The sequence below is a fragment of the Paenibacillus sp. J22P277 genome, from assembly GCF_059383675.1.
Genome location: NZ_JBXENS010000007.1, coordinates 173,015 through 230,685, shown reverse-complemented (window position 1 = coordinate 230,685; position 57,671 = coordinate 173,015). Strand labels below are relative to the sequence as shown.

The window sequence follows — 57,671 nt, the reverse complement described above, 5'->3', positions numbered from 1 at the left end:
CACGTACGAAACCGTTTGCACGAATCGTTTGAAGCGTCCGGCCGTCAGCTCGTTCAAGAGCAGCGCGAACAGAATCGGCGCCGGGAAACTAAGCAGGAGCGCAAGCAGGTTCATGGCGAGCGTATTGCGCAGCACGTTCTGAAAGTTGGGGTCGGTGACGAATTCCCGAAAGTAGGTCAATCCCGCCCACGGCGAATCCATGATGCCCAAGAACAAATCGTACTTCTTGAAGGCGATCAAAATCCCGTACATCGGAACATACGAAAATACGAGAAGAAACAGCAATCCGGGCCATACCATGCTTTGAAGCGCGAATTGGCTCTTCCATCTCGACCGGCGGCCGCTCGCCTTCATTTCCGAGGCGGAAGCCAGACGGCCCGCTTCCAAGGTTCTTTCCACTTTTCGTTCTCTCCCATCCTGTTATCCGCCCGGCCTACGATGCAGCCCGCGGGTCATTTCTCTTTCTCGGGCTCCTTCGTCCGCAAGCCGGAAGCATAATCTAACTATAGTTCGTGAAAGCGCTTATAAAAATAGCTCTATTTTTGATTTGATACCTTCATTTTGGTTCCGCGCCGCAGCGGGAAGGGTTGGCGGGAAAATTGTCGAATACGTGATTGTCGAATACGCGAAGGACGATGAATTCCCGCAGAGAGAAGGTTCGCCATTGATCCGCCGTCTGAACGCCATGAGCATCAAAAGCAAGGTCATGCTGGCTTTCGTGCTGTTGATCCTGCTTCCTTTCAGCGCGCTCGGGTTGTATACGTACGATCAATCCCAGCGCTTCATTCGGGCCCAGTTGATCGCAAGCGCTTCCACATCGCTCAAGCAGATGACGTTCACGATCGAGAACAAGATCGACTTGATCGAAAGCCTCAGCGATTCCATCACCTATAACTATCGCCTGCAGCAATTTCTGGGGAGCCCCTTCACGGGAGACGATAATTCGCTGGACACGTATTTCAGTTACGCGGCGCCGTTGATCAACTATGCCATGCTGTTCCAGAAGGTCAATACGGAGAAAATATCCGTGTTTATGGCCAACGACAGCATACCCGAAGGCTTCGGCGCTTTCTACCGCGCGTCGAGAGCCATGCAGGAGCCTTGGTACGCACCGTTCGCCAGATCCGGCTCGAAGTCGGCCTGGATCGTCCGCGACAACCCGGAGAGCGGCCGAACGTTCGGCTACGTGCAGAAGATGGTCTCCCTGGAAGGCGACGACATCGGATTCACGCTGGTCGAGGTGCGGCCGGACGATCTGCTCGCGACGACCGTACGGGACAAGGCGGAGACCGGGCAAGACGTCGTGATCGCGGACGCGCAGGGCCGCATTGTTTCCCCGTCGGGAAGCGCCGTCGACCTCCCCCTCCCGCTGCAACGGAAGTTGGCCGACGGCGGTCATGCCTTTCGCGGCGGACGTCTCTATATCGGCGAAAAGCTGGAACGCGTCGGCTTGTCCATGCTGATGAACGTCAAGCTCCCGCGCACGGCGAATTCCTGGCAGGTCGCGAGCAACCTGATCTTCATCGCCGCGACGGTCGCGCTGTTGTTCGCCTTCTATTCCGTGTTGAAGATGGCGCTTCGCACAATGCGGACGAGCATCCGGCAAATGGATCTGGCGATCGAATCCGGGTTCGAGCCGATTCCGATCCGGCGGCGGGACGAATTCGGCGTCATCGGCGAGCGGTTCAATCTGCTGCTGAGCAAGATCACGACGCTGATGAAGGACATGGTCCGCAAAGAAACGATGCAGAAGGATGCCCAGCTAGCTGCGCTTCAATCGCAGATCAACCCCCACTTCATCTATAATACGCTCGATATGTTCAGCGCCAGGATGGAGCTCGCCGGGCAATTCGAAGTGTCGGACGCGATGGCCGACTTCGGGAAAATGATGCGCTACAATATGGACGGCCGTTCGAAATTCGCGACGCTCGAATCCGAGATCCGTTACTTGGAGCAGTACATGAATTTGCAGAAAGTCAAATACGGCAACGACGTCGAACTGGCTCAACAGGTGCCGGGGGAGCTGCTTGCGCTGCGCATGATCCGCTTCATCCTGCAGCCGATCGTGGAGAACAGCATCAAGCACGGCTTTCCGGCGAATGGATCGCTTCGCATCATGCTTACGGCCAGCCTTCAATCCGACGGGACCGTCCTGATCGCGATCAAGGACAACGGTCCGGGCATCGATCCGGCGCGCCTCGCGTCCCTCAACCGACGGTTCAGGGATTCCGATTATGCGCCGCCTGACGATCAAACGAGGGAAAGCATCGGCCTTGGCAACATCAACGAAAGGTTGAAGCTGTTCTACGGCGAAGCCTATGCCATTCGGCTGAACAGCTTGGAAGGCGAATATGCGGAGACGATCGTGACGATTCCCTGTAGAACAGGAGAGGAAGACAACCATGTATGACGTGCTTATCATCGATGACGAGCGTCTGATCGCCGAAGGGGTCAAAGCCAAGCTCGAACGCGCGGGGCTGAACGAGTTATCCGCGATCCATGTCGCTTGCGGCGGAGAGGACGGGCTTCGGGCCGCCGCCGCGTGGAAGCCGCACATCGTCATTACGGACATGCGCATGCCCGACATCGACGGCGTGCAAGTCGTCCGCCGGCTCTCCTCCGAGCTGCCGCGGACCAAATTCATTCTCCTGAGCGGTTACGGCGATTATGCCTACGTTCGCGAAGCCTTCAAATACGGCGTGCTGGACTACGTGCTGAAGCCGGCGGGATCGGCCGAGCTCGCGGATCAGATCAGGACGGCGATCGCAGCCATCGAGGAGGATGCCAGGCAGGCCGCAATGGCGGAGCGAAGCCGTCAGGCGGAACATTTGGCGCTCGCCGCGCGGTTGAACGCGCTGCTGAACGACCCCGGATCTCATGGCGTTAACGCGGGCGAATCGACGGATCGTTCGATGACGGAAGCGTACTTGATCCATGCCCATGCGGTTGTCGCCTTGTTCCATGTAAGCGGCTCATCCTATAGTTCGGCGGATTTGGCGCTTGTCGAGTCCGTGCTGGATAGCAAGGCGAGGTCGAACGAATCGGCCGACCGTCTCAAGCTGGTCGTCTTCCACGATGGGGGAGGAACCGTCTGCGCGGTCATCAACTTCACGACGGCCGTTACGCCCGGCGCCATGGCATCGCTGCTTGAAGGTACCGTTGCGCAGCTTAAGCTGACCGGAGTGGAGCGGGCGGCCGTCTTCGTCAGCGAACCGGGCTCGCCTGCCGGCTTGCGAATGCTGTACGGGCAGGCCAAGCTCGCGATGTCTTACCGGATCTTGCGGGAACCCTGCGATGTGTTAAGGTGGCAGCCGGTCATGTCTGCCGGCGACCGCGACGAGGAACTATCGCCCGCCCGCAAGGATATCGAAGCGCTTCGCCTTGCCGTCGATACGCTTCAACTGGAACGGATCGCCCTCTGGATAGACCGTTGGCTGCCCGACAGCCTCATCGGAGCCGCGTCGCTCGAACAGATCGAAGCGGTCTATGCGCTTCTGCTGACCGAGGTTCGGCGGCGCTTCGACGGACGTCTTCCGTCCGAGCGGAGCGACCCCGTTCGCGCGCTTGCCTCCTTCCATACGCTAAGCGACCTTCGCCGGTATTTGAAAGCCTATGCCGGCACCGCCAAGCAATTCGCGGACGAGCATGCCGAACCGGAGGAGACCGTCGTCTCTTTCGTGCAAGCCTACGTCCGGGAGCATTTCCATCGCGACATACAGCTTGCCGAAATGGCGAACCGGGTATCCATGAACTACTCCTACTTCAGTACGCTTTTCAAAGAGCGGACCGGCTCGACCTTCACCGCCTATCTGATCCAGGTGCGCATGGAAGAGGCGCGCAAGCTGCTGCAAGATCCCACCTTGCGCATTAACGAGGTGTCGGACCGGGTCGGCTACGGCAATCTGTACCACTTTTCCCGCGCGTTCAAGAACTACTTCGGCATGTCCCCGAAGGAGTATAGGCGTTCCAGATAGAAAAAGCCCCGAACCGGCGCAGTCGTCCGGTTCGGGGCTTTTGGAGCGGTTTATTCGGCTTGCGGCGGATAACAGCGGATCTCGTAGACGGCGGCGGACGGGTCTCCGTTCGTTGCCTCGATCACGACCCGCAGCTTGGCGGTCGCGACGGGCTTCTCCAAGCGGTGGCGGCATTGCCGCTGATAATTGCCCCGAACGGCCGCGATCTCCGTCCACGCCTCGCCTTCCCAGGCTTCGATCCGGTAATCCTTCGGGCATTGCGGATCGCGATAGAACGGTGCGTAACCATGATATTCCCAGAGCAGATGGCCGGGGAACGTCAACTCCACGTGCCCGATCGTCCGCGGCTGCTCCCAGGCCAGCTCAAGCCATTGCGGCAGCGCGTTGGCCGGGTCCGAGCGCCATAAATTCGTATACCGGTAAGGACGCGCCACGCCGCTTACCGCTTGCCCGGGACCGAAGCTGCGCTGCGGCGGATCGATGCGGAAGCTCCGCGTCGGACCGTTCCAGTCCCGGCGCATTTTGCCTTGGCCCATCTCGTACGCGCAGGTATGCCCCGGCACGGCGCCAGCCGCGACATGCCATCGCAGGTTCGGATTCGCCAGCAGATCGAGACGGACGTACTTGCCCGGTTCGAGGCCCGAATCCTTCGTCAAGTTAACGTCCCACTCGACCCACTCGAAAGTCGCGCCGGGCTTGATCGTAAGCATCGCGGCAGCGAGCGGCTCAAGCTCCTCCGTACGGTAATCCCAGATGTGATCGACCGGCAGGATGCGCGCCTCCACGGTTTGAAGAACATCCGACAAGTTGGACACGCAGACCGCCACGCGATCCAGCGTCTCTTCCGCGATCGCGATCCATTGGCCTTTGCGCTCGCGCAAGATCTCGGTCTCCGGAAACCGCCGCTTGTCGTCCCTCTCCGGCCCCATTCCGGCGCAAGCCGCTTCGCTGCTGGCCGTAACCCGTGCCGTGCGCGCCAGATCGAGCTCGTCCTCGTTCGCCGAGTTCGGCAGGAAGCAGCCGTCGCGGAGCAGCGTTTGCTGCACTTCGCGAATCGCGACGTCCGGCACGTCCTTAAGCGCAATGCCGCGCTTAAGCGCAACGGCGGCCGCAGTGCCGACGGCTTGCCCGACGATCGCGGTGGTGCCCATCACCCGCACCGTGCCGAGCGCGGCGTGCGTGACGCTGACGTTGCGACCGGCCATCATCAGATTGTCGACGTCCCGGGCAATCGACGAACGGAGCGGAATGCCGTAGGGTCCGCAATAGCTCTTGACCATGTAAGGGCTCGTCTCGTCATAGCCCTCCGAGCTCGCGTGCTCGCTCGTCGGCGCCAGCAGGCCTCCCGGAGTATGCAAGTCGAGGAACCAGCCGCCGTAAGCGATCTCGTCATCGAATACGGTTCTGTTCATCGGATCATGCTCGGTCATCAGGTAGAGGCCTTGAATTCGCCGGCTCTCGCGCTTGCCCGGCACCTGCCCGATCCAGTCGATCGCGTGATTCGCGGCAAGCTCCTTCGTCTTGGGGTCCTTGTTCTTGATCCAATCCCAGACGCCGAGCACGTAGCGCGTCAATTGATGCCGAATGTCCTCGTTCTCGTGAATCGTATGCCAGGGCATCCCGATCTCGATCCACCAGTAGCCGCCGCGCATATCGTTCGGCCTCCGGCCTTCCTTGTAGAAAAAATCCGGGTTGTCCAGCTGCGCGGCCCATTCCGGCGCTTCGAACGGCGCGGGCGCGCCCGTATTCACCGTTTTGAACAGCAGCGACGATCCCATCACGTCGCCGCTAGCCTGAAGCGGCGCATGCGGCTCGTCGTACTCCTCGCGGCCTTCCGATCCCATATGCCATTCGCAGCCGGCCAGATCCGCCACGATCCCGTCGCCCGTGCAATCGATGAAGATGTCGCCGCTCAACTCCAGCGAAGTCTCCGCATTCGCCACGACACCGATGACGGCTTCGATGCGGCGCTCCGCGCTTTTGCGAACGTCGACGATCGACGTATTCAAGTGAAAGGTCAGATTCGGCGTACGCACCGCCAGATCGTACATCGCCATGTCCCATACGCTGTTCGTCCATCCGTTCTCGAAGATGACCTCGTGGTTGCGGGCGCGCTCCTCGATCAGCAGCTCCGAGATGATGCCCGTCTCTTTCGCATAGACGTGGAAGGCGGCCGCTCCGTGCGGCGTCACCCTGACCTCGGACGAGCTGTTGCCTCCGAAGACGGGGCGGTCTTGAACGAGACAGGTCCGCGCTCCATGCCTCGCCGCGGCCACCGCCGCGCAGAATCCGGCCAAGCCGCCGCCGCAGACGACGACATCGTAACTTTCCTGGCGAATATGGCGGGCAGTTACCCCCTCATGCGCTTTGCGTATTACACGTTCCGAATGCCTTGAATTTGCGATGTTCGTGTCCTCTGCCAATTCCTTTGCCTCCATCCGCCGTCGATCTGCACCTTCGGATTGACAGCGTTTTCTTTCATTGCCACCCCACTATACCATCGCGCTTCCGCCGACAAAATAGCGCTGTTTTTGATTTGATACCTTCATTTTGGTTGGTTAAAGGTTTCGGCATGCCTGCAGTCCGAGCGAATTCGGTAGACCTGCGTAAATGATAAAAAGCCAGTAAGCTCGACGATCTGAGCTTACTGGCCCGACAAACGCAATCTCAAACATATACGGGGCGATCGGCCGTTATCCGCAATTGCGCGATTTGCTCTTTTGCTGGCGCAGGCCCGCCGGTTGATGGGTTTCCCGTTTTGCAGAGCCACCCCGCTTCGATCTCGTACGTCCAGTCATCCCAGGACTCTCAAACCGGTTTGCGCGCGATGATCAGCGACCGTTCCGAATTCGTGCGAATGCCTCTCTCGGTTCCGTGCTCCGCCGCGAACCGCCGCAGAATCGCGAAATCCTCCTCTTGCTCGCCAAAACCGGGAATGATCGGCGCATGCTTCAGCAGAAAAATCAAATCCTGCGGAGTCGCGTAATATTCCGTCGCGTCGTACTGAAGGGACTGCAGCTCCGGGAAGCCCGCCGCGCGCAGCGCCGCCAGATTGCCGCGCAGCAAAGCGCCTGCGCCGACGCCGTCATGCTGCTCCCTGCCGAATGCCTGCGCGAGGTTCCGTTTGTCCCCCTCGCCGACCTGCTGCGTGATGAACGCGCCGCCCGGCTTCAGCACTCTCGCGATCTCGCTTGCCCGAAAAGGCGCATGGCGGCAGCATACGATATCGAAGCTCCCGTCCGGGAACCGCAGCCGATCCGAATCCATGCGCAGGAAGCGCACGTTGCCCGCTCCGGCCCGCTCCGCGTTGCGCTTCGCCGTCTCCACCATGCTTGCCGCGTGATCGATGCCGACGAGCACCCGCGCGGCACCCGCCAAACCGAGCAGCAGCTCGCCGCCGCCCGTGCCGATATCGAGCAGCGCGTCCGCAGCACCGCACCGGGACGCCACTTCCCGCGCATAATCCCAGGCTTCGCCCTCGGTCTCCACGCGCAATTTGCTGAAATCCCATCCGTTCCGCGCGCCGGCTTGCTCGTAAAAGGACTTGTCGTCCATGATTTCCATCGTTTCATTCCCCTTCGCATGAGGTAGGTTAGCCGATCGTCCTTCCGACTCGTTCCGCATTTCGCATCAACCAACAGGGCAGACTCTCCCCTTGGCGGCCGGCACGCGTTTTAAGCCCGGCCCGATTACGAGCTACTTCGAACGTTTCGGTACGACACCCGCTTCACCTCATCCCAAGGAATGCCTTTATTGTAAGCCGGTCCTACCCGTACGCTCAAGCGGAAATATAAAAGCACGGCCTCTGCGCCGCAACGGCTGCCGGTGCATTCGGACCGTCCTACGCCCGCCCCGAGCAGCGCGAAAAAAAGCACCGCATCTCATGCGGCGCCCTTCAACAAATTTGCCAGTTCCAGCTGCTTTTTCGTTCGAATCGCCTACTCGTCCTCGTCCGTCCCGTCCGCTTCGTACGTGCACAGGAACCGCTCCGTGCCGGGGTATTTCTCCCCCAGGCTTTCCACCGTGAAGCGGCTGCTGCGGTAGAAGTCGACGGCGTCCTCGTCCGTCTCCGCGACGAGCAAGGACGGATTTTCCAGCGTCAGCAGCTCCAGGATCAACCCTCTGCCGTAGCCTTTGTACCGCTCCTCGGGCGTGACCGCGATATGGTCGATCTCGATCTTTCCCTCGCCGGCCCAGTGGTAGCCGATCAAGCCGATGATGTCGCCTTCCGATTCGTAGCCGAGCAGCCGATGCGCCGTCTCGCCTTTGTATGAGTCGACCGCCCGCTGCAGCCGTTCCGGATCGGGAAACACCGACCAGCTCAGCAGCTCCTGAATTTCGTCCTCGTCCAGCCGGGATGCTATGTTCACTAACATGGAAAATGACCGCCTTTGCTTGGTTTCTCAGCGTCATTATATCATAAGCCGGACAAAGCCCGCTTTTGCCAAGCAAGCGGGCAACGTAAGAATAACAGCCCGGTAAGCGCCGGCGGTCCCGACAACTCGCGAAAGGATCACGGCAGTACCCTTCTCCGAAGGCTTCGCGCCTGGAGCGATCGCGGAACGGCAGCCCGGCGCTGAATGTCGGCCTTCCGCACGCTGAAACGGTTCTAGCCGTCTATTACGCCGACCGGGAATTCGATCCCGTGTCCGTTAGACGATCTCGCAATCCTACGGCTATCCGTCAAGACCCGCCATGCGCTCGGCCATCAGCCGCCCTGCTTCGCTCCAAGCCGCCAGCAGCGCGTCGTACCACGGCTGCTCGGCCGCCGCTTCGATGGCGCCGGTCCGGTCTAGCTCGGCGATCACGCCGCGTATGCCCTGCTCCCAAGTGATGGTATAGCAGAAATCCAAATCCCGCCGGGCCGCGGCATTGTCGAATAGATTGTTGTAGCGGAAATTTTCCGCGCACCATTCCGCCCGCTTCGGCAGCAACGCGCGCAGCAGATCCGTCGGCATATGTACCAGCCGCGGCTCCGGCGCACCCAAGGCGCGGGCGACCGTCTCCCAGTACTGGTCATAGCGCATCCACTCTTCGCCGGTAACGTTATACGCCTTGCCGTACGCCGCTTCGTTGCCGATGGCGCGGACGAACGCCCGCGCCACGTCGTCCCGGTGGCAGGCGCTCCAGATCGACGTCCCGTCGCCGTGAATGACGATGGGACGTCCTTCGCGCAGGCGCTTCATCTGGCTGACGCCGTCCCCGATGGAAGCGACCGCGGCGCCGCAGCCGCCGTACGTCTGAGCGGGACGGAAGATCGTAATCGGAAAGCGCTGCGGATCATGCGCCGCGAACAGGAGATTTTCGCTCGACGCTTTGTTGTACGCGTAGGGAAACGAAGGCAGCGCGCCTCGCTCGCCGTCTTCCGCAACCGGATAATGCCCGGCCCGTTTCGTGTATACGTCCACCGTGCTGCAATAGATATACTGCCCGGTTCTCCCCGCGAAAGCGCGCACCGCGCTCTCCGCCTCGTCCGGTCGAAAGCCGATCATCTCGATCACGCAGTCGAAATGCCCCGCGTCTGCCATTTGCAGCTCGAACCGCGCGAACTCCCGCCGGTCGCCGATCAGCGTGCGCACGCCGTCCGGCGCCTGCTGCCGGCCGCGGTTGTAATGCCACACGTCCATATCCCCGCGCGCCAGCAGCTGCTCCGTAATCGCCGTGCTGATCGTGCCGGTTCCTCCGATGATGAGCACTCTCATTCGTTCATCTCCTTCCGTTGGCTATAGACAGTCCAGCACGAGCACCCAGTCGTTGCCTCGCCCGGCCAGAGGCGGCAGGAAGCTCGCTTCGCCCTTGTTCGGAAAGCTGCCGAATGCGGTAAGCTCTCCCGTTCGCGGATTGAACCAGGAGGCGGCCACTTCGTCGCCGGCGATCCTGCCCATGGCGACCCGCAGCGCCAATCCGTTCGGCGAATAGATGAACGCATGACGTTCGCCTCGTGCGGCGACGGCGTAGTTGGCGCCCTCGTCGTTGGCGGCCAGCAGGTTCTGATCCGGCACCCGTTCCAGCATCGGACGGGATTCCGCGAGCGCGCGCACATGCCGCATCTGCGCCGCGCCGGGGCGCAGGATCGCGTTTTGCCAGGTCATGATGTACGTTTTCGTCGGCTCCTTCGTCAGCGACCAGACGCAGTGATGTCCGTACGTGATGCCGAAGCCGCCGGACAAGACGCCGTAATAGGCGGATTGGCGCACGTCCGCTTCGTCGAAATAGCCGTTGACGGGATTGAATCCCCGCGGATGATCCTCGTAGCACGGCTCGGCCTCGAGCGTCGGCTTGACCGGCGCGCGCGCGTAATCGGCGGCGACGAGCTTATGGTTGTCCCGTTCGCCGAGGGAGTGGCTCGACTGAATCATGTTGAAATCCAGCCAAGGCTCGTCATGCACGTGATGGGACGAAGAATGCCCGCCATGGGGGTGGAACGTGCGCAGATGCCGGCCGCCGTCACCCTGTGCCAGCCCTTCCGCCATCGCGTTCACGATCTCGAAGTGGCGAAGCCGGACAAGCGGCCTGTCGCCTCCGAGCACCCAGATGATATTGGAGCGGTCGGCGTAGCGCTCGCCAAGCCAGCGGCCGTAGCTTATGGCAGTATCCGCGGTGAACACATCCGGCCCCTCGCCCCATGCGATATGGTATTTATCGCCCCAGGTCGGCAGCAGCGCGATATACATGCCGAGCTCCGCCGCCTTGTCCACGATATAATCGACGTGGTCCCAGTACGTATAGTCGCCGGGACCGGCATCGACGTCCGGCGCCGCGGGATCATAGACGCCGTTCACGGCATGCAGCGGCAGCCTGCCGTACGCATTGGGCCTCGTCAAGCCCTCGAATTCGCCAAGGCCGACGGCCTGAATGACCGTATAACCCCGCTCCGCGCGGTTGGCCAGATAATGGTCCGCCTCTTCGCGCGTGGATCGATGAAACAACTCCCAAGCCGTATCGCCGAGCCAGAAGAACGGCGTATCGTCCTCCGCGACGAGATAGCGGCGGTTCTCGCTTACTTTCAGCCAAGGCAATGAAGACTTCGTCGACATCCTGTTCCCCCCGGAAAATCATGATGGTGCTTCACTCCGCAATATAACATGGCAAGAAAGCGCTGTCTATTACGGATATATAAAATGTATACATATTAAATACGATGTTAACGCACAAAAAAACTCCGCCGCTATAACGGTCGGAGCTTCGGTCCCTACTCTGAATACCGATGTAACATCTCGGATACCCGGTCCCGGTACGACGGGTCGAAATACGCCGTGAACGCGAGATTGATTTTGATGACTGGCGAAGCGCCGGCTCCGTCGCGCGGCTTGGCGATGTCCAAGGAATCGATCGTGATGAGCCGTTTCAGCTTTTGCTGAGCTGCGCTTCGCTCAGCGCGGCAAGCAGGACATAGATACGACAAATTCCCGCTAGTCTTAAAGCGCTAATAGATCTTCGCAAAAAAATAACCAGCCCGACACGACACGTGTTCGGACCGGTTATTTTCTCTTCGCGGCTTCGGGTTAAATCAGCTCCGATTTGCCGAGCAGCCGCTCGACCATCGAAGCTACTTCGGCACGCGTCACGAACTCCTTCGGCGCGAGCCTGCTGTCGCTGCGGCCTTGCACGAGCTCGGCGTTCAAGCTTGCCAGCACGCCTTCCCGCGCCCAACCCGCGATCCGATCCGCGTCGGCGTACGCGGACAACTGCGCGTCTTGCGAAGCATCGCCGTTATCCATCTGCAGGCCGGTAATCTCCATCGCACGCGCAAGCATGCTCATCGCTTGCTCTCTCGTGATCCGATCGTTCGGGCGGAACGTTCCGTCCGCGTACCCGCTGATCAGCTTATAGCGATACGCGGCGTTAACGGCATCGCAGTACCAATCGGCTTTCCCCACATCCGCGAATGCCGGCGACCCGCTCTCCGGCTTAAGGCCGAGGGCCCGAACCAACGTTGCCGCGAACTCCGCGCGCGTAATCGCTTGATTGGGGTTGAACAACCCGTTGCCGTCGCCCAAAACGATCATCCGCGAACCCATGTCGTTCACGGCATCTTTGGCCCAGTGGCCGGAGACGTCGGCGAATGCGATCGGATGCCAAACCACGGCATACGTGCTGTTGGTCAAGCTTTGGATGCTGGCGTAATAAACGCCGTCGATCAGCACGACCTTGGTCGGTACGTGGCGAACCGCTCCGTCCGGCTCGATGACGATGCCGGTCGTGATCTGCTTCAGATCAACGCCGGCCGGAAGCGGAAACAACCGCTCGACGTACGCGCTGAATGAGGAAACGTCGATTACCGTCTCTCCGCGGGTCACTTTGACCGTAAAATTCACCGGCGGCAGGACGAGCTTGAAATTGCCGCTCAGTGCGGCCTTCTTCACGATTTCCAAGGTTTCGGACGTCGGATCGGATATTTCGATCGTGATCGCGATGTCCTCCAGCGCGTCGGCGCCTCCCAATTTCGCCAGGATCGCTTCGATATCGATTTGATCCGCGGGGAGAATATAGCTTCCTTTGATCGTTTTGATCTCGAGGCTCGCTTGTTTCTGCGCCAGATACTGCAGCAGCCCTCCGCTCAGCTTGCCGATGACCGAATTGGACGTCGATTTGGTCACGAGCGTAATGATCGAACCCGGGCCTTTGAGATCCAAGATTTTCTTGATTCCGTTCTCGTCGACGGTAATCGTCGTGGTGGACTGATTGTTGACGGTCGTCGTCGTTTCGCTGCCCAACGATACGCTTATGCCGTCAATCAAGATCATGAGGCCCGTATCATGGTTGGCCGGCGGCGCGGGAACGTAGTTCCACACCGCGTACAGCGTCACGTTCGCCTTATCGATCGCGAATGCGTCTCCTGCTTTGTAGCTCGTTCCTTTTCCGTCCGCCGCCGTATTCCAACCGGCAAACGAGTAACCGGAGCGGTACAGCGAACCCGTGTTGCCGAGCACCGTCACGCTAGCCGCATCCTCGTAAAGCGCGTTGTCCGTCGGTGCGGTGCCGTCCGTGCCGCCATTGCCGTCGTAAGCGACCGTGAACACGGCCGTCCACTTCGCGTACAGCGTCGTGCCGTCCAGCGGCACCGTGCTCGTGCCGAAGTCCCACGCGGTCGTCAAGCCGGCTTCCTTGAACCAGCCATCAAACCGGTAACCGGTCTTTGTCGGCTCGGCCGGAGCCGTGATCGTCGTGCCGTAATCCCCCTCGATCCCCGCGACCGCGCTGCCGCCGTTGCTGTCGAAGTTGATCGTGTATTCGTTCACGTCGTACTTCGCCGTTACCGTCAGCGCGCCTGTTACGTTCGTGAACGCGGTGTCCCAGCCCGTGAACGTGTAGCCGGTCCGCGCCGGGTTCGCCGGAGCCGCCGCATCGCTGCCATGGTTTACCGTCTCCGTCTTCAGCTCGGTTCCGTTCCAATCCTTGAACGTCACCGCGTACGTCTTGATCGTCCACTGCGCGTATAGCGTCGTGCCATTCTCCGGCATCGTATCCGCCGCGAAGTTCCATGCCGTCGTTAGACCGGTTTCTGTATACCAGCCGCCGAAGTCGTAGCCCTCGCGCGTCGGCTCGGCCGGCTCCGCGATAAGCGTGCCGTAATTGCCGTTAATGGCGGTTACCGTACTGCCGCCGTTGCTGTTGAAGCTGATCGCGTACTCGTTTACGTCATACTTCGCCGTTACCGTCAACGCGCCGGTCACGTTCGTGAATGCTCTATCCCAGCCCGTGAACGTGTAGCCGGTCCGCGCCGGGTTCGCCGGAGCCGCCGCATCGCTGCCATGGTTTATCGTCTCCGTCTTCAGCTCGGTTCCGTTCCAATCCTTGAACGTCACCGCGTACGTCTTGATCGTCCACTTCGCGTACAGCGTCGTGCCGTTCTCCGGCATCGTGTCCGCGGCAAAGTTCCAGGCCGTAGTTAAGCTGGCTTCCTTGTACCACCCGCCGAAATCGTACCCTTCGCGCGTCGGTTCGCCCGGCTCCGCGATGAGCATGCCGTAATCGGCGTCGATCCCCGCGACCGCGCTGCCGCCGTTGCTGTCGAAGCTGATCGCGTATTGGTTCACGTCGTACTTCGCCGTTACCGTCAACGCGCCGGTCACGTTCGCGAACGCGGTGTCCCAGCCCATGAACGTGTAACCCGTTCGCGTCGGACTCGCCGGCGCCGTCGCATCGCTGCCGTGGTCTACCGTCTCCGTCTTCAGTTCGGTTCCGTTCCAGTCCTTGAACGTGATTGCGTATGTCTTGATCGTCCACTTCGCGTACAGCGTCGTGCCGTTCTCCGGCATCGTGTCTGCGGCGAAGTTCCATGCCGTCGTTAGACCGGTTTCTGTATACCAGCCGCCGAAGTCGTAGCCCTCGCGCGTCGGCTCGGCCGGCTCCGCGATGAGCGTGCCGTAATCGGCGTTGGTCGCCGCGACGGCACTGCCGCCATTGCTGTTGAAATTGATCGCGTATTGATTCACGTCGTACTTCGCCGTTACCGTCAACGCGCCGGTTACGTTCGTGAACGCCTTGTCCCAGCCCGTGAACGCGTAGCCCGTTCGCGTCGGACTCGCCGGCGCTGTCGCATTTCCGCCATGGTTTATCGTCTCCGTCTTCAGCTCGGTTCCGTTCCAATCCTTGAACGTCACCGCGTACGTCTTGATCGTCCACTTCGCGTACAGCGTCGTGCCGTTCTCCGGCATCGTGTCCGCCGCGAAGTTCCATGCCGTCGTTAGACCGGTTTCTGTATACCAGCCGCCGAAGTCGTAGCCCTCGCGCGTCGGCTCGGCCGGCTCCGCGATAAGCGTGCCGTAATTGCCGTTAATGGCGGTTACCGTACTGCCGCCGTTGCTGTCGAAGCTGATCGCGTACTCGTTTACGTCATACTTCGCCGTTACCGTCAACGCGCCGGTCACGTTCGTGAATGCTCTATCCCAGCCCGTGAACGTGTAGCCGGTCCGCGCCGGGTTCGCCGGAGCCGCCGCATCGCTGCCATGGTTTACCGTCTCCGTCTTCAGCTCGGTTCCGTTCCAATCCTTGAACGTCACCGCGTACGTCTTGATCGTCCACTTCGCGTACAGCGTCGTGCCGTTCTCCGGCATCGTGTCCGCGGCAAAGTTCCAGGCCGTAGTTAAGCTGGCTTCCTTGTACCACCCGCCGAAATCGTAGCCTGCCTTGGTCGGCTCGGCCGGAGCCGCGATGAGCGTACCGTAATTGCCGTTAATCGCCGCGACCGTGCTGCCGCCGTTGCTGTTAAAATTGATCGTGTATTCATTCACGTCGTACTTCGCCGTTACCGTCAATCCTCCGGTCACGTTCGTGAACGCCGTATCCCAGCCCGTGAACGCGTAGCCCGTTCGCGTCGGACTCGCCGGCGCTGTCGCATTTCCGCCGTGGTTTACCGTCTCCGTCTTCAGCGTCGCGCCGTTCCAATCCTTGAACGTCACCGGGTACGTCTTGATCGTCCACTGCGCGTAGACAGTTACGTTGCCGGTCACGGCGGTCGTCGCATCAAAGGCGGTTCCGCTGCCGTTCGCCGCCGTGTTCCAGCCTGCAAACGTGTAACCCGTCTTGGTCGGAGCAGTCGGCAGGATGCCGACGTTGCCGCCGTAGGTTGCCGTTTTGGCAGCCGGGCTCGCATCGACGTCGCCGCCGTTCTTTTCGAACGTCACCGTGTAGGGAATCGGCGTCCACTCCGCGTACAGCATCACGTCGCCGCTGCCCATGGCGAACGTGGCACCCGGCGCGTACGTCGTGCCGTTTCCGTTCGCTTGCGTATTCCAGCCCGCGAACGTATGACCCGTTTTGGCCAAGCCGCCCGTATTGCCCACTGCCGTTACCGTCGCGCCCGCCGTATATGAAGTGCCGTCGGTAGGCGCGGTTCCGGAGGTTTGTCCGTTGCCGCTGTAGGTTACCGTGTACGTCCGAGGCGCTTGATAAACTTGATGCAGATTGACCTTGCCGGTCAGAATGTTATAGGCGATGAAGCCTTGATCGTAGCCTTTCGCTAAATAAAATCCTTGCAAATAGGTAGTCGGGTTCGTGGCAAGATCGATTAACGCATCCGTGTCCGGCACCCGCCAATCCGTGACCATCGCGCCGGCGTTATTGAACTCTCTGATCTTCTGGTCGAACGAAGTAAAGTAGCCATCCACGTCGTACGTCGAGCTGGTGTCCATCGCGAGAAAACCGCCGTTGTTCAAGGACATGAACGATGGATAGTTGTCGCCGAAATTAAAGAGGGTCGTGTCGGTAATCGTCGCGACCGCGGTGCCGTCGGGCTGAATGATTTTCAACCGGTACCCGCTGCCGTAGGCGTATCCAACCAAAAAGTTCCCATTGGACAGCGCTTGGACTTGCGAGTACATATTGGCGGCCCCGCCGTTGTCCGACAGAATAAATTGATTGAACCCGTTGACGGTTTTCTGGGTGCCGTCGTTATTGTAGAGCACCGCGTAATAGTTGGAATTGTTGTAGAAATTGTAGACAACGAGGTAACCGCCGTTTCTGCCTCCTGCGAACCCGTGCGTATACGAGGAGTTTTGGCCCGGATTACCTTCTCTCGTTCCCGTCGTTTCAATCGGCGTCGGCGCCGTGAGCGGCGTTCCGTCCGCATTGAACACCCGTGTCAAAAACGTGCTTCCGTCGTTTTGCCAAATAAAGGCGACTTTCCCGTCGGATAGCTCGGCCATATTCGTGTAGCAATTATAATAGGAGGTTGACGTGCTGATATTCGTCGGGGATTTATAAACGCTTCCGTCCGAATTCAGAATGACGAATTGATACAAATTGTTGGTGTTATTGTCGCAGCCGTTCGTCGTCCCTTCCCATGTGATCAACGAGCGGCCGTTCGCCAACCCCAAGGCTTGAAAGGTGCTGACGTTCGAAGCGCGCGCGCCCATGATAGTCGACAGATTAACGTTAGCGAGAAGCGAACCGCCAGGAGAATAAATCCGGTACGAATATACGCCGCCCTCTTTATTGATCACGCCCGTATTGCCGTCGCCGAGACCGGCGACCGCGTTCGTGTAATTATTGATCGTGTCGGAGTTGACCGAGAATTTCGTCGCGCTGCCCGTATCGACAGCGGCGCCGAAGGCCGCGTTCGGCAGGGCGAACGCGATGCCTGCCATTACGACAAGCCACATCGTCAGCATCCAATGCTTTCGAAGCGTAGTCGAACGTTTTTTTAGCCGAGCTCTCATTATGAAGCCACCTTTGTTTGTTTATTTCATTTCCTTTTTGCTAAAATTCTACAGTTTTATGAATTTTCCTTTTAATTTCGACACTATTCTTTCAACAATTTACCGGGTTGCCGCGTTAAAATGCTGTTGTTCCATCCCGCGGCAGCGCAAAAAAGCCCCAGACGGGGCACGCTGCTTCCTTCCGGAAATCGCGCGCAACCGCTCTGGAGCTCGGAGCTCGATACGTTCTGCCTGGCTTGCCTACGAACAGCCGTCAGTTTATCGCTTTAACCGTCTTCGCCTGCGGCTTGACGAGCTCGCCGCCGCGATCGGCCGAAAGCTGCTCCGCTTCGATGATCGCCATCGTGCCGAGCGTCTCCACCGGCGGGCACGCCGATAGGGCATCGCCTGATGCCACCGCGTCCAGAAAATACCGGATCTCGCGGTAGTAGCCCGTATCGGGCGACAGCTCGGCAATGAAGCCCGGCTCGTTCGCCGGATGAACGGAGACCGCGTTATCCGCGAAGACGATGCTCGCGCCCTCCAGATTGACCCGATACGTCATGGCGAATTTGATGTCTCCCTGCAGCGTCCAGTCCGCCTGCGCGTTCAGCACCATGCCTTCCGGATAGAGGTAGTTCGTCGAGACCACGTCATAGCCGCCTAGAGGCGCGACGACCCGCGCGGAGGTGGATACGTTCGCAGGCATGCCGAACAGCCAATGGATGATATCCGTGTCGTGAACGTGCATGTCCAGCAGGCACCCTCCGCTATTTGCGCCATTTAGGTACCAAGGCAGCGGCGAGCCGGAGCCGCGGTAGAAATAGCCTGCTCTTACTTTGCCGTAGCGTCCGTCCTCGACGACCGCTTTCAAATATTCATAGGCCGGCCAAAACCGCAGGCACTGCCCGATCATCAGTTTCTTGCCCGCGGCGTTCGCAGACTCTACCATTCGCAGCGCCTGCTCGGACGTACGGGCCATCGGCTTCTCGCACAGGACGTGATGGCCCTTCGTCAGCAGGGCAGAGGCCAGTTCCGCATGGAAAGGCGTCGGCACCGTAATGTCGACGATATCCAGCTCTTCGCCGCGCAGCATGTCGTCAACCGCGTCGTACAGCCGGTAGGCGGACAGCCCGTCGTCCTTCAGCTCCGCCATCTTCAGGTCGCATACGGCCGCTAGCTCGACCGGGTAGCCCTCCGCCATCAGACGCTCGTAGCAGGCCAAATGCGTCCGACCCATCGCGCCGATGCCGATCAAGCCGACCTTCAACGTCCGGACCACATCCTTCATCCCGTTAATCCCGTGCTGCCCACTCTCGATCCCTTTCGTCACAAGTATCCTTATCCCCTCTCGGTTCAATGTCGAATCTTGCATCATTCCGTGATGATTATTTTCATTATATTCGCCAATCGCTATAATGAATTTAGACGATAGAGGGATTAGTTGGACGATACCGGTCTTTTTCTTCTATTCTTTCGCAGAAAGGGAGCGGCGGCCGCGATGATGCAGGACACGATCTATCCGTTACGACGAACGGCTCCTTTTCGCGAGTGGAGCCCCAGCATTCACTATGCAAAATACCAGGTGCTGGCACCGCATGTCCTGCAATGGCGGCGCTTGTACGATTTCGAGCTGCTGCTCGTCTTCGAGGGCGAGGCGGCGACGACGATGAACGGCCAGCGCCACGCGATTTCTGCCGGTCAGCTGCTTTTCCTGCCCGCGGGCGTCATGCACCGGAATGAAGTCGTGGCGCCGAACACCCGGTTTCTGGGCATTCACTTCGACTTCTTCAACGAGCTTGCCGTGTACGGCGAGGAGGATTTGGTCGTGAACGAGAACGCCGTGGAGCAGGAAAAGTTTTGCCGGGAAGCGCTGGCAGAGCCGTTCTCGCCCTTGTCGTCCTCCCCGGTCATGACCCCGCTGCCGTCCTGCGTGGCGCTGATGGAACAGCTCGTGCAGGAATTCGCGATCCGTCCGCTCGGGTACGAGCTCGCCTGCAAGGCGCTGATGCTGGCGGTGCTGTCGCAGCTGCTTCGCCTGCAATTCGCCAAGCCCGGACCCGGATCTACCGTTCACGGCGCCCGCATTCAGGCGCTCATGGCCGAGATCGAGCGCCGGCCGGCGGAGCGCTGGAGCAACCCGTTGCTCGCGAAGCGGCTCGCCATGAACGAGGACCATATGGCCAAGCTGTTCAAGGCCGTCGCCGGCCTGGCGCCGGGCGAGTTCGTCCGCGCGGTCCGCCACCGCGAGGCCCGCCGGCTGCTGCGCGAAACCGACCTGACGGCCGAGCAAATCGGCGAGATCGTCGGTTACCCGGACCTGCATTATTTCAGCCGGATCTTCCGCAGGCTCGAAGGCGTGTCGCCGCGGGCCTATCGGAAGCTGTCGAGGGTCTTGTAGACCCTTCATGAACATAGAAAAACCCGACCTTTTGCGAAGGTCGGGTTTTCAATATTGGAATATGAGGTTAATTAGAGCGTTATAGCTCGGAACCAAGCATCGCCCCGTAAGCCTCCGACGCGGGAGTCGTATCGGGCGTATTCTGTACGACCGCGAAAACGATCGCCCCGAGAACCAGCACCCATAACAGGACGAACAGCGTGATCTTCCACGCGCTTTTCGGCACGCGGCCCGTGACGCTGCCGGTCTCCCCGTTCACCATGTAACGGTAAGACTTTTCCTTGTACCGGTAATTCGCATTCCAGATCGGCAGCAGAATATGCTTGTAGGACCGGTCGTAGTAGCGTGTATCGATGGACAGGTTGCGAAGCTCGTCCCCGCCGATCTTGCGCCGGATCTCGCTGTTCAACGTATCGTCCACGCGGGAGCGCGCGGAGTCCCAGCCCTGCTTGAGCGGAACCGAATACCGTTCCGCGATAAAGCCGCTCAAATACTCGGGTTTGTACGCGGCCAGCTGCTCCAGCTTGAAATCGTTCATCTTCTGCAGCAGCGCGCTGTCGTATTGCCCGGAAGCCGGGATCAGGACGTCGTTGAAAAACCGCTCGTGGTGACCGTCGGTCCAATGCCACACCGTGTAGCGGACCCGCTCCGTATACGTCTCGGTCTTGCCGTTCACGGTGCGCGTGCGCGTCTCGTTCCGGTAATGGTACACGCCGACCTCCGCCCTGTACGCGGACGCCGTGTTCGTGTCGAACGTCCAGAACGGCACGTAGACGCCGTTCAGGTTGGAGTTGACGGACTGCGCCTTGAACGCGTTCGGTACGAACCACCGCTTCCGTCGCCAGGCGTTGAACGCCTGATTGGCCTGCTCTTTCGAGATCCGGAACGGAATGACGGACTCCGGCCGGATGCTGCCCGGATTGCCCTGCGGCAGCACCTTCGCCGATCCGCAAAATGCGCAGACGAGCGCGGTTTGGCCGACCGGCAGCAGCATCTCGCCGCCGCAGCTGCCGCATTTGACGACCTGCTGCTCCGTGCCCCAGTCCAGCAACGCGGCGTCGGTTTCGTCCGAGAAATCGAGCACGTATTCATGAACGGCTTCGCCTTGACCTGCCTCGATCGCCTGCTCGTTGCCGCAATAACGGCATTTCAGCGTCTGGCTGACCGTATCGAACTGCATCTGACCGCCGCAGCCCGCGCACGGGAAGGTCGCCGCCGATTGTTCTTGCCCCGTAAGGGGTTCATTGGCCGCCATCTGGATTCCCCTTTACAATTTAGTGCCGCAGCCGGTGCAGAATTTCACGCCCGAAGCCAGCTCTTTGCCGCATTCCGGGCAAAATTTGCGCTCCGGGCGGGCGGCCCCGCACTCGGGGCAAAACTTATCGTCCGCGCTCAGCGCATGATTGCAGCTCACGCACGCGGCATTGCCGCCGGGCGCCGCAGGCGGGTTCGACGGCGATGGAGAAGGCGCAGGTGCCGAGAAACCGCCGCCCATAGACGCCCCGGCCGGGTTCTGCTGGTTACCGTGGCCATCGAACGCGTTCATCGCCTGCTGGAACATTTGCCCCATGGCCATGCTGGCGCCCAGCTCCATGCCCAATCCGGACATGCCGCCGCCGTCCGGCTTGTTCGCCATCTCGCGCATCGACTCGGCGGCTTGAAACTTCGCGTACCGGTTAAGGTCGCCGGCAATATTCATCGACGATCTGCGGTCGATCATCGCCTCCACTTCATCCGGCAGCGAGATATTCTCGATGACCAGGCCCGTCAATTGAAGGCCGATCTCCGTGAATTTCGGCTTCAGCTTCTTCACGGCCTGCTCGCCCAGCTCGTCGTAGCTGCGCGCCAGATCGATGATCGGGACGGCCAGTTCGGCCACCAGGTCGGTCACGCCCGAGACGATCATCGTTTTGAAATACCCCGTTACCTGATCCGGCGTGAATTGCCCGTGACTGCCCAGAATGCCCATCATGAACGCGGCCGGGTCGACGATCCGGTAGGAATAGTTGCCGAACCCGCGCGCCCGCACGACGCCGAACTCTTTGTCACGCATGATGATCGGGTTCGTCGTGCCCCATTTCTGATCGGCGATCAAGGTCGTATTGACGAAGTACACGTCCGCCTTGAACGGCGAATTGAAAGCATGCTTCCACGCCATGAGCGCGGTCAGCACGGGCATGTTCTGCGTCGACAGCTCGTACCGCCCCGCGAAGAACACGTCGGCGATCTTGCCCTCGTTCAGAAATATCGCCGCCTGGCCTTCGCGGACCGTCAATTGCGCGCCCATCTTAATCGCGTTGTCGTAAGCCGGAAAACGGTAAACGAGCGATTCCGTATCCTCGATCCATTCGATAACCTCGATAAATTGACCTTTCAAAAATGAAAACAGCCCCATGTTTCTTCCTCCCGCCGCGCTTGTTTCGCGATTCTCCATTATTTCTCATTATACGACAAAATCAGAATGCCGGTACATGACTTCTTCCCGTCGAAATCGAGTCCGGACGGGAAGCTTCGTTGCATGGCTGCATAAAAAGCCTGACCGCCCATCGCGCAACGAACGCAAAGAAGCCGCACCCTGCTGCGCGCGAACGCTGCGTGCGGTGCGGCTCCGCCGAGGTCCCCGCGAATCCAATTTCGTTTATGGCCGGAACCTCCTATGCCTCAAGAAAACGCACCATCAGCTCTTCATGGGCGTACGTCCCCTCGTCCAGCTTCATCGCGTTCCGCTCCACGCCGTAGGAGACGAAGCCCAACGACAGATACAGCGATTTGGCGGAAAGGTTCGTATCGACCACGTACAAGCCGAGCTGCTCCAGCCCGGGCAACTCCCGCGCGCGCGCCATCAATTCCTCCATCAGCCTCCTGCCGATGCCTTGCCCTTGCGCTGCCGGGTCGACGTACATGCCCCAAACCATGCCTTTATGACGCATTTTGCGATGGGGTTCCCGGCGAAAACCGACCATGCCGACGAGAGCCCCGGAATCCGCGTACGCGCCCAATATAAAATTGCCGCCTTCGGCCGCGATGCGTCCCCGGACCTCCTCCATCGGGGTATCCTTCGCGTCCTCGTAGTCCGCGCCGAACGCCTGCGGGTACCGCCGCAGGGCATCCAGCCGCAGCCTCCAATAAGACGCGGCGTCTTCGACTTGCAGCTTCCGAATCCACATAAGCTTGCCTCCTTGCCGGGTCTTCGGATAAAGATGCTCGAGCTGCGATGCCGCCCGCTTTATCCAAGACTGATTATTTCGGCCGCCCGATGCCGCTTTCCTGTTCGATCCTGCAAAATCGGTCCCGGCGACTTCGTTGGTCAATTTCATCCGTGATGAATACCTTATTATGCAGGCTGCTTCCAAACTATCCGGTCCGGATCGCGCAACGATCCGGCTTTGAAAGGAACCGTTGACCGTGACGAATGAAATCGCCATGAATTCGATACCCGCGATCGAACCGCCTGATCAAAAGGAGCGCGCCCGGCATGCGCCGAAGGAGATCGTCGTCGCCGCGGTCGGCGATCTCTTGATGAAGCCGCTGCTCATCCGAACCGTGCGTACCTCGGCTTCCGCGAAAGGGGACGCCGCTTACGCGTTCGACCAGGTGTTCGAGCCGGTTGCCCGTTATCTGCGGGAAGCGGATCTGACGATCGGCAATCTCGAGACGACGTTCGCCGGCGGCACGGACGAGCGCAGCTACACCGCAACCATTCGCAATCCGAAGAATCGCAATCCGGTCTTCAATTGTCCGGATGCCTTCGCCCCCGCGCTGAAGTCGGCCGGCTTCGACGTGCTCGCGACCGCGAACAACCACTGCATGGATTATGGCGTTCGCGGGCTCAAACGGACGCTCGAGGTGCTCGACAAGCACGGGATTACCCATGTCGGCACCTACCGGGGGACCGAGGAAGCCCAGTCGCTCTGCATTCGAAACGTCGAGGGGATCCGCATAGGCATCCTATCGTATACGAGGGGAACCAACGGGGTGCCCGTCCCGAAAGGGCAGCCGGCCGGCGTCAAGAAAATCGTCCCTTCGAGCATCAAGAAGCAGATGAAACGGCTGCGGGCCAAAACGGATTTCATCATCGTTTGCATGCATTTCGGCTATGAATACCACGGAAATCCGAACGCCCACCAGAAGCAAATGGTCCGTTTCTTGTTCCGGCAGGGCGCCGACGCGATTCTCGGCTCGCATCCGCATGTGCTGCAGCCGGCGGTTTGCCGCACCGTAAAGGACGTCGACGGACGGACGAGGAAACGATTCGCGATCTACTCCCTGGGCAACTTTATCTCCACGCGCCTGCACGGCAAGGACGCTGCTTTGACCGGTCTCATCCTGCGCCTGACGATCCGCAGAACGGCAGGCGGCTCCGCCGAATTATCGAAGGTCGACTTTATCCCGACATGGGTCAGTCTCGCGAAGAACGGCAAACGCACGAAATGCCGGGTGCTGCCGCTTCATCGGGCGCTGCAAGAACCGAAGAGCTATACGTCCGACCAGGCGAACCGGATGCGCCGCGCCTATCGCGGCACGCTGCTCCTGTACAAGGGCGTCATAGCGCCGTATGGCGATTCGCCCGCAGGCTAAAGGGCGCCGCTCCTTCCGGTCCGCAACCGGCTATCCCTTGCGCAGAACCTGTCATCGCCCTCGCCGCGAGTGGATGCTCGCCAGCCGATCTTATGGTAAAATGGAATGAGTTTGTTTGGAGGCGGTCTCCGTACGGCAGGAAATTTTCCACAACTGTCGAATACTGTCGTGGTGCCCAATCGTTTCATAGGGAACGGAACCGGCGAGTTACCGCATAATGAACAAGAGTGCTAGACTATTTTTTACTTGAAAAAGGGAGCACGTAACATGATCGTACATTACACAAGAGATATCAACAGCGCCGCCGGCATTTTGAGTTCCAGGGAGTTCCCGCTTGCGCGGATCGGCTTGAACGAGCAAACCGACGCCTTGCGGTATTTGTCCGATTTCAACCGGCTGCATTACACGCAGGACTTGATCGCGACGTTCAAGCAAGCGCTGAATATCATGCGCCAGACGCCGAACCTCGATCAAAAGCAGTTTTTCACCCATACGTTCTTGGCCGCGGAATTGCGCAAGGTCGCCTACCAGAACGGCGTCTCGCTCGGCGGCTCGCTTGCCGCCCTGCTGAGCCAGCACAGCTTCATGACCAGCTTCAGCGACGAAGCAGCCAGCACGTTCGTCAATCCGGAGAACGGCGAGATCGCCTTCGAATTCGAGGAAAACCCGCTGGTTGCGCCGCGCGGCTTCCAACTGCTGTTCAATAAAGTGCACTACGCCGAAGCCGATAAAGTGAAGAAGCTGCAGGCCGACAACGGCGACGACATGACGCAGTTCATGGACAGCGTCGCGCAGGAATCCGATGCCACGTTCACGGATATCCTCTCCGCCTACATCGAGAAGCTGGAGAAGCAGCAGCTTGCTTATACCGGCATTATTCACGACCTGCTGGCCGCGCTGATGGAGGAGAACAAGAAAGGCGCGTACACGCCGCTCGACCTGTACACGCTGGACGAAACGGTCGCCGCGGTCAAGTTCATCCACGATTACACCGTCGAGGAGTTCACGACCAAATTCCGCACGGAAACCGGCCAGAAGCCGCCGACCAAGCTCGAAATCAAACAAATTCTAAAGCAAAACCCGGACATGATCCAGGCAACCTGGATCGATATCCGCAGCGCGCTCATCCGGGATATCGCGTTCCGGCAGGAAAACGAGATCCGCGCGATTCTGCTGCCGCAGAACAAGAAGCAGTTCAATCAGCAGAAGAAGCAGATTCCGCTCGCGTTCGACGCGGACAAGCTGCGCCGCATCGTGATTTCGCCCAACTGCGCCGACAAGGCGGAGTGGAAAGCGAAGCTCGAGGACGCGTTGTTCACGAACCGCTATGCGAATGTGGTCGTGGAATAGCAACGTGGAATAGAACCGAACCGGCACGGTTGCCCTGGAGGGCTTCGCGGCCCGTTAACAAGAAAGCGGCTTTCCCCCATTTGGGAGAAAGCCGCTTTCTTGCATAATATGGGCTTGCTTCGCTCATGCTACACGCATCGCGTTAATTCCGGGGACGGACGGCCGCTCCAAAAGCGGCGCATTGCGCGAACAGAGTATTCCAGAGCCGCGAAGCTTGGCCTTGGCGGTCGGATTTGAAGTTCACGCCGCCTACGGACGGTTGCGGTACGCGGTCGGCGACATGCCCTGCAGCCTTGCGAATGCCTTGCCGAAATACGCCGCGTCGCCGAAGCCGGCGCTGCTCGCGATGAGCTGCACCGGCAGGCTCGTTTGGCTGAGCAGCAGGCGCGCCTTCTCCATCCGGTACCGGAGCAGGAACTCGTACGGCGCAACGCCCGTCTGCGCATGGAACAGCTTGGTGAAGTACGCCCGGTCGAGGCCGACGTGCCGGGCGATGAGCGAGATCGTCAGCTTGCTCTGGTAATGCTCCTCCATGAACTTCACCGCCCGGGCGATATACGCTTCGCTGCCGTCCTTCCTGCGGGTCGGGGCTCGCGTCTCCCCGCTTCCGTTCAGGAAGGTCGCGAACAGCTGCAGCAGCAGACCTCCGCAATGCAGCTCGGACGCCATGTCGTCGACCGCGGAGCGGCGAAGCAGCTCGGCCAGCAGCGGCTCCGACTGCCGCGGCGCCGGCTGCACGCCTGTCGGCGACCGCAAGGTCAGCCCCGCCGAGTGCAGCAGGTCCGCGGCAAGCTTCCCTCCGATGCCGACCCAATAATACGTCCACGGGTCCTCGTCGCTCGCGCGGTAGGCGGAAGGCTGGTTCGGGAACATGCAGAAGCAGTCCCCCGCCTTCAGCTGATAGTCGCAGCCGCCCGTCGTGAACGTGCCGGAGCCCCCGACGATGAAATGGATCAAATAATGGTCGCGCATCGTCGGTCCGTACTGATGGCCCGGCTGGCAGCGCTCCCTGCCGCAGTAATACAGCCGCGGATCCAGCTCCGCGCGGCCGGTCATGAAATGCTCCGCGAACCGCTTCTCCGGCAGCGGTTCTTCGTCGTGGCTCATGGTCCGCGCTCCTTTCGTTTTTCCGCTGACAGGAAGGCAGCTCCCCGCGCGAACGCGCGTCTTCTTTCCCCGCAAAATAAAACGCTCAACAGCACCATACCATGCCGCCGATTCATCCGTCATCCTCAATCACACAAATAAACCGGATATTCGCTCCTTGATTCAGGCCTTCATCCCGAATAGAGACACAATTTCACCAGCTTCCAACACATTTTCCACCTGTATCCCCTGCCTCTTCCGGCGCTATAGTAGAAACAAATACAAGCAACATGAGGAGGATGCACGTCATGCAAACCTTGACGGCCGGTTACTACGACTATCGCTTGGAAGGCGGGGAATCTCCCTTTCGGGCGAGCTTGCGGATCGAACGCGAGTCCGAGGGCGTCGAGATCGTCCATATCCGCATCGAAGCCGACGCCCCCGCGGTTCCGCCGGCTTTCACGCTCTCCTGGAATCCGCCGATCATCGACGCGTCGGCCATGTGGCACCCCACGGCTAATTTCGCCAAAGGACTGCGGGCGGACTGGTCGCAGCCTTTCGATTCCAAGTCGACCCATTCGGCACCGGTCATCAGCCTCTTCGGCGGCTCCGGGAAGAACCGCCTGACGTTCGCGTTCTCCGACGTCTTGAACGTCATCCGGTTCAATGCCGGCGTCCACGAGGAAAGCGCCACCTTCAGCTGCCTCGTCTCCATGTTCGACACGCCGACCACGCCGCTTTCCCTCTACGAGGCCGAGCTGCGCATCGACGTCCGCGACATCCCGTACTACGATTGCCTGGCCGATGTCAGCCGCTGGTGGGCCCGCTATCCGTCCAACGCCCCGGCTCCCGTGCCGGCGGCGGCGCTCGAGCCGATGTATTCGACCTGGTACAGCTTCCACCAGCATCTGACGCCGGCGGACGTCGAGGAGCAGTGCCGGCTTGCCCGCGAGATCGGCTGCGACTCCGTCATCGTCGACGACGGCTGGCAAACCGCGGACAATGCCCGCGGCTACGCGTACTGCGGCGACTGGAACGTATGCGCGGACAAAATCCCCGACATGCGGGCGCACGTCGCTCGCGTCCACGCGCTCGGCATGAACTACCTGCTCTGGTATTCCGTGCCGTTCATCGGCATCCACAGCGAAGCATGGGGCCGCTTCGAGAACAAGATGCTCGAGCGCGTCGACCGGCTGAACACGGGCGTAGTCGATCCCCGCTATCCCGAGGTGCGCGAATACCTGATCGGCATCTACGAGAAAGCGCTGCTGGAGTGGGACCTGGACGGCTTCAAGCTCGACTTCGTCGATGCGTTCGAGCAGCCGGCCGCCGAGCGCGACGATGCCGACCCCGGACGCGACACGCCATCCGTCGCGCAGGCGGTCGACATGCTGCTGAGCGACGTCATCGCGCGGCTGCGCGCCGTCAAGCCGGACATCATGATCGAATTCCGCCAATCCTACATCAGCCCGCTCATGCGCAAGTACGGCAATCTGTTCCGCGCCGGTGACGTGCCGAACGACGCGCTGCAGAATCGGGTTCGCACGATCGACGTCCGGCTGCTGTGCGGCAATACGGCCGCGCATTCGGACATGATCATGTGGCACCCCGACGAGCCGGCGGATGCCGCGGCGCTGCAATTGATCAATATCCTGTTCGCCGTGCCGCAAATTTCGGTTCGTCTGGATACGCTTCCGCAGGATCATCAAGACATGATCGCATTCTGGCTGAAATTCTGGCGCGAGCACCGGGACACGCTCATGGGCGGCTATCTGGAGCCCCATCATCCCGAGTTGAACTACCCGCTCGTTACGGCACGCAGCGACCAAGCCTTCATCGCCGCCGTATATCACGATACCGTCGTCGCGCTGGACGGGGACTTGCCCGGGACGATCATCCTCGTCAACGGCACGCGCGGAAGCCGGCTGGTCGCGGAAGCGGCGGAGGATATCGGGCCGCGATCGGTACGCGTGCTCGATTGCCGCGGCCGCGAAACCGCCGCGTACGAGCTGGGCGGCTTGCAGGGCTTGAAGGCGTTCGACGTCCCGTCCTCGGGGCTTGTCATCCTGCAGACCCCGGAGTCGTAAAGCCTTACGCTTAGGACGGCGACGATGTCTTCCGAAACATGCGTACCGCATCGCACGCAACGAACCCCTCCGCGGATTGCCGGGAGGGGTTCGTTGCGTTGCGCGGAGGCGGACCGGCGAGGTTGGCTCCATACGCCGAGGATGGCCGACTTTCCGAGAGCGGTTTACCATAGGCGGAACCATGCCGTTAAAGCGTCAGTCCCTTAAAGTCAATGATAGTCCCGATACTCCTGGGGCGTACAGCCGACCAGCTTCTTGAACAGATAGGTAAAATAAGCGGAGGTTTGGATCCCGACGCGGTCCGCCACCTCGTAGATCTTGATGCCCGGATCCTTCAGCAGCTCGCGCGCCCGGTCGATGCGGGTCTCCTGGACGAATTCCGAGATCGTCTTGCCCATCTCCCGCTTGAACAGCACGCTGAGGTAGCTCGCGTTCAGGTTGAATTCCTCCGCCAGCTGCTTGACCGTCCAATTCTCCTGCAGTCGTTCCTCGATGGAGGCCGCGATCCGCTTGATGAGATTATGCTGCTGGTTCATGCTCTCTTTCTTCTCGATCGTCATGTAACGGTCCACGTAATCGACCAGCAGCACGATGATCTGTCCGGTGCTGCCGCAATCGAGCATCCGCCGCCACATCAGAATGTTCATTTCGCCGTTCGCGTCGTCCTTCCACTTGAGGTTGCGGATCAGCTCGCTCAGGAAGCTCATGCCGAACGCCTGCACGTACGAGAACGAAGCCGGCTCCTGGGCCAGCAGCACGTCGAGGATCCGGTTCATGTACGCGCCGACCTTCGCCGAGTCCCCCGATTCCATTAGCTTCACGATGGTCGGCATGAACTCCTCGCGCAGCCGGAAGTCCTGGAATTCGCCCCGGTCCATGTAATCGTGGCGGACGATCTGCCCGTCCGAGATCAGCCGCGCCTTGGCCATCATGAACTTGATCTCTTTATAGTGCAGCGGCACCTCTTCCCACCGGCTGCCCGAGCGGCCGCTGCCGACGGTTACCGTGGCGCCGTATTGCTCGCGCATCATGTTCTGGATGAAGGGCAGCCGCTTCTCGGCCTTGGCCCGCTCCTCCGGCGACTGCCCGAAATGCAGGGCGACGACCTCGTCCGGCGTGATCTGCGCCAGGAACAGCGGCTCCGCGCCGGACAAACCGACCTCGATCGTCTGCTTGAATCCGCTTCCAAGAAGGATTCTGTCTTTGGCCTCTTGGCGGGGCGACAGGAAATGATCCAGGCCGAAGACCAGAATCCGGAACCCGGCGGCGACGTCCGGCAGCGCCATGAGGCTGTTCCAGGAAGCGAGCATGTCGTCCGTCTGCGGAATTTCCGCGATCAGGTCGTTCACGAACCGTTCCTTCACGAGCTTCAGGCTCTCCGATACCTTCTTCTCCAGCTCGCTCGTCTGATCGACGATGCTGCGCATCTTTTCCAGCGTCTCCCGAAAGCCGGAGAGCCGGCTCGATACCTCTTCCATCTTGAGCGGTTTGAGCACGTAAGCCTGCGCGCCGACATGGATCGCGTCCTGCACGAACTCGAATTCATTGTAGCCGCTGATCATCAGCACCTGGATATGAGGGCGCTCCTTCTTCGCTTCCGCCACCAGCTCGATGCCGTTCATGCCCGGCATCGAGACGTCGGAGATGAGCACGTCGTAGGACGAGGCGCGCAGCTCCTCCAGCGCTTCCTCGCCGGATTCCATCGTCGCCGGCTTGTCGTACCCGAGTCCCTGCCAATCGATATAACGGACGAGGCCTTGAATATTGGAAGGCTCGTCGTCCACGATGAGTACCTTGAGCATTATGCTTCCCTCCTGATCGTCGGCTCCGCGATGCAAGCCGGGAACGCGATGGACACGCGCGTCCACGCGCCGGGCTCGCTCTCGATCGTCAGCGCCGCTTCGCTGCCGAAATACAGCGCAAGCCGTTCTTTGATGTTGGGCGTTCCGAAGCCGCTGCCTTTGCCGACATGCGCGCCCCGTTCGATATCGCGAAGCACGGCGGCCGGAATGCCCTGCCCGTTGTCATGGACGGACATGCGCATGACGCTCCCTTCGCGGCTAACCGCGATGCGGATCACGGCGCCGGGCTTGCGGGTAATCGCCCCGTGCAGATAGCAGTTCTCCACGATCGGCTGCAGCACGGTCTTGATCGTGTAGAAATCCAGCGCATCCTCGTCGATCTCCCACTCGACCCGCACGCGTCCCGGATAGCGGAACTGGCAGATGTCGAGGTAAGCCCGGACATGCTCGAGCTCGTCGCGGATGCGGATGACGCTGATTTGATTGTTCAGGGTAATCCGATAGAAGGTCGTCAGCGCGTCGATGATCCGGATCTGCTCCTGATCGTCCGCGTCCATCGCCCGCCAGCGCAGCAGCCCGAGGGAATTGTAGATAAAATGCGGATTGATCTGCGCCTGCAGCGCCTTGAACGCCTGCTCCTTCTCCGCCAGGCCGGACTTGGTGATGTCCTCGACCAGCTTCCCGAGCCGCTCCGACATGGAATTGAACCGGTTCTCCAGCTCGCCCAGCTCGTCGTTCTCGCTGTAGCGGACCGCCGCCTCGAATTCCCCGCGCGAGAGATCGGCCATGCGCGTGCCCAGCTTGCGGATCCGCCGGACGATATTGCGGACGATCGTCGTCATGAGCGACAGCGAGAGCAGGAGGAAGAACGTGATGACGCCGACGATCAGAATGAGCACGGTCCGGTTCTGGTTATCGAGATGCTTCGTGCGCATCAGCGCCACGAGCGTCCAGTGCGACGACAGGGGCTGGGTCATCAGCATGTCCTTCGTCCCGGTCAGATCCACCACGGGGCCGTCCCCCGGCGACGCGGCCGCAGGCGCGCTTCCGTCCGGCCAGGCTTTCAATTGCAAGCGCTTGCCGATATCCGCGCGGTCCGTCGCGGCGAGAATCCGCTTGGCATCGTCCAGGACGTACAGGCTGCCGTCGTTGAACGGATGATCCAGCAGCTCGCCGAACACGGCGTTGTAATTCAATAAAATGTAAACCATGCCGATCAGATTCCCGGTGTTGTCGATGATCTTGCGCGTGATGACGCTTTGGTTCGGATTGCCCGGGACGCTGCTCCAGAAGAGCGGGCTTTGCGATTGCTTCGCCTCGTCGTACCAGGCGCGCTCGTTCATGCCGGAGAGCATGCGGTCTTCTTCGGGACGCCAGAGCAGCTGCCCGTCCTGTACCAGCGTCTCGTTCGTATGGTAGATGCGGAAATCCGCGATCCCCGGCAAATATTTGCTCGTGATCAGGAAGGTCCTGTCCACGTAATTGACCGTATCCACGACCTCGGTCATGTCCGCGTATTCGCGCCCGAGCCGGGCGATCAGCTCGCCGTCGGTGGCCGTGCGGACCGCCAGCAGGTCGTAGCTCTTCTTGCTGAAATCGACGATCTGCGCCGTCTGCTGCACTGCTTCCTCCGCCGTGTTCACGTAGCTGCGGTGAAAGCTGCGGATGACCCCGTATACGGCGCCGCTGCTCAGCACGAGCGTCGGCAGCAGCAGGATCATCACGAACAGCACGACGATTTTGCCGCGCAGGCTCATTCTCCGGGTGAAGCCCAATATCCATTTGTCCAGTCGCAATCCCAGTCGCAAGGCTCCCTCCCCTTTCTCAACGGAGTATATCATACGCCCGGCAGGCGGTTAATAGGAAAGCGGTCCGAGCGGCAGGCGCCGTAAGGCGGTTAATAGGAAGGCCGTCCCCGCGGCGGGCGCCGTAATCGTGCCGAAAGGGAAGCCGTCATAGTGACGGCTCCCCTTGTTCAGGCAAGTCATGCGATTTCGGGCATTGATTCCTAGCCTCGCTCGATTCGTGCGCTTTGAACGCGGCTTCGAATCAAAGCCTTCCATCATGGATGGGCGCGCTGCGCCTGTCTTACGCTTTCGGAGCCGATTGCAAGCTGGCGTTCCACTCCTGCTTCAGCTCGCTCCAATGCGCGCGTTTCTCGAGCGCGGCTTGGAAATCATTCCATGCCGCTTCGAACGCTTTGTCGTCCTTCGCCATGAGCAGCTTCGCTTTGAATTCCTTGCGCACGTTCTCGAGCTCCGGCAAATATTTCTCCCAGAGGCCGCCCGGCTTCGCTTTCACCATGTCGTACGGCTGCGCGACGCGGACGCCGCCCATTTTGCCGATCGCTTCGGTGAAATCGATCGTCTTCTGCCGGCCCTTCGGATCGGTCACGGCGTAGTTCCACCACGGGTACCACTCGTTGCTGTAGGACGAGATGCCGTACAGTGCCGGGTTCGTGCTCGCGATTTTGGCCGCGTCGCCGGAATCGTGAAGCTGTTGGTAATTGGCGTCCGTGAATTTCCACAGGCCGAGCGGCTTATCCACCCAATCCCAGAACACGCCTGCCGGGCCTTCGTTCGCGACCTGCTGCTGCTCCGCCTTCGGCGTCAGCATGTAATCCACGAATTTGAGGATAGCGTCGAGGTTTTTCGTGTCCTTGCTGATGTACAGGTCGTTGCCCGGGTACGGGTTGACGATCTGGTTCGCGCCGATATGGTCGATGCCCGGTACCTGCGGATACGGAATCGTCTCGTAGAACCAAGCCGGCTCCGTCGGTCCGTCCAGGATTTCCCAGATATGCGCGTCCATGTTGAAGAATCCGCCGACATTCATCGCGATGCGACCGGATTTGGTCTTCTCCTTGTAGCGTTCCGCTTTGTCCGTGATCGCCTCGGCGTCGATGAGGCCTTCGCGGTACATTTGGTTCATCCACTGGTAGGCCGCTTTGTACTGCGGATTATCATAGATGAATTGATAGCTGCCGTCATCCTTCTTCTCCACGGGGATCACGCCGCCGGCCGTCGAGGTCGACACGCCGAACGTGCTCAGGATGATGTTCTCGTCGCTCGCGTCCGACAGGAAGCTGAGCGGAATGTAAGGCTTGCCGGACGGGTCCTTCTGCTGGGCCGCGGCCTTCAGGTAATTTTCCACGCCGGAGATCGTTTTCAGATCGTCCATCTTCATGCCGGTCTTATCGAGGATGTCCTTCCGCACGAACCAGCCACCCGACGCCCAGCCCGGCCACGGATCTTCGGGATGCTGGTCGAACCAGGTCGGGATCGACCAGATATGTCCGTCTTTGTCCTTCATCGCGTCCAGGTACAGCTTCGGAATGGAAGCGAGTCCCGGATATTGATCCGGCATGTCGAAGTACTTCTCGACCGGAAGGATGCTGCTCGAACGGATCATCGAGGAATTGACGATGTCGCTGCGGTTGAACAACGCTGCATCATCGAAACCGCCAGTGTTCAGCTTCAGGTTCAGCGCCGTCATGGCGTCGCCTTGCGTCGCTTCCAGCTGCACGTCGATGCCCGGCTCGTGTTCTCTCCAATACTTCTGCACCATGCTGTCGTTATTGATCGTCGCCGTCCAGCCGAGCCACAGCTTGAACGTCTTGGATCCGGCGGAATCTCCGGAACCTCCGGCGTTCGCCGGCGCGTTCGCGGTCTGGTTCGTTCCGTCGGCGGGCGTATTCGCTGCCGCGTTCCCTCCGTCGTTGCCGCTGGAGCAAGCCGTCAGTCCGAGCATCAAGGCCGCCAGACCGAGCGCCATGCCCTTTCTTGCCGTGAGCACATTCATGCGTTGCGTTCCCCTTTCTGTCTCTCCATTATATATGGTGTTTCCGTACACCCGCTGTAAATTGGACGGATTTACCAGGTTCCGCCTACCCTTTGACGGAACCGATGAGCACGCCTTTGACGAAGTAACGCTGCAAGAACGGATACACGCACAGGATCGGAATCGCGCTCACCATGACGGTCGCCATCTTGATCGACATCAGCGTGACGTTCGCCAGACTCGAGCCCCGGGCCAGCGCTTCCACGTTGTTGTTGGAGCCGAGCACCGCCGAGATGTCCTGCGCGGACAACAGCTGCTGCAGGAATGTCTGCACCGGAATCAGCTTCTGGTCCGACACGAAGAACGCGCCCGCGAACCAATCGTTCCAGTGCATGACGCCGGTGAACAATCCGAGCGCGGCCAGCATCGGCTTGGACAGCGGCAGGATGATGGACCAGAGAATCCGGAAGGGATGGGCGCCGTCCATCTCGGCCGATTCGATCAGCGCTTCGGGAATCCCCTGGATGAACTTCATCATGACGAACATGTTCCACGCCGAGAAGGCGCTCGGCACGATATAGACCCAGAACGAATTCAGCAAATGCAGGTCGTGCAGCTGGATATAGAACGGGATCAACCCGCCGCTGAACAGCATCGTGAGCAGCACGTAGCCGAGAATCGTTCCCCGCATCGGCATGGCCCGGTACGACAAGCCGAACGCGGCCAGCAGCGTAACGAGCAAGCCTGCTATGGTCCCGATGATCGTCCGGGCGATCGTGATCCAGTACGAATGCTGGATGATCTCGTTGCCGAGCACGATCCGGAAATTATAAAGCGTGAAGTGGCGCGGCCACAGGTACACGCCGCCTTTGGCCGCGTCGCGTCCTTCGTTCAGGGAGATGGCCAGCATGTACAAGAACGGATAGATGACCGTAAAGCATAACAGCAATAGAAGCACGATGATGACGATCTGACTCGCTTTGTCGCCTGCCGAACGTTTCATAGCCTACCAGAGCCCCTCCCCGTTGATTTTGCGCGCCGTCTGGTTCGTGATGAGCACGAGGATCAAGCTGATAACCGAGGACAACAGGCCGACGGCCGTCGCCATGCCGAAGTAGCCTTGCTGGAGCCCGCTTCGCAAAATATACGTATCGAGGACGTCCGCGACGGGCTGGTTGGCCGGATTCATGAGCGGGTAGATCTGATCCATCCCGACCGCGATCAGGCTCGGCATGCTCAGGATGAGCACGATGGAGATCGTCGGCATGATGCCGGGCAGCGTGATATGGCGGATCTGCGCCAGCCTGCCCGCGCCTTCGACCTTCGCCGCTTCGTAGAGCTGCGGGTCGATGGTCGTAATGGCCGCCAGGTAGAGGATCGTATTCCAGCCGACTTCCTTCCACAGGCCGCTCGCCACGATCATCGGGCGGAACCATTCCGTCGAGCCGAGGAAGAAGATCGGGTCGTGGCCCGTCTTGGTCACGATTTGATTGACCAGTCCCCCGTCGAGCGTCAGCAGCGATTGCAAAATGTACGCCACGACGATCCAGGAGAAGAAATGCGGCAGGTAGCTGACGGATTGCACGAAGCGCTTGAACCCGCTGTGCCTCACTTCGTTGATGAGCAAGGCCAGAATGATCGGGGCCGGGAAGCCGAACACGAATTTGAGAACCGCGATGATGATCGTATTCTTCACCACGATCCAGAATTGGTCGTCCTTCAGGAAAGCGAAATTTTCCACCCCGGTCCACGGGGCGTTCCAGATCGTGTAGCCGATGTGGAAGTTCTTGAACGCGACTTGAATGCCGGCCATCGGAATGTAGCTGAACAGCAGCAACAGGATCACGGCCGGTGCGATCATAATGTACTGGTGGCGGTATTTTGCCAGTCTCTCGAGCATGCGATCACCTCTGTACGCTAATTATACGGACAGGGAAATGGCGGCACTAGAACACAACGATTGGATTTCTATCGCAATGATTAGAGGATTGGGCGGGCGGAGGGTCGGGGTTATGAAAACGCTTTTCATGGACGGGGATGCGTGAAAAAAGAGGGGGTTGTTTCAAATGGCGTTGTCTCGGTGCGCCTTGGGACGGCTAGGCGGAGACAGGCTGCGCGATTGGCGGACGCAGGCTGCGCGACTCGGCGGAGGTGAGCTTCGCGACTTGGCGGAGACAGGCTGCGCGACTCGGCGGGGCAAGCTTCGCGACTGGCGGACGCAAGCTTTGCGACTCGGCGGAGACAGGCTGCGCGACTCGGCGGGGCAAGCTTCGCGACTGGCGGACGCAAGCTTTGCGACTCGGCGGAGACTAGGCTAAAAATGCTGCGAAAATGCATGAAATTCTCCGCTCGTCATCCCTTGAGCAAGAATTCATGCAATTCAGCAGCAATTTCAAGGCAATGGCTTCTATTGACGCGTAGAGGAAGGAAATTGCTGCAGATTTGCATCATATTCACTGCAACAGGATCATTGTACTGATTATTGATGCATATTCGCCGGAATTTTCTTAGACCCTAACAAAAAAGAAGCTATCCGCGCCGTCATTCAACATGACGTTCAGGACAGCTTCTTTCTCAACAGGCGATAGCCGAATAAATTCCGTCGGCGCACGACTTACTAATGGCGTTCCCGCTTGCCGCCGTTCAGCGTCGTTCAGGCAGCGCGCCGTTCTTCGACATCCGCTCCGCTTAGGGCCGATGCCTGCAAAAACCCGGCTCAATAGTCGAATCCGATATTAGCGGGAGCTGCCTGCCTCGTGCCGAAACTCCCCCGGCAGGGTCAACGAAACCGTCCCCGCCGCGCTGTCTATGTCCCCGCCGAAAGCGTGCCGATTGCCGGTCTCGACAACGCTGCCGTCTAATCCGATGATGCCGCTGCGATCGAAATTGCTGTCCCCGTGCATGCTGGAGTAACGGAATACGAACCGTTTGTTCAGCTTCGGCATGACGCCGGTTTGATCCTTCAGCTTATCGGTCGGCCATAGATCGACCGCGTCCCCGGAGCTTCCGGAGCCATAGTCGACATGGGCTTGCCACGTAGCGACGAGAAAATCGTCCTTGAATTCAAAAAAGAGAATAATTGAAAATAGAGCCCCGGTTACGCAGCAAACGTCCCAAGGCTCTTCTACTCATTCATCCGTGCGTATGATGATCGGCTCATCGATTTTCATCACGGTCGAGATCGAATAAAGAAGCATCGTCGCATGGAGAACGAACAACAGCTTAAATAGCAGCGGATGCTTCTTTCTGGCCCACCTGAGGAAGAAACAGATGCCAATGGCAGCCGCGGCCGCTATCCAAATCAAGGATTTGAAGTAAAGCGATGCTTTGTCGTCCGGCAGATGATAATGAAAGACGCGCGAGAGGCATTGCGAGACGCCGACGGTTAGCCATGTCGAACATTGCAACCAGTACACCATGAAGATAACGGCGTAAAATACGAGATTCATGACGAATGTGATAACTTTCATTGGCGGCACCATCCAGCAAGTAAGTATTTCGAACCTCGATCTTCTTCCTGCCATTAGTTATCGGCTCGCCACGGGCAAAAAGGAATACCGCCATGCTCATCCCAAAAAGGCGACCGCCCCTTCCGGAGCAGCCGCCTTCCTACTTAAGCGAATAGGCGTATTCGACTTATTTGCGGTAAAGCGGATAATCGACCTTGGCCGGCACTTCGATCACGGCCATTCGGAGCGCCTGTTCCGCTCCCGCGCGGAGCGTGAACCGTTTGCCGCCCGCAGGCGTCTCGATCACGCTGAAGTCCTTATGCCGGAATGCGACCGGTTCGCCGTCGCCGGCAGCCGGTTCCCAAGTACCGTCGCCTCTGATCGCGAGCGCCGCCCAGGAATAACCCGCGGCCAATTCATAGGCGTACGAATTGCCCGGTTCCACCGTAATGTCCCACATCTTCGCATCCGTCACGAGCTTGATCGGGGATTCCCCGCCGAGGATCGTCTTCACGCTTACGCCCGGCGCGGGCGACGACAACGGGAAGTCTTCGTGCCGATAGTCGGCGTAGGTCGGCGGACGCTTCAGCGATTCGCTCAAATGCGGCTCCAGCCAGATCTGGAAGGCCTCCCCGTCCGGACCGAAAAACTTCTCCTGATGGGAGACGCCGGAGCCGGTCTGCATGACCTGCGCGCCGCCTTGGCCCACGGCGCTCTCGGTTCCGAGCGTATCGCCGTGAACCAGCTTTCCGTTCAAGACGTACGACATGATCTCGAACCCTTCGTGCGGGTGAAGCCCGATTCCGCCCTCCTTCTCCGTGTGCGCCCAGGACCAATAAAACAGCGGACCGACGCGGCGCACGACGGAATCCTGATGCGGGAACCCGATCGGCTTCTGCACGCGGATGCTGCCTCCGGGGAATACCTCGCTCACCTGTTGGTCCGGCGAATAAATCTTAATCGTCATGATGAATCATTCCTTTCCTGCCATGGATTCGGCGTCCAAGCCGATCTTCTTCAACAACTCTGCCAGCACGCGTTTCTCCTCGTCCGTCGCGGCAGACAACAGGCGCGAGATGAGCGCCGCATGCTGCGGGAAAATATCGTTAAACAGCGTCTCGCCCGCCTCCGACAGCAGCACGGTCATGCCTCTGCGGTCCGTCTGGCTCGGCTGCCGGCGCACGAGCCCTTTCTCTTCCAGCTTATCGACGACGTACGTGATGCTTCCGCTCGGGATCGACAGCCGTTCGCTGATGCGCTGGACCGGCTGCGGCCCCGTGTTGTACAGCAGCTCGAGAATCATGAAATGCTCCGTGCGGATGCCGCGGCTTTCGATGTCCGTATTCGCTCTGCCGAACACCGAGCGGGACGCCTTCAACCAGATCCGGAACAACCGCAGGTCGATCTCGCTTGGGTCCTTGCCCTCCGTCATCGTCCGCTCCCTCCTTCATGCTTCGATCTATCGCGTTACGGCCGGCGGATGGCCGCACCAACTATGCTAAGTTTAGATGTCCTACATTTAGGATAAATTAATCCTAACACTAGGATATTTATTTGTCAAAGGTTTTGATGAAATCCTTTCCGCGCCTTCGCGCCGCGCCAGCACGTACTCCGAGCTACGAAAAAGCAGCCGACCCGGACGTTGCGTCCCGGTCGGCTGCTGCTCTATCGCTTGCTATTTCAACTATTCGATTCGTGTATTCGAATCCAGAATTATACGGCCTCGAGGCCGTCCAAAATCTCCTGCAGGCTCAGCTCCGCGCACGCCATCGACGTGTCCGCGGCGCCGTAGTACATCCGCACCCGGTCGCCGTCCACGAGCGCGCCGCACGAGAAGACGACGCCTCCGAAGAAGCCGTTCGCCTCATAATCGGCTTCCGGCTCCATGACCGGCTTCACCGAACGCGCGATGACCTTCGACGGGTCGTTCAGGTCGAGCAGCACCGCGCCCATGCAGTAGCGGTTGTCCTTGGTCGCGCCGTGGTACAATTCCAGCCAGCCGCGCTCCGTCCGGAACGGAACCGCGCCGCCGCCCAGGCGGCCGCTATCCCACATGCCGTCGCGCAGGCCGATCAGATGCTTGTGGTTGCCCCAGTAGAGCAAGTTGTCGGACTCGGCGATCCACATCTCCGGACGGCCGACGCTCTTGGTCGTCGGACGGTGAAGCGCGTAATATTTCCCGTTGATCCGTTCCGGGAAGATCAGCACGTCCTTGTTGTCCGGCCCGAAAATCATTCCGTGATGCGTCGTCGTCGCGAAATCCTTCGTCGAGACGAGCGATTCGCCGATGCCGACCGGCGACACCGCGGAGAAGTAAATGTAATACGTATCCCCGATCTGGGTGATGCGCGGATCCTCGATGCCGAACGTCTCGAGCGACTGGGACGGATACACGAACGGCTTCTCGTCGATCGTGAAGTTATGGCCGTCCTTGCTGCGCGCGATGCGCAGGTATGACAGCGACGTCAAGTATTGGAACGCCGGCGCATGCTCCTTCAGGATGATGACGCGCGGGTCCGACAGGTCGTAGCGATCGTCGTCCTTGCGAATCGGAATGAGATCGAGGCCGCCCGTCTCCACGTTGAATACCGGCGCCAGCACGATCTCGGGATCGGGGCTGATCGGACGCTCCGCGACGCGAAGCAGCATGATGACTTCGCCCTTATACTCCGCGATGCCGGCGTTGAACGCGCCGATGACTTCGAAATCGTCGCGGTGCGGCTTCACGTCCGCCGGGGTGACCAACGGGTTCTCTTCATAGCGGTAAATATTCATGGCGTTAACTCCTCTGTTTTGCTCTATTTATCTATTCAGTATGGTTTCGTGTAAACTGCCGCGTCTCAGGTGATGCGGCCCGTAAGGACTATAGCCCTCGAAATGGATCCTCGATGACGATCCGCTGCGCGTCCGCGTCGCTGATGCCCGCGTACAGTACGGCGCTGCCGTCCTCCTGGCGAACCAATCCGCCGCTGAAGACGACGTCCTGCAGATCGGGCCGCTTGGACGGGCCCGGCAGGAACCGGCTGCGCTCGGCGATCAGCTTCATCGGCGTGAACGATTCGTCCGACGGGTCGAACACGAACGCCATCGGATAGTAATGACGGTCGCCCGCCTCGTCGAAGCTCGCGACATGGCCAAGCACGCCGACGCGGCCGTCGACCAGCCGATGGGCTTCGTTGGCACCGCCCCATTCGCCTTCCGCGAACTGGCCTTGCAGCAGCGGAGCTTCGTTGATCGCGGCGAGAGTCAGATCGTCCAGCGATTTCACGCGGGTATAGCCGACCTTGCCGCGGCCGCCCTTCTCGCCTTGCGGCCGCGTGAACACCCCGATATCGCCGTCCGCGAGCTCGATCAAGCGAAGGTCTTTCATGCCGTCCGGCCCGCGGAAGAACGGCTTCAGGCTGCGAACGTCCTGCCCGCGATAGAAGACGGTGCGCCACATGAGCGCGTTCTCCTTCACGGGATGCGGATAGATCTCCACGCCGCCGACGATCAGCTCGCCGCCGATCCGCGTATGGAACGGATCCTGAAGCTCCAGCACCGGCGCGCCCTCGAGGGGCAGCCACGTTCCTTCGCGCTCGGCGAAGAAGACGACCTCGGCATGCTCGCTGTCCCGGGATTCCACGCGTCCCGCGATGACCGGCACGCCGCCGTCCGTGAACGGCGCCGCGATATTATAGACATCCTTGCTGCCGACGCCGGCGAATACGATCCGTTCCGCCCGTTCGGCGCGCGCGCCGGAAGCGCGGTAAGCCGCCAGCAGTTCCCCGCAAGCCTGCGGCTGCATGCTATTGCCCAATCCTGAAGCCATTCTGCTCTCTCCCCACTCGACTGCTTTTATTTCAACCTGACGGTTATTTCAAATTAAACTGCATGCCTTCCCTGAACTGCTTGCTGAAGAACACGAACATGATGATGATCGGCAGCGTCAGGATCGTCGAAGCGGCATACAGCGGTCCCGGAAAGGAGCCGTAAGGCCCGAACATCTGCGACAGCAGCACGTTCAGCGTAAGCATGGAATCGCTCTTGACGGCGATCATGTCCCACAGCAGCTCCGTCCAGCGTTCCATCAGCAGGAACAGGAAGATGACGGTCGTGATCGACTTCGACATCGGCAGCATGATGCGGTACATGATTTTCAGATCGGAAGCGCCGTCCAGCCTGGCCGCCTCGATGAACACCTGCGGCACCGCCTTGAAGAAATTCGTATACATGAAGATCGCCCACAGGCTGACGGCTTTAGGCAAGATCAAGCCCAAATACGTATCGTACAGCCCGACACGCTGGATGATCAGGAATGTCGGAATCAACAGGATGATCGCCGGAAAGAACATATGGAACAACACGAAGTTGTTGATCGCGTTGCGGCCGAAGAAGTTCAGCTTCGCAAGCGCGTAGGCGACCATGATGCCGAAGAGCATCATCAGCACCGTCGAGCAGATCGACACGATCACGCTGTTCATGAACGCATGCAGCCAAGGCCGCGTGATGCCGGTCTCCCCGCCGTTGAACAGCCAATCGTACGATCTTGTCGTGAACTTGGTCGGGAACAGCGTCTTGTCGATTTGCGCCCAATCCGCGAACGAACTGAGCACCATGTACAGATACGGATAGACCATGATGAGCAGAAGCACGATGGCAAGCGCGTAACGGACGGTCCGTCTTGCGCCGCTGTGCCGTTTAGACCCAACCATTGCGCTTCCCCCAAACTTCCAGTAATTTGCGGATGATGAAGATCGAGATGAACGTCGCGACCGATGCCAGCAGGGCCACCGCGGACGCGTATCCGCTTTGCAGGTTCGAGAACGCCTGCTTGAAAATCTCCATCTGCCACGTGTTCGTGGCGTTGCCCGGTCCGCCGCCGGTCAGCTGGTACACCTCGGTGAAGATCCCGAAGGTCACGCCGAACGCGAGGATCAGCGTCGTATAGAGCGACGGGTAGAGCAGCGGAAGCGTGATGCGCCAGAACCGCTGGCTGTCCTTGACCCCGTCGATGGCGGCCGCTTCGTACACTTCCTTGTCGATGCTCTCGAGGCCGGACGTGATGATGAGCGCGTAATAGCCCGTGAACTTCCACGCCAAGATGAGGCCGACGATCATGAGCGCCGTGAACGGCGTGCCGAGCCAGTCGATGTCGAGGCCGATGCTCCGCAGCGCGGTATTGACCGGGCTCGTGTACGACAGCAGGCCTTTGACGATCAGCGCCGAGACGACGCCGGAGCTCAGATACGGCAGGAAGAAGCCGATCAGGAACAAGCCCTTGAACCGCGACAAGCCGTGAACGAGCACGGCGACGCCGACGGCGAGCGCCGTCACGATCGGCACGAAGATGAGCATGAACCTGTACGTGTTCCAGAACGCCGCGTGAACGCTCGACGATTGCAGCGCGTCCGCGAAGTTGCTGATGCCTTTGAAATTGAACGTCGGCTTGATCATGTTCCAATCCGTCACGGACAAGAAGAGCGTCCAGAAGAGCGGAATGAAGAAGAACACGAGCGAGTAGATAAGATAAGGGCTGGTGAAGAGCCAGCCCAGTCTATTGTTTCGTTGGTCCATTTTTCGGATCCTCCCTTATTTCAGGGCTTTCTCCAATGCTGCCTTCATCGCTGCCCATCCTTCCGCAGGGGCGATCTCGCCTTTCACGACCTTGTTGAAGGCCTCGGTGCCGATAATCGTCTGCAGATCGTTGTACTTGGCGTTATCCATCGGAGGCACGGCATTCGGCACGTTCTCCGCGTAAGGCTTCAGCTGCGGGCTCGCGTCGAGAATCGGTTTAAACGCTTCGTTGGTCGACAAGTCGTCGCGCGCCGGCGGCAGGTTCGTGTCCTTGAACCATTTCACGTCGTTGGCGGCATCGCTGTACACCCATTTCATGAAGCCGACCGCGGCTTCTTGCTGCGCTTTCGTTGCGGACGCGTAGATGACGAGCCCTTTGGTGTCGGCGAACGTTTTGCTTTGCGCAGGATCGACGCCGTCCGGTACCGGCGGCATGCTCAGCGCGTAATTCTCGTTGTATTTGAGGTTCGGGTATTTCTGCGCCCACGTGGAGAACGTCCATGGACCCACGTCCGTGAAGATGCCGACGCCGTTCTCGAACGGATCCGTCGCTTGGCGGGCCAGGATGCCTTTTTCTTTGCGCAGGCTGTCGACGAACGTCAGCACGCTCTCGCCGGCTTTCTGGTCGCCCGTGAAGGAGCTGCCTTCAATGAACTTGTTGCCGGCGGAAGCCGCGTCATAGAGCATATAGAAGTCGAACCAGCGTTTCCACGCCGTCGGATCGGCAAGATCCGCTTTGGCCCAAAGGTATTTCTTGTCGCCGTACTTGGCTTTGAGCTTCTTGGTCACTTCCAGCACTTCGCTGTAGGTCTTCGGCGGTTCGTTGTAGCCGAGTTCCTTCAGCGTGTCGAGGCGCCAGCCGAACAGCATCGCGTTGGAGTAGATCGGCAGCACGTATTGATGGCCGTCCGCGAATTTCCAAGGCTCGATCGTCTTCGTCATGTCGCGCGCGGCGATCACGTCGGAAAATCCGGCGATCGTGTCGAGCGGGACAAGCGCTTGGCTGTCCGACAATTGCGCCGCGAAGCCGCGGTTGATGTTCTCGGAGATCGTCGGCGCGCTCTTCGCGGCGATCGCCGCTTGAATGCTCGCTTCCGAAGTCGGGGATTCTTTAATCGCGCTTACATTGATCTTGACTTTATCGTTGGTGGCTTCGTACGCCTTGGCCATTTCCGTCCAGTACGCCTGCTGCGTCGGGTTCGGCGCCGCCCAGAATTCGATCGTCGTCACGCCGCCGCCCGCATTGGAGCCTCCGGTGTTGGCGTTGTCGTTCGTTGCCGTCCCTTGGCCGGTCGAACAGGCGGAAAGCAGCACAGCTGAAAGCGCAACCACCGATAAAGCCGAATTTCTCTTTTTCATTTCACTTAACCCTCCATCGTGAGATTGTAATGAGGAAGCCATAAAAAAATCATCTGATTCCGACCTAACACGTAACGTGAGAACGGTTCTAATTATGCTCCGAGTAATTATTATAGTCAAGTGACAAATTTTAATGAAACCGTTTTAAAGTCTCTTAAGTAATGTCAATAATATAATATTGTAACGTTACAAAATAACGACACTCCTTCGATTTCCAACAGCCGAACCGAAGCGGCCCCCTTGACAACGCCTTATGAAATTGGGAACAATGATAGATGAACGGTGCAGCTCCGATCCTATCGGAAGCGGACCGGCAACGGAGGTTATTCGATTGAAAACGAAAGTGACGATGCAGGATGTGGCCGACAAGCTTAATCTGTCCAAAAACTCCGTTTCCCAAGCATTGACCGGAAAACCCGGCGTCAGCGAGGAAACGCGGCGCCTCGTCATGCAGACGGCGTCCGATATGGGGTACACCTACGCCAAACGGCAAGGCGACCAAGCCGAGAGCGCGGCATCCAAACGTACGATTGCCCTCATCGCCTCGGATTATGCTTTTTCCATGAAAAGCTTTTTCAGCGATATTTATTTGAGCATCGACAAAGAATTGAACCGCAACGGCTGCGGTCTCGTCATACAATCCATCAGCCCCGACCAGGCGGAGTCGCTGATCCTGCCCGCGTTCCTGCAGGACCGGTCCGTCGACGGCGTGCTGGTCTTGTCCCATATCACGACTCCTTACATCCAAGCAGTGCTCGACACCGGCATTCCCGCCGTTCTGATCGACCATCATCATCCGGCGCTCCAAGCCGATACGATTCTGACCAACAACCGGTTCAGCGCCTTCGAAGCCGTCCGGCATCTCGCCGAGCTCGGCCACCGCGACATCGGCTACATCGGCAACATCCGCTTGTCGCCGAGCTATTACGAACGGCTGGAGGGCGTGCGGCTTGCGGCGTTCGAGCTCGATCTGTCTTTGCAGGAGCAGTGGCTGATCACGGATGCCGTCGAAGACAGCGAATGCGTCCGTTCCCGGCTGAAAAGGCTGCCTTCGCTGCCGACGGCCTGGTTCTGCGTCAACGACGGCTTCGGCTTCATGGTGAATTCCGCGCTGCAGCAGATGGGCCTGCGCGTACCCGAGGACGTCTCCATCGTGAGCTTCGACAACGGCTATCTGTCCCAGCTCGCGACGCCTCCGACGACGACGGTGAACGTCAACCGCCCGCTCTACGCGGAATGCGCCGTCGAACGCTTGCTGAGCCGCTTGGACAAGCCCGACCTCCCGCTGACGGAAACGCTGCTCCCGACGACGCTGCTGGTGCGCGCCTCGACGGGGCCCGCGCCGGAGCGGGGTTGAACGGCGCAAGGCGTTAGCGCGTTTATGGTGCGGCGATCGCCGCTGGCGTGTTTTTGACGCGGGCGGTGCGCCGGAATCGTTAACGGCGCAAGGCCTTAGCGCGTGCGTGGTGCGGCGATCGCCGCTGGTGCGCTTTGACGCGGGCGGCGCCGGATAGGCGCTAACGGCGGAACGCGTTATGGCGTCTACTGTGCGGAGATGGGCCGATGCTGCGTTTTGATGCGAGCGATGTCGGGTAGACGCTAACAGCGCAAGGCGTTAGCGTGTCCATGGTGCAGCGATACGACGTTGGTGCGATTTACGCTAGCAGCGCCGGAAAGGCGCTAACGGCGCAAGGCCTTAGTACGTGCGTGGTGCGGCGATGCGACGTTGGTGCGATTTACGCTAGCAATGCCGGATAGGCGCTAACGGTGCAAGACCCTAGCGCGTCCATGATGCGGCGATGCGACGTTGGTGCGATTTACGCTAGCAATGCCGGATAGGCGCTAACGGTGCAAGGCCTTAGCGCGTCTATGGCGCGGCAATGCGCCGTTGGTTGATTTACGCTAGCAGCGCCGGAAAAGCGCTAACGGTGCAAGACCCTAGCGCGTCCATGGTGCGGCGATTCGCCGCCAGTGCCCATGCATGCGCGAAATTTACTGGCATTGCCGGTGAAACGTTGACGGCGCATGCCATATTGTTGTCTCTGCGTCTGCGATTCGATGATACGCCCTTGGTGCAGAACTGCCGCCTATGCTGCTTGAGCGACCTATTCAGAGGTCTCGCCTCGGTAAATGCTGCAAAAGTGCAGGATTGTCTCGCAATTATGGAGTACTCAGCCGAATTGCTGCTAAAATGCAGGAAATCCGCCGTTTCCCATCGCGTAGTCGCGGGAATGCGCAAGAATCCTGCAGATTTGCAGGAATTGCCTTCTATTTAGGGCAGCGGTTGTAAAAATCATGCAGTTTTGCAGCAATTTGCCGGAAGAACGGCCTTCTCGCGGATCCGCATCCGAAATTCCATGCCGATTCGCATCCGAATTTCATCCCAATCCGCATGCCAACAATGCCAACATGCCAAAAAGGAGCTGTCCCGCGATCATCCGTAGATGACTGCGAGGCAGCTCCTTTCCGGTCATGCCGAGCCCGACCAAGCCGAGCCCGTTTATTTGAAATACGTCGCCAGATGCGCCGCGGCCTTCACGATGCCTTCGCGCTCCGCTTCGAGCGAGCCCCAGAAGCGGTGATCCTCCAGCTCGATGCTGACCGCGCCCGAATAGCCGAGACGGTCCAGGCGAACGGCTACTTTGCCCCATTCGACGTCGCCGTGGCCGGGAATCGTATAGCGCCACGAGCCTTCGGAGAACCCGTATTTCGCGCCGAAGGTCGACTCCAGCACGCCGCATTCGTACAGCTCGTCATGCAGGATCTCCGTATCCTTGCCATGGACGTGATTGACGCGCTCGCCGAATTCGGTCAGCGCCCGGATGTAATCGATGCCGAGACGAACCAGGTGGGAAGGATCGTAGTTCAAGCCGAAGTGCTTCGACGGAATCGCCTCGAACATCGCCCGCCACATCTCGGGCGTGCAGCCGAGCGTCGGATAATGCGGGGCCGGACCAGGCCAGCCTTCGATCGCGATGTAGATCCCCTGCTGCTCCGCATGCCGGACGATCTCCGGGAAGGTCTCTTTCCAGATCGCGAAGCCTTCGCTGCGCGGCAGCGTCCGGTCTTCCGGAACCAGGCACATGAACAGCACGCGTCCGCCCTGCGCCGCGATCTCCGTCATTTCCCGCTTCGTCGCCTCAACCGCGTCCGCGCGGCGGGCTTCCTCCCGGCTGAGCAGCTGCGCGGTATGCTTCGCGTCGACGGATCCGATGCCGAGACCGGCCGACTCGCAGGCCGTTTTCCATTCCGGCGTCAGTCTCGGGATATCCAATACTTCCAGTCCGACGCTTGCCGCCCACTGCGCGGTTTTCTCGATGCCTTCCGCGCCGATTTTGGGCGGAATTCGCATCCCCAGTTTGACATTCATGCCGCTTGTTCCTCCTCGATATTGAAGTGTCGTATGCCGCAAGAAGATAAGAGCCGGTTCGTCTAGGATGACTCCTTGATTATAGAATATTTCGACAGGAAAATTGCGCCTTGGCGGAATCTTACAGTACGCGGAAAACGCCATAAAATGCCGCGAAGCGCCGTGCGGCCTGGGTCGAACTAGGCGATCCCGCGAGAGGGAGTTTTGAAAGCGTTGTCGCCCATTTGGAAGAAAACGGGGACGGCATCGCATTGCCGTCCATTCGAAAGGCAGGAAGTGACCCTAGCCGCCTCGCTTAGCTGGGATTCGGATCAACGTCCGGGACGCCGGTCCTCCTCCGTATCGCTGCCGCCCAACGCAAACAACAGCTCGCGATATACACGATCCCGCACAAGCTCCCGATTCTCCGGCGTCAGCGCGAACAATTTCCCGCCGGCCGCGCGCTTCGCCTGGTCGACGACCGGATGGCTGTCCAGGCATACGGTGCCCAGGACGACATGGTCGCGCGGGGCGGCGGCGATCGCTTCGATCAGGTCCCGGAACGGCCGGGAAAGCATCTGCATGAGACCGATCTCGTCGATGACCGTCAGCTGCTTCGCATGCAAGGACTCGCGGACCGCCGGAATCGCGATCGCTTCGAACGCGTCGACGTCGACGCCGTATCTGCCGATTTTAAGCTCGCTCGCGCTGTCCACGCTGGCGATGATGCGGCTTTCGCCGCTTGCCGCGACGCAGCGGAAGCCGGTCCGATCCCGCGCATCGCGGATTTCCTCCGTATAAAAGCCGCCGCAGCGCTCCTCGCCCATTCGGCGCATGATCGCTTGGACCGCGGTGCTTTTGCCCGTTCGAGGCTTGCCGGCGAGCAGAAACAACGTGCCGGATAAGGACATCGGGAATTCGCCTCCCGTCAGATTAGAAGTGCCATACGCTACGAAGCCATTGCCGACAATTGTCCCATTATCCGATCAGCCCCAAGATAACGACAGGAAAGCATAACGGTACGGGAAAGCAGGCACGACGGCCGTGAACGTCGCAAGCAATCCTGCGTCCAGGCCGTCCATTAACGGCTTAAATCATAAATCCCCTTAAACGTGCTCGCGAGCGTATCCAGGCTGACGCGTACGTCCGCCGCGAGTCCGGCGCCGGCCAGCTCCGCTGCGAAGACCGGCGCGAACAGGCTGCCGCTCTTGGAGATCTGCCCGCCGAGCACGATGCGTTCCGGCCGGAAACGCAGCAGCGGCTCCGCCAAGATGGCCGCCATCCGTTCTCCGAAGGCGGCGAACAGCTGCTTCGCCGCGCCGTCGCCGCCGATGGCGGCCTCCGCGAAATCCCGCACGTCCCTGCCGTCCGCGTCATGTCCGAGTTCCGCCGCCAGGCGCAGAAAGCCCCGCCTCGACAGGAAATCGTCGGCGATGCCGTCCCGGTAGCGCACCGTGTACAGCCAGCCGTTATCCGGCACGTCTTCACGCTGCTTGATCAATGCGCCGTCCTCCAGAAAGCAGGAGCCGAGCCCCGTTCCGAGGGTCAAGCAGACGGTTCGTCCCGCGCCCCGCGCTTCGCCGTAGCCGGCTTCGCCGAGCCCGAACAGCGCCGCGTCGTTCTCGAAGGCGATACGGCAGTCCGCCGCAAGCCGCGGCGCGAGCCGCGCATCCCCGCGGACCGCCTCCGTCAGCAGCGCGCCGACGTTCAGCCCGTAGAGGGACTCGAACTTGCCGAGTCCCCGGATGAGACTGATTCCGTTCGGGTAATCGAACGGACCGGGGAAGGCAAGGCCGATGCCGCGGATCGCGCCCGCGTCCGGGCCGGTTTTCGCCGCGAGGTCCGCCGAGATATCGGCGAAATGCGCGATGACGGCATCGGCGCTCTCGCCGGACCGGGCGTCGTAATGCCCGATCGTGCCCGCGAGGACGCGGCCGCCCTGCACCGCCGCCGCCTTGATCTGCGTGCCGCCGACGTCGAACGCGAGAATCAGCGAAGCCGGCGTCGTATTCGATTTCATTGTTGTCGTCGCTATCGGTTCCAGTTCCATCATCCCCGCCTCCTGTTACGCTCTGACATACGCCTTGATCGTGGCGATCGTCCGTCCCTCGCTCGGTCCGCTCGGCCGAATCACGTACGCGTCCACGGATGCCGGGACGATGAACGTCTCCGCGTACCGGACGACGAACGGCTCGAATGCGCCGTCAGGGCTTTCCACCGTCGCCTCTTCGCCGTCGATGAGGTTCAGCATATGCACGCTGCCGTTGCCCGCGTGGCGCACCGGAACCGAGAACCAATGCCGGCGCGTCTCGATGAATTCCAGCTCGTGCAGCCCCGTCCGTTCTTCCCGCCAGCCTTCGCCCTCGGCGATCGTCCGCACGGCATTCACGCAGGAATCCGTCGTCCACTGCGTCGTCCGGTCCCATGCGATGACCTTGCTGCCGTGCTCGACATGCACCGGGCGCGGCTTGCCGTCGAGTCCGAGACGATCCCAGTCCCACAGCTTGAAGGTGAAGATATACGGCGTCGCGCTGATCTCCAGCACCATGCAGCCGGAGCCCGAGCAGTGGACCGTGCCTGCCGGGATGAGGAAATGATCGTGCTTGGCCGCCGGATACGCGTTGACGTATTGCTCCGCCGGGAACGCGAAGTCTCCTTCCTGCGCACGGCGCAAGTCGCCGAGCATCGCTTCGGGGTCGACGTTATCCCGCAGCCCCAGGTACACCTCGGCGTTCGGTGCCGCTTCGAGAATATAATAGCTTTCGTCCTGCGTATAGGCCATGCCGAACTGCTCGCGGATGTATTCCGTCGTCGGATGCACCTGGAGGCTCAGGTTCTGCCCGCCGATCGTATCCAAAAAATCGAACCGGATCGGGAACTCCGCGCCGAAGCGCGAATATACCTTCTCCCCGAGCAGCCGGATGGATTCGAAGAACACGAGGTTGATCGCCGGGAGCTCCGCCCGCACGCCGCCGTAGCGGAAATACAGGCTGTTCTCCTCCGGCACGCCGTCGAAGCCCCAGGCATACGGATGCTGCTTCCCGGGCAAGCCGATGTTCGCCTCGAGCCACGTGCCGCCCCAGACGCCGGGGTCGAAGTACGGCACGAGCCGGAACGGCTGCGCCGCCGCCTTGGCCAGCCCCGCGAACAGCGCCGCCCGCGTGAGCATGTTCGGCGCCGCTTTGGCGTTGGTGTCCAGGTAATAATCGATGCCGCCGAGCAGCCGTTTCTTCAAGCGGTCCGCCATGCGCCACTCGAAGAAGAAGCCGCGCTTGTACATCCGCAGGATATCCGTCTCCTGCTTGGCCGTCCGCCAATTGCCGGCTTCCTTCGCGCGGTAGCGCAGCTGGATTTCCCAGCGGGCCATGTCGGCGTACAGCACGGTGTCGCCTTCGGCGACGAGCGAGGCGCCGAATCCGATGACGAGGACGATGCCCCGCTCTACCGCTTCGATCTCGCGCCGCAGCTTCGCGATGCCCTCGGCATCGTAAAATTCGCCGATATCGAACGGCGCCATGTAACCGAACACGCGATCCTCCGTCATGAAGCGCTCCGCTTTGCGATCGACTTCGTCCGCGGCGAACGCCGCTTCCTCCGCATGGATGACAGCAGCGGGCCGCAGCGCCTCGCTCAGTCCTGCGATGATCTCATCCTGCCTGACGCCGGGGTAGCATTCGACGACGACCACGGTCTTTGCCTGTCCCCGTTCTTCGAGCGCGCCCCGCAAGCGCGCTCCGATCGCCTCGTAGCCTGACCAAGCCTCGTGCGCCCAGCCGGGAATTGCCGTCTCCGGACTTTTATCGTATGCCATTTGCGTTCGCTCCTTTATTCGCGTCTTTTATCGTAATATATCATAAATTAACATAAATGAACATTAAAAAAGGAGCCATCCGTCCGCTGCGACCTGCAGGTTCGCATCGGACATCCCTGCTCCTTTCCTATTACACGATATGAAGCTCCGTCCCGCTCGCCCGTATGAAGGCCGCATCGGCTTCCGCGATGCCCGCGTCCGTGATGAAGGCATGAATGTCGGACAGCTGCGCGACCGTGGACAAGAACCGTTTTCCGATCTTCGACGAATCCAGCAGCATGACGACCTTGCCGGCGGAGCGGATCATCGCCTTCTTCACCTGCGTATCGAGCAGGTTCGGGTCCGAGAAGCCCGCTTCCGGCGAATAGCCGAGCGCCGACAGGAACAGCGTGTCCGCATGGTACCGGTCGAAAAACTCTTCCGCCACCGGTCCGACGAACGTTCCCGACACTTCCCGCAGCATGCCGCCGCAGCAGATGACCGTCCGCTCCTCCGTGACCAAACGCCGGAACGCCGCAAGCGTATCCATGCCGTTCGTCAGCAGCGTCAGTCGGCTGAACGCGCCAAGCAGCTCCGCCATCCGGGAAACGGTCGTCCCGTTCTCCAGCACGATCACGTCCCCTTCGCGCACGAACCGCTCCGCCGCATAGGCGGCCAGCCGTTCCTTCACGCTGCGGTTGCTGGCATGCTTGGAGGCGAGATCGGGTTCATCGCCGTTCGGCAGGCCCGCGGAATCCCGATAGACCACGCCGCCATGGGAACGCTGCACGCGGCCGTCCTTCTCCAGCTCGCTCACGTCCCGCCGGACCGTCATCTCCGAGACGCCGAACCGGTCGCTCAGCTCCTTCATCGTCGCGGCCCCGCGCTCCTCCAGGAAGCCGAGCACCGCTTGCTTGCGCTGTAATGGCAGCATCGTTGCACCTCGCACCTATTCAACGAACCGTGCCGCCGTCGTAGCGGCAGCCGTTCGATCTTTGTGACTCATTTTAACACAAACGAACAAATTAACAAGCCGGCATTGCGGGCAGCGCCCGTTTGTCCGCGAGCGCAAGCGCGCCTACGTTCGTTCCTGCCGCGGCGCCTCCGGTTCGCCCTGCGCCGAATCCATTTGACGCAGCTGCAGCTCGATGAACGAGGTTCGCACCAGCTTCTGCATGAAATCTTTCACGAACTCCAGCTGCTCCGGCGAATAATCCGCCATGAAACGGACGGCCCCGGCCTGAATTTGCTCATCGAGCCGTTCATGAAGCCTGTACACCTTCTCGCCTAGCGGCGTGATCGAGAAATGCAGCTCCTTCTTGTTGCCCGGCAGCGGCTCGATCACGATGAGATTTCGCGATGCCAGCCGTTTCGTTACCTTGGAGACGGTGCCCTTCGGGAAGCCGTAGCGGGTCGACAACGCGATTCCGTTCGCCCGCCCCAGCTTGCCGATCGCGTCCAGGACGTGAAGCATCATCGGCGTCATATCCTGCAGCGCCTCCTCCACGTCCGGATCGAGTCCTTGCGCAAGCAGCCATTCCTTCTCCTCGTCATCCTCCTGCTGGATCTTCAAGGCGAACTGCGAGAAGGCGTCGATGACCTCGCGCAGCAGCTTTTCGTCATGGGTATGCGGCATCGATCTTGCCTCCTTCCGTCTACGCGTATCGTTGTTCCCATTATAGCAGAGCGAACGCACGACCGTAAATAATGTTTCCTAGAAACAATATTGACGAACCAATGACCTCGTGCTATATTGTTTCCAGGAAACAAAGTAAACGAAAGAGGAGTGGATCCCTTATGAGCAGCGAAGTCGTCGCCATGGCCAACGAGGTGCTTGCCACCATCATGAATCACCGTTCCATCCGCAAATTCACGAACGAACGCCTGACGCAGGCGCAGATCGCCACGATCGTGCAGGCCGCCCAAATGGCCGCGTCCTCCAGCTTCATGCAATCCTACGCTATCATCGGCTTGACCGATGCTGCCTTGAAACGCGAGCTTCGGGACACGACCCGCACGCCGTATGTCGAGGATAACGGCCATCTGTTCATCTTCTGCGCGGACCTTCACCGGGTCGGGGTTATGGGCAGCGAAGACGAGAAGCTGCAAATGTCGGGCATGCTGTCCAGCGCCGCCCTCTATCAGATCGCCGTCGTCGACGCCGCGCTGGCCGCCCAGAACGCCGTCCTTGCCGCCGAGTCGATGGGCCTCGGCGCCGTCATCATGGGCTCCGTCAACCGGGACATCAAGCGCCTGGACGATATGCTGCAGCTGCCCGCTCACGTCATGCCGCTCTTCGGCATCGCCGTCGGCGTGCCGGACCAAGAGCCCGAGATCAAGCCCCGCCTCCCGATGGACGCCGTCTATTTCGAGAACCGCTACGCGCCCGACGCCGAGCAGCGCGCGCGCATCGAGGCTTACGACCAAGCCATAGAGCGTTATTACCAAACCCGCAGCGAGAACAACCGCGCCGGCGGCTGGTCGGGCGCGAATATCGCCAAGCTGAAGACGAACATGCCGCTGCAGGGCTTGACCGACTTCATGCGGAGCAAGGGATTGAACGCGACCTAAATCCGATACGGCAGCCGGGATCGCGTAGAATGCGGGCCGCGCTGCCTTTTCCGCCTAGTATTGACAGACTAGCCTATTCGATTCATCCGTTCGCCGACGTATCCTGCATTGCCGATCGCAATCCCGGCTTCAGAATGCGATATCGCAGCCGTCAAAGCCCCGGCCGGATTGAATGAGCGTTACCGCGGCGGATATGGAGCTCCGCTGAAAGTCCGTTAAGCCGCTTTCGCTCCCGTCCCAATCGTTCAGCCACCAGAAGAACGAGCACAGATTTCGATAATTCATAAACAGCGGTATTCGCTTAAGCGAAACCTCATCGAGCTCGTTGCGCTGGAAATATCCCGATAAGAAATCATTCATAAAACGTTGCGAGAACGCGTCCTTGGATTCGCGGGTATCGGATGGACTCCCCCACCAAACGGCATGCGTCGCGGCAATCGCAATGTCCATGGCGTACCAGCCATAGAGGCAATCATCAAAGTCGAACACCGTGATTTCTCCACGATCAAGATGAAAATTATACGGATGAAAGTCATGATGAATCAATCCGTATGTCTCTCCGTCCCGCGGAAACGATTCGATGATTCCCTCAAGCGACCTTAGCTTGTTCAGGAGGACCAGATCGTCGCCATCCGTAAGCCGCGTATTCCGTATTTCCATGCCGCGCCAGTCGTCTCGCTTGGCGGTTCGCGCAACGAAGGCCTTCGACAGTCGATGCATGCTGCCCATTGTTTCTCCCCACTTGCGAAAAACGGCCCGCCCCCACAGCCGCGGCTGCGCGCGATCGAAAAATCCCCCCTTCGCCATTGTGAAAGCAACCGCAATCCAGCAAGAACCCGCGTCGGCATCGTCGCAAACCGCGATATATTGATCCTCCTTACCGAGGATCGGAGATGAAGCGTTCACCCCGTTGTCGACCAGGTAGCGGATCCACTCTAGTTCTGCAAGGGTGTTCCCGACAGCGGAAGGCGGACGTTGGGATAAGCGCAAAATATGCGGCTGCCCGTTTTTATCGAACCGGTACACCGCGTTTGCCGAATCGCTCAGCAAGACCAAGGATTCCAGATCGAATGCAAAGCTTGCCGCCGCTCTTTGCAATATCGCAGCCCTCATCATGTTCATCCTCCAAAACTACGTTTTTACCGGCCGGGTATAGGTCAACACTAAGCGATAATCCGGAACATTTATAGACTTATCTTTTTCGGTCCATTAAACTAAGAATTAACGATCGGGGTTATTTTCTCAACCCTCATTCAATTGCGGCAACCTGTACGCGGATTGAACCAAAAAAGCCCGGGACGCATGTCCCGGGCTTTCGCTGTCGTATTTAACCATTCTTCCGGCGGTTCAGATGAATGAACGTGACCGCGAGCGCCAGCACCAGCACCGCGCCCTTGATGATGTCCGTCGTGTAATACTCCACGTTCAGCATCGTCATGCCGTTGACCAGCACGCCGATCAGGATCGCGCCGAAGAACGTCCCGATGACGTTCGGGCGTCCGGCGCCGAAGACGGAATAGCCGACGAATACCGCCGCCACCGCTTCCATGAGCATCGGCGAACCGGCGTCGACCTGGCCGTTGCCGACGCGAGCCGCGAACAGGATGCCGCCGATCGCCGCCAGCACGCCGGATGCGACGTACGCGTACGTGCGAACGCGCTTGACGCGAAGACCGGACAGGCGGGCCGCTTCTTCGTTGCCGCCCATCATGATCATCTGGCGGCCGAGCCGCGTGTACTTGAAGAACAAATGCGCCGCCACGACCGCGATCACCATCAGGATAACCGGGAACGGCACGCCGAGCAGCTTGCCCTGGCCGATCCATAGAAATTCCTTCGTCATGACGCCAGGCGCTTTGGTGCCGTCCTGCATCTGCATGTTGCTGTAGATGGAGTAGCCCTTCGTGTACGTCTTATGCACGCCGCTTACGATGTACATGACGGCCAGCGTCGCGAGCAAGTCGGGAATTCGGACCTTGACGATCAGGAAGGCGTTGATCAGGCCGACGATGGCGCCGAAGACGAGCGGAATGACGATCACCAGCACCAGCGGCATCTGGAACCAGACCATCAGCGTCGCCGAGAGCACGGTGGCCAGCGATACGGTGGAACCGACGGACAAGTCGAAGCCGTCGACCGTCAGCGAGATCGTCACGCCGATCGCGACGAACGTCACGATGGAGATGGACCGCAAAATATCCGCCAGGTTGTTGTACGTGAAGAAATATTGATTGTAGAGCGAAAAGAACAACAGGACGATCCCGATGAATATAATCGCCCCGTATTTGAACGAGAATTGCAGCAGCCGATTGTTCACGCCATTTCCTCCTTACCCGCACTCGCATAATAAAGCAAATCTTCCTGCGTCGCCTCGCCTCTGTCGAACGAGCGAACGATCTCGCCGTCGCACAGCACAAGGATCCGGTCGGCGAGGCCAAGCGCCTCGGCGAATTCGCAGGTTAAATACAAAATCCCCTTGCCTTGCTGCGCCAGCTCCCCGATGATGCGAAAAATATCGCGCTTCGCGCCGATGTCGACGCCCTTGGTGGGCTCGTCGAACATGAAGATCTTCGCGTCCGTGCTCGTCCACTTGCCGATCGCGACCTTCTGCTGATTGCCGCCGCTCAGGAACGCGGTCGCGATCTCGGGATGCGACGCTTTAATGCCAAGCCGGCCGATGACGTTCTCGGCGTAACGCTTCTCTTTGGCGCCCGAGATCAGGCTGAAGCGGCTGAGCGAACGCAGGATCGGCAGGCTGAGGTTATGCAGCACGGACTCCCGGACGAGAATGCCCTCCTTGCGCCGTTCCTCCGGCACGAGCACGATGCCCGCTTCCACGCCTTCGGCCGGCGAACGGGGCAGGATGTTCTTGCCGCCGAGCTCGATGGTGCCCTTCTCCGCGACATCCGCGCCGAAGAGCAGCCTGGACAGCTCCGTCTTGCCCGCGCCGACCAGCCCGACGACCGCGACGATCTCGCCGCTGCGGACGGTCAGGTCGACGCCGCGCACGCGCCTGCCCGCCGCAAGCCCCCGCGTCACCAATAACGGCTCGCCGATGCTCGCCTCGAGCTTCGGATATTCTTCCTCGAACGACTTGCCGAGCATCGCCCGAATGACGGCGCCGGCGTCGGTTTCGGCAGCGGGCTCGTTCATGACGACACCTCCGTCGCGCATGACCGTGATTCGGTCGCTGACCCGGAATACCTCCGGCAGCCGGTGCGAGATGAAGACGATGCCGATGCCGGCCGCCTTCAGCCCTTCCATCAGGCTGAACAGCCGGTCCGCTTCCTCCATGCTGAGCGGCGCGGTCGGCTCGTCGAGGATGACGAACTTCGCTTCCTGCGCGAAGAGCCGCGCGATCAGCACGAGCTGCTTCTCGGCGAGCGTCAGCTCGGAC

The 57,671-nt window shown here is 60.0% G+C and carries 44 protein-coding genes (2 of these 44 running past the window's edge); 9 read left to right on the top strand and 35 right to left on the bottom strand.

Going from position 1 to position 57,671, the window contains the following annotated elements; genetic code table 11:
• Window positions 1-399, bottom strand: partial view of an ABC transporter permease gene (locus AC50YL_RS24970; protein ID WP_494835549.1) — the 5' portion only. Its footprint begins 564 nt before the window's first position; only the first 399 of its 963 coding nucleotides appear in the window; its start codon is at window positions 397-399; its stop codon lies beyond the left edge, outside the window.
• A 211-nt stretch (window positions 400-610) separates the two neighbouring features.
• Between AC50YL_RS24970 and AC50YL_RS24965 the strand changes: the two genes are divergently transcribed.
• The gene (locus tag AC50YL_RS24965) at window positions 611-2,410 is read left to right on the top strand and encodes a cache domain-containing sensor histidine kinase (RefSeq protein ID WP_494835548.1); all 1,800 of its coding nucleotides are present in this window, start codon (window positions 611-613) and stop codon (window positions 2,408-2,410) included.
• Window positions 2,403-3,974, top strand: coding sequence for a helix-turn-helix domain-containing protein (locus tag AC50YL_RS24960; RefSeq protein ID WP_494835547.1), 1,572 nt, complete (start codon window positions 2,403-2,405; stop codon window positions 3,972-3,974). Before AC50YL_RS24965 ends, AC50YL_RS24960 begins: the two co-directional genes overlap by 8 nt.
• A gap of 50 nt (window positions 3,975-4,024) precedes the next feature.
• Here AC50YL_RS24960 and AC50YL_RS24955 read toward each other — a convergent pair whose 3' ends face one another.
• The 7 genes from AC50YL_RS24955 to AC50YL_RS24925 form a co-directional block, all read right to left on the bottom strand.
• Window positions 4,025-6,397 carry an FAD-dependent oxidoreductase gene (locus AC50YL_RS24955; RefSeq protein ID WP_494835546.1) on the bottom strand — a complete coding sequence of 791 codons (2,373 nt, stop codon included), beginning with the start codon at window positions 6,395-6,397 and terminating at the stop codon, window positions 4,025-4,027.
• A gap of 385 nt (window positions 6,398-6,782) precedes the next feature.
• A complete protein-coding gene (locus tag AC50YL_RS24950) occupies window positions 6,783-7,538 on the bottom strand; it encodes a class I SAM-dependent methyltransferase (RefSeq protein WP_494835545.1) in 756 nt (251 codons plus the stop codon).
• Window positions 7,539-7,912: 374 nt separating this feature from the next.
• Window positions 7,913-8,350: a GNAT family N-acetyltransferase gene (locus AC50YL_RS24945; RefSeq protein WP_494835543.1), complete on the bottom strand. Its 438-nt coding sequence runs from the start codon at window positions 8,348-8,350 to the stop codon at window positions 7,913-7,915.
• Window positions 8,351-8,650: 300 nt separating this feature from the next.
• On the bottom strand, window positions 8,651-9,676 hold the full coding sequence (locus AC50YL_RS24940; protein ID WP_494835542.1) for an NAD-dependent epimerase/dehydratase family protein: 1,026 nt from the start codon (window positions 9,674-9,676) through the stop codon (window positions 8,651-8,653).
• A 21-nt stretch (window positions 9,677-9,697) separates the two neighbouring features.
• Entirely contained in the window at window positions 9,698-11,011 is a 1,314-nt protein-coding gene (locus AC50YL_RS24935) for a glycoside hydrolase family 140 protein (protein WP_494835540.1), read from the bottom strand.
• Window positions 11,012-11,479: 468 nt separating this feature from the next.
• Entirely contained in the window at window positions 11,480-17,137 is a 5,658-nt protein-coding gene (locus tag AC50YL_RS24930) for an InlB B-repeat-containing protein (protein WP_494835539.1), read from the bottom strand.
• Window positions 17,138-17,390: 253 nt separating this feature from the next.
• Entirely contained in the window at window positions 17,391-18,449 is a 1,059-nt protein-coding gene (locus tag AC50YL_RS24925) for a Gfo/Idh/MocA family protein (RefSeq protein WP_494835537.1), read from the bottom strand.
• A 168-nt stretch (window positions 18,450-18,617) separates the two neighbouring features.
• Between AC50YL_RS24925 and AC50YL_RS24920 the strand changes: the two genes are divergently transcribed.
• Entirely contained in the window at window positions 18,618-19,517 is a 900-nt protein-coding gene (locus tag AC50YL_RS24920; protein ID WP_494835535.1) for a helix-turn-helix domain-containing protein, read from the top strand.
• Between the two features lie 79 nt (window positions 19,518-19,596).
• Here the strand turns inward: AC50YL_RS24920 and AC50YL_RS24915 are convergent, their stop codons facing one another.
• The 3 genes from AC50YL_RS24915 to AC50YL_RS24905 form a co-directional block, all read right to left on the bottom strand.
• Window positions 19,597-20,772 (bottom strand): TFIIB-type zinc ribbon-containing protein, encoded by a 1,176-nt coding sequence (locus tag AC50YL_RS24915; RefSeq protein ID WP_494835533.1) that lies wholly within the window; start codon window positions 20,770-20,772, stop codon window positions 19,597-19,599.
• 12 nt (window positions 20,773-20,784) lie between these two features.
• Complete coding sequence (locus tag AC50YL_RS24910) at window positions 20,785-21,912, bottom strand: SPFH domain-containing protein (RefSeq protein ID WP_494835532.1); 1,128 nt, start codon at window positions 21,910-21,912, stop codon at window positions 20,785-20,787.
• A 259-nt stretch (window positions 21,913-22,171) separates the two neighbouring features.
• Entirely contained in the window at window positions 22,172-22,684 is a 513-nt protein-coding gene (locus AC50YL_RS24905) for a GNAT family N-acetyltransferase (protein WP_494835531.1), read from the bottom strand.
• A gap of 238 nt (window positions 22,685-22,922) precedes the next feature.
• On the opposite strand from AC50YL_RS24905, the gene AC50YL_RS24900 reads away from it, so the two are divergent.
• The gene (locus AC50YL_RS24900; protein ID WP_494835530.1) at window positions 22,923-24,095 is read left to right on the top strand and encodes a CapA family protein; all 1,173 of its coding nucleotides are present in this window, start codon (window positions 22,923-22,925) and stop codon (window positions 24,093-24,095) included.
• Window positions 24,096-24,362: 267 nt separating this feature from the next.
• Entirely contained in the window at window positions 24,363-25,445 is a 1,083-nt protein-coding gene (locus AC50YL_RS24895) for a hypothetical protein (protein ID WP_494835529.1), read from the top strand.
• 249 nt (window positions 25,446-25,694) lie between these two features.
• Here the strand turns inward: AC50YL_RS24895 and AC50YL_RS24890 are convergent, their stop codons facing one another.
• Window positions 25,695-26,552, bottom strand: coding sequence for an AraC family ligand binding domain-containing protein (locus AC50YL_RS24890; protein WP_494835527.1), 858 nt, complete (start codon window positions 26,550-26,552; stop codon window positions 25,695-25,697).
• A 287-nt stretch (window positions 26,553-26,839) separates the two neighbouring features.
• Here AC50YL_RS24890 and AC50YL_RS24885 point away from each other — a divergent pair, with 287 nt between their 5' ends.
• Entirely contained in the window at window positions 26,840-28,618 is a 1,779-nt protein-coding gene (locus AC50YL_RS24885; protein ID WP_494835526.1) for a glycoside hydrolase family 36 protein, read from the top strand.
• 209 nt (window positions 28,619-28,827) lie between these two features.
• Here AC50YL_RS24885 and AC50YL_RS24880 read toward each other — a convergent pair whose 3' ends face one another.
• The 5 genes from AC50YL_RS24880 to AC50YL_RS24860 form a co-directional block, all read right to left on the bottom strand.
• Window positions 28,828-30,420 carry a response regulator gene (locus AC50YL_RS24880; RefSeq protein ID WP_494835524.1) on the bottom strand — a complete coding sequence of 531 codons (1,593 nt, stop codon included), beginning with the start codon at window positions 30,418-30,420 and terminating at the stop codon, window positions 28,828-28,830.
• Window positions 30,420-32,228 (bottom strand): sensor histidine kinase, encoded by a 1,809-nt coding sequence (locus tag AC50YL_RS24875; RefSeq protein ID WP_494835522.1) that lies wholly within the window; start codon window positions 32,226-32,228, stop codon window positions 30,420-30,422. The genes AC50YL_RS24880 and AC50YL_RS24875 overlap by 1 nt, the downstream gene beginning before the upstream one ends.
• A 280-nt stretch (window positions 32,229-32,508) precedes the next feature.
• Window positions 32,509-34,221 carry a type 2 periplasmic-binding domain-containing protein gene (locus AC50YL_RS24870; RefSeq protein ID WP_494835521.1) on the bottom strand — a complete coding sequence of 571 codons (1,713 nt, stop codon included), beginning with the start codon at window positions 34,219-34,221 and terminating at the stop codon, window positions 32,509-32,511.
• A gap of 85 nt (window positions 34,222-34,306) precedes the next feature.
• Window positions 34,307-35,203 carry a carbohydrate ABC transporter permease gene (locus AC50YL_RS24865; RefSeq protein ID WP_494835520.1) on the bottom strand — a complete coding sequence of 299 codons (897 nt, stop codon included), beginning with the start codon at window positions 35,201-35,203 and terminating at the stop codon, window positions 34,307-34,309.
• 3 nt (window positions 35,204-35,206) lie between these two features.
• Window positions 35,207-36,100, bottom strand: a complete 894-nt coding sequence (locus AC50YL_RS24860) for an ABC transporter permease (RefSeq protein WP_494835519.1) — start codon at window positions 36,098-36,100, stop codon at window positions 35,207-35,209.
• 166 nt (window positions 36,101-36,266) lie between these two features.
• Between AC50YL_RS24860 and AC50YL_RS24855 the strand changes: the two genes are divergently transcribed.
• Window positions 36,267-36,518: a hypothetical protein gene (locus AC50YL_RS24855; RefSeq protein ID WP_494835517.1), complete on the top strand. Its 252-nt coding sequence runs from the start codon at window positions 36,267-36,269 to the stop codon at window positions 36,516-36,518.
• Window positions 36,519-36,935: 417 nt separating this feature from the next.
• On the opposite strand, the gene AC50YL_RS24850 is transcribed toward AC50YL_RS24855, so the two are convergent.
• From AC50YL_RS24850 to AC50YL_RS24810, 9 genes are all read right to left on the bottom strand, one after another.
• Window positions 36,936-37,145: a hypothetical protein gene (locus AC50YL_RS24850; RefSeq protein ID WP_494835515.1), complete on the bottom strand. Its 210-nt coding sequence runs from the start codon at window positions 37,143-37,145 to the stop codon at window positions 36,936-36,938.
• Between the two features lie 183 nt (window positions 37,146-37,328).
• On the bottom strand, window positions 37,329-37,670 hold the full coding sequence (locus AC50YL_RS24845; RefSeq protein WP_494835514.1) for a hypothetical protein: 342 nt from the start codon (window positions 37,668-37,670) through the stop codon (window positions 37,329-37,331).
• Window positions 37,671-37,836: 166 nt separating this feature from the next.
• On the bottom strand, window positions 37,837-38,616 hold the full coding sequence (locus AC50YL_RS24840) for a pirin family protein (protein ID WP_494835513.1): 780 nt from the start codon (window positions 38,614-38,616) through the stop codon (window positions 37,837-37,839).
• A gap of 6 nt (window positions 38,617-38,622) precedes the next feature.
• Window positions 38,623-39,081 (bottom strand): MarR family winged helix-turn-helix transcriptional regulator, encoded by a 459-nt coding sequence (locus AC50YL_RS24835; protein ID WP_494835511.1) that lies wholly within the window; start codon window positions 39,079-39,081, stop codon window positions 38,623-38,625.
• A gap of 281 nt (window positions 39,082-39,362) precedes the next feature.
• Entirely contained in the window at window positions 39,363-40,424 is a 1,062-nt protein-coding gene (locus AC50YL_RS24830; protein ID WP_494835509.1) for a BtaManbiosPhlase, read from the bottom strand.
• A gap of 88 nt (window positions 40,425-40,512) precedes the next feature.
• Window positions 40,513-41,460 (bottom strand): MTP-1 family protein, encoded by a 948-nt coding sequence (locus AC50YL_RS24825; RefSeq protein ID WP_494835508.1) that lies wholly within the window; start codon window positions 41,458-41,460, stop codon window positions 40,513-40,515.
• Between the two features lie 43 nt (window positions 41,461-41,503).
• Window positions 41,504-42,343 carry a carbohydrate ABC transporter permease gene (locus AC50YL_RS24820; protein ID WP_494835506.1) on the bottom strand — a complete coding sequence of 280 codons (840 nt, stop codon included), beginning with the start codon at window positions 42,341-42,343 and terminating at the stop codon, window positions 41,504-41,506.
• Complete coding sequence (locus AC50YL_RS24815; protein WP_494835504.1) at window positions 42,330-43,205, bottom strand: carbohydrate ABC transporter permease; 876 nt, start codon at window positions 43,203-43,205, stop codon at window positions 42,330-42,332. The genes AC50YL_RS24820 and AC50YL_RS24815 overlap by 14 nt, the downstream gene beginning before the upstream one ends.
• Window positions 43,206-43,220: 15 nt before the next feature.
• Window positions 43,221-44,564, bottom strand: a complete 1,344-nt coding sequence (locus AC50YL_RS24810; protein ID WP_494835502.1) for an extracellular solute-binding protein — start codon at window positions 44,562-44,564, stop codon at window positions 43,221-43,223.
• Between the two features lie 331 nt (window positions 44,565-44,895).
• Here AC50YL_RS24810 and AC50YL_RS24805 point away from each other — a divergent pair, with 331 nt between their 5' ends.
• A complete protein-coding gene (locus AC50YL_RS24805) occupies window positions 44,896-45,921 on the top strand; it encodes a LacI family DNA-binding transcriptional regulator (RefSeq protein WP_494835500.1) in 1,026 nt (341 codons plus the stop codon).
• Window positions 45,922-47,064: 1,143 nt separating this feature from the next.
• Here the strand turns inward: AC50YL_RS24805 and AC50YL_RS24800 are convergent.
• The 6 genes from AC50YL_RS24800 to AC50YL_RS24775 all read right to left on the bottom strand — a co-directional run bounded on the left by AC50YL_RS24800 (window position 47,065) and on the right by AC50YL_RS24775 (window position 53,339).
• Complete coding sequence (locus AC50YL_RS24800) at window positions 47,065-47,934, bottom strand: sugar phosphate isomerase/epimerase family protein (RefSeq protein WP_494835498.1); 870 nt, start codon at window positions 47,932-47,934, stop codon at window positions 47,065-47,067.
• Between the two features lie 311 nt (window positions 47,935-48,245).
• Window positions 48,246-48,824 carry a nucleoside-triphosphatase gene (locus tag AC50YL_RS24795; protein ID WP_494835496.1) on the bottom strand — a complete coding sequence of 193 codons (579 nt, stop codon included), beginning with the start codon at window positions 48,822-48,824 and terminating at the stop codon, window positions 48,246-48,248.
• Window positions 48,825-48,994: 170 nt separating this feature from the next.
• Complete coding sequence (locus AC50YL_RS24790) at window positions 48,995-49,966, bottom strand: ROK family protein (RefSeq protein WP_494835494.1); 972 nt, start codon at window positions 49,964-49,966, stop codon at window positions 48,995-48,997.
• A 12-nt stretch (window positions 49,967-49,978) separates the two neighbouring features.
• Window positions 49,979-51,724, bottom strand: coding sequence for a class I mannose-6-phosphate isomerase (locus tag AC50YL_RS24785; protein WP_494835493.1), 1,746 nt, complete (start codon window positions 51,722-51,724; stop codon window positions 49,979-49,981).
• A 130-nt stretch (window positions 51,725-51,854) separates the two neighbouring features.
• Window positions 51,855-52,637: a DeoR/GlpR family DNA-binding transcription regulator gene (locus tag AC50YL_RS24780; protein ID WP_494835492.1), complete on the bottom strand. Its 783-nt coding sequence runs from the start codon at window positions 52,635-52,637 to the stop codon at window positions 51,855-51,857.
• A 144-nt stretch (window positions 52,638-52,781) separates the two neighbouring features.
• Window positions 52,782-53,339 carry a MarR family transcriptional regulator gene (locus tag AC50YL_RS24775; protein ID WP_494835491.1) on the bottom strand — a complete coding sequence of 186 codons (558 nt, stop codon included), beginning with the start codon at window positions 53,337-53,339 and terminating at the stop codon, window positions 52,782-52,784.
• 161 nt (window positions 53,340-53,500) lie between these two features.
• Here AC50YL_RS24775 and AC50YL_RS24770 point away from each other — a divergent pair, with 161 nt between their 5' ends.
• On the top strand, window positions 53,501-54,274 hold the full coding sequence (locus tag AC50YL_RS24770) for an NADPH-dependent oxidoreductase (protein ID WP_494835490.1): 774 nt from the start codon (window positions 53,501-53,503) through the stop codon (window positions 54,272-54,274).
• 129 nt (window positions 54,275-54,403) lie between these two features.
• Here the strand turns inward: AC50YL_RS24770 and AC50YL_RS24765 are convergent, their stop codons facing one another.
• From AC50YL_RS24765 to AC50YL_RS24755, 3 genes are all read right to left on the bottom strand, one after another.
• Window positions 54,404-55,390, bottom strand: a complete 987-nt coding sequence (locus AC50YL_RS24765) for a phosphotransferase enzyme family protein (RefSeq protein ID WP_494835488.1) — start codon at window positions 55,388-55,390, stop codon at window positions 54,404-54,406.
• Window positions 55,391-55,601: 211 nt separating this feature from the next.
• Window positions 55,602-56,591 (bottom strand): ABC transporter permease, encoded by a 990-nt coding sequence (locus AC50YL_RS24760; protein ID WP_161744197.1) that lies wholly within the window; start codon window positions 56,589-56,591, stop codon window positions 55,602-55,604.
• Window positions 56,588-57,671: the 3' portion of a sugar ABC transporter ATP-binding protein gene (locus tag AC50YL_RS24755; RefSeq protein WP_494835487.1), read on the bottom strand. 449 nt of this gene lie beyond the right edge of the window; the window shows 1,084 of its 1,533 coding nt (coding positions 450-1,533); the start codon falls outside the window, past its right edge; the stop codon is at window positions 56,588-56,590. Before AC50YL_RS24755 ends, AC50YL_RS24760 begins: the two co-directional genes overlap by 4 nt.

Coding starts and splice junctions, on each gene's coding strand:
- AC50YL_RS24960 (WP_494835547.1), top strand. CDS start 2,403: ATGTATGACGTGCTTATCATCGATGACGAGCGTCTGATCGCCGAAGGG.
- AC50YL_RS24950 (WP_494835545.1), bottom strand. CDS start 7,538: ATGGAAATCATGGACGACAAGTCCTTTTACGAGCAAGCCGGCGCGCGG.
- AC50YL_RS24945 (WP_494835543.1), bottom strand. CDS start 8,350: ATGTTAGTGAACATAGCATCCCGGCTGGACGAGGACGAAATTCAGGAG.
- AC50YL_RS24940 (WP_494835542.1), bottom strand. CDS start 9,676: ATGAGAGTGCTCATCATCGGAGGAACCGGCACGATCAGCACGGCGATT.
- AC50YL_RS24935 (WP_494835540.1), bottom strand. CDS start 11,011: ATGTCGACGAAGTCTTCATTGCCTTGGCTGAAAGTAAGCGAGAACCGC.
- AC50YL_RS24930 (WP_494835539.1), bottom strand. CDS start 17,137: ATGAGAGCTCGGCTAAAAAAACGTTCGACTACGCTTCGAAAGCATTGG.
- AC50YL_RS24920 (WP_494835535.1), top strand. CDS start 18,618: ATGATGCAGGACACGATCTATCCGTTACGACGAACGGCTCCTTTTCGC.
- AC50YL_RS24915 (WP_494835533.1), bottom strand. CDS start 20,772: ATGGCGGCCAATGAACCCCTTACGGGGCAAGAACAATCGGCGGCGACC.
- AC50YL_RS24910 (WP_494835532.1), bottom strand. CDS start 21,912: ATGGGGCTGTTTTCATTTTTGAAAGGTCAATTTATCGAGGTTATCGAA.
- AC50YL_RS24905 (WP_494835531.1), bottom strand. CDS start 22,684: ATGTGGATTCGGAAGCTGCAAGTCGAAGACGCCGCGTCTTATTGGAGG.
- AC50YL_RS24895 (WP_494835529.1), top strand. CDS start 24,363: ATGATCGTACATTACACAAGAGATATCAACAGCGCCGCCGGCATTTTG.
- AC50YL_RS24890 (WP_494835527.1), bottom strand. CDS start 26,552: ATGAGCCACGACGAAGAACCGCTGCCGGAGAAGCGGTTCGCGGAGCAT.
- AC50YL_RS24885 (WP_494835526.1), top strand. CDS start 26,840: ATGCAAACCTTGACGGCCGGTTACTACGACTATCGCTTGGAAGGCGGG.
- AC50YL_RS24880 (WP_494835524.1), bottom strand. CDS start 30,420: ATGCTCAAGGTACTCATCGTGGACGACGAGCCTTCCAATATTCAAGGC.
- AC50YL_RS24870 (WP_494835521.1), bottom strand. CDS start 34,221: ATGAATGTGCTCACGGCAAGAAAGGGCATGGCGCTCGGTCTGGCGGCC.
- AC50YL_RS24865 (WP_494835520.1), bottom strand. CDS start 35,203: ATGAAACGTTCGGCAGGCGACAAAGCGAGTCAGATCGTCATCATCGTG.
- AC50YL_RS24860 (WP_494835519.1), bottom strand. CDS start 36,100: ATGCTCGAGAGACTGGCAAAATACCGCCACCAGTACATTATGATCGCA.
- AC50YL_RS24855 (WP_494835517.1), top strand. CDS start 36,267: ATGGCGTTGTCTCGGTGCGCCTTGGGACGGCTAGGCGGAGACAGGCTG.
- AC50YL_RS24850 (WP_494835515.1), bottom strand. CDS start 37,145: ATGCCGAAGCTGAACAAACGGTTCGTATTCCGTTACTCCAGCATGCAC.
- AC50YL_RS24845 (WP_494835514.1), bottom strand. CDS start 37,670: ATGAAAGTTATCACATTCGTCATGAATCTCGTATTTTACGCCGTTATC.
- AC50YL_RS24840 (WP_494835513.1), bottom strand. CDS start 38,616: ATGACGATTAAGATTTATTCGCCGGACCAACAGGTGAGCGAGGTATTC.
- AC50YL_RS24835 (WP_494835511.1), bottom strand. CDS start 39,081: ATGACGGAGGGCAAGGACCCAAGCGAGATCGACCTGCGGTTGTTCCGG.
- AC50YL_RS24830 (WP_494835509.1), bottom strand. CDS start 40,424: ATGAATATTTACCGCTATGAAGAGAACCCGTTGGTCACCCCGGCGGAC.
- AC50YL_RS24825 (WP_494835508.1), bottom strand. CDS start 41,460: ATGGCTTCAGGATTGGGCAATAGCATGCAGCCGCAGGCTTGCGGGGAA.
- AC50YL_RS24820 (WP_494835506.1), bottom strand. CDS start 42,343: ATGGTTGGGTCTAAACGGCACAGCGGCGCAAGACGGACCGTCCGTTAC.
- AC50YL_RS24815 (WP_494835504.1), bottom strand. CDS start 43,205: ATGGACCAACGAAACAATAGACTGGGCTGGCTCTTCACCAGCCCTTAT.
- AC50YL_RS24810 (WP_494835502.1), bottom strand. CDS start 44,564: ATGAAAAAGAGAAATTCGGCTTTATCGGTGGTTGCGCTTTCAGCTGTG.
- AC50YL_RS24800 (WP_494835498.1), bottom strand. CDS start 47,934: ATGAATGTCAAACTGGGGATGCGAATTCCGCCCAAAATCGGCGCGGAA.
- AC50YL_RS24795 (WP_494835496.1), bottom strand. CDS start 48,824: ATGTCCTTATCCGGCACGTTGTTTCTGCTCGCCGGCAAGCCTCGAACG.
- AC50YL_RS24790 (WP_494835494.1), bottom strand. CDS start 49,966: ATGATGGAACTGGAACCGATAGCGACGACAACAATGAAATCGAATACG.
- AC50YL_RS24785 (WP_494835493.1), bottom strand. CDS start 51,724: ATGGCATACGATAAAAGTCCGGAGACGGCAATTCCCGGCTGGGCGCAC.
- AC50YL_RS24780 (WP_494835492.1), bottom strand. CDS start 52,637: ATGCTGCCATTACAGCGCAAGCAAGCGGTGCTCGGCTTCCTGGAGGAG.
- AC50YL_RS24775 (WP_494835491.1), bottom strand. CDS start 53,339: ATGCCGCATACCCATGACGAAAAGCTGCTGCGCGAGGTCATCGACGCC.
- AC50YL_RS24770 (WP_494835490.1), top strand. CDS start 53,501: ATGAGCAGCGAAGTCGTCGCCATGGCCAACGAGGTGCTTGCCACCATC.
- AC50YL_RS24765 (WP_494835488.1), bottom strand. CDS start 55,390: ATGATGAGGGCTGCGATATTGCAAAGAGCGGCGGCAAGCTTTGCATTC.